The following is a 57671-nucleotide window of genomic DNA, read 5'->3' as shown; positions in this document are numbered from 1 at the left end:
GTCCCGTTCGTGATACGGGCCGCGCCGTCTATCTGGAGTAAGCCCATGCCCTCGTTCGACGTGGTGTCCGAGTTGGACAAACATGAAGTTACCAATGCCATCGACAGCGCCATCAAAGAGTTGGACCGTCGTTATGACCTGCGCGGTAAAGGTAGCTTTGAACTGAAAGAGCTGACTGTCAACCTGACCGCCGATGCGGACTTTCAGCTGGAGCAGATGGTCGAGATTCTCAAGCTCTGCCTGGTTAAACGCAAGATCGACGTGCAATGCCTGGAGTTCAAGGACGCTTACCCGTCGGGCAAGAGCGTCAAGCAGGAAGTGATCCTGCGCGAAGGCATCGAAAAGGACCTGGCGAAGAAGATTGTCGCGCACGTCAAGGACAGCAAACTCAAGGTACAGGCCGCCATTCAGGGTGAGCAGGTACGCATCACCGGCAAGAAGCGCGATGACTTGCAGGAGGCCATTGCCGCTTTGCGGGCCAAGGATTTTGGCATGCCGCTGCAGTTCAACAACTTCCGCGACTGATGGGTGAGCGTTGAACCTTGCCGCCGCACAGGCGTCGCAACGGGTGTGGGTGCAGTAAAACCGCCACGGCTTGCCGTGGCGTTTTTTTTTCAAAGGCTTACAAGGATTAACCGATGGATATGAACGTTGAGCAACTGGTGAAAATGTCCGAGGCCTGGCTGCCTGTGGTGCTGGAATACAGCGGCAAGCTGACCCTGGCCTTGATCACCATGCTGATCGGCTGGTGGCTGATCGGCAAACTCACCGGCAGCATTGGCCGTTTACTCAATGGGCGTCAGGTCGACCGAGCGCTGAGCAGTTTTATCTGCAGCCTGGTCGGCATCGTGCTGAAGGTGCTGCTGCTGGTCAGTGTGGCTTCGATGATCGGCGTGGAAACCACCTCCTTTATCGCGGTGATCGGTGCCGCCGGTCTGGCGATTGGCCTGGCCCTGCAGGGCAGCCTGGCGAACTTCGCCGGCGGCGTATTGATCATGCTGTTTCGCCCGTTCCGCGCTGGCGACTGGATTGAGGCGCAGGGTGTGTCGGGCAGCGTCGACAGCATTCAGATCTTCCATACCACGCTGAAAACCGCGGACAACAAGGTGGTGATCGTGCCCAACGGCAGCCTGTCGAATGGCCATATCACCAACTATTCACGCGAATCCACGCGGCGCGTCGATATCAACCTGGGTATCGACTATTCCAGTGATATCAAGCAGGCCCGTGAGGTGTTGTTGTGCATCGCCAAGGATCCGCGCGTGCACCAAGACCCGGCCCCGGCGGTGTTGGTGACCGGGCTGGGGGACAGCGCGATCAACCTGTCGCTGCGCATCTGGGTGGCGACGCCGGATTTCTGGCCGGTGACCTTTGCCTTTACCGAGCAGGCCAAGGAGCGTCTGACTGAGGCGGGTATTGGCATTCCATTCCCGCAGCGGGTGGTGCATCTGGTGCAGCAGCCCTCTGCGTGATGGTTCGCCGGGTTAGCGGCGAGTGGCGTTGTAGAGGGTTTTGAACGTGCGGCCCATGGCCTGCTGGTAGTGGCCGATCAGGCTCTGCCAGTCGGCCTGATCCCAGGGCGAGTGACGCCGCAGTTGCAGCATGTCGTGCAGCGCGGCTTGCTTGCGGGTCAGGCGCCGGCGTGATTTTTCCAGATCGAGCAATGCAACTTCACAGTGCATTTCGCTAGCCGCTGCCTGGATACGGACAAAAATATGCTTGGCGTACATGCAGCCATGCTGCCTACGGGCCCTGTGCAGGTTGGCCAGGCAGCGGGCTATCTGCCGCAGGAGTTGTTGCTGCAAGGCCGCATCGCATTGCTCACGCGCATGGCTTGCATACCACTCATCGAGGGGGGTGAACCCTTCCAGGGCCTTGGTCACCAGCATGGCGCGCCAGCCATCGGCGCCGCGCTCGGCGGCGCAATAGACAATTTCGGGTACTGTCACGCCCGCTTTCAAGGCGCCGAGCAGTGCGTCACGCTCGCGCAATACGGTCGGCCGACCCCAGGGGTGTAGCAGGCTACGGTAGGTGTGTCCGGTTTGCTTTTTGGCATACAGCAATTGGCCGTGCTGGAGCATGCGCTGGACACCGCTACAACCACTGCGGCGTTCATTGGGCGCTTCGACCCATTCCCCTTGGGTCTGCCACCAGCTGTCGAGGCTGGGTTGGCTGAGGTCGCTACTGGCGTTACTGAATGCTACGGTCATGGTCTGCCCTTGGCTGAATATCAGGGAGCAGCAAGACGCTTGCCAGGTTGTCCAGTGCTCTCTGTTCAGAGGTGTTCGGGGGGGCTGGTTGAGCTGATATTACTGGGCTGCGGCCGTTCGCGGCGCCACTGCAGAATGATCAGGATCAGCGTCGGGATGCCCAGCAAGGCGGTGATCAGGAAGAACTCGGCGTAGCCGAACTTCTCCACCATGACCCCTGAGTAACCACCGATCAGACGCGGCAGCAGCAGCATGATCGAGCTGAGCAGGGCGTACTGGGTGGCGGAGAACTTCAGGTTGGTCAGGCTCGACAGGTAGGCGACAAATGCCGCTGTGGCCAGGCCTGCGCTGAAGTTGTCGGCGGAAATGGTCACGATCAGCATCTGCAGGTCGGCGCCCATGCTGCTCAACATAAGGAACAGCAGGTTGGTCGCCGCCGAGGCGGCGCCGCCGATAAACAGGATCGGCAGAATGCCGAAACGCACGATCAGCAGCCCGCCAAAGCCTGCGCCAATCAGGGTCATCACCAGGCCGAACAGCTTGCTGACGCTGGCGATCTGATCTTTGGTGAAGCCCTGGTCGATATAGAACACGTTGGCCATCACGCCCATCACGGTGTCCGACATGCGATAGGTGGCGATCAGCCCCAATAGCAGGAAGGCCTGCCAGCGGTACCGCAGGATAAAGTCGTTGACCGGGGTCAGCACCGGCGCCAGCCCGCGACGGCCCATGGACGACAGGCACAGGGCGCTGAGAATGGTGTAGAGCAGGGCACGCAGGAAGGCGCGGTCTTCCAGCAGCAGGTCGAGCAGACTGGCTTCGCCATTGACCAGACTGGCAAAATCGCTGTGATAGAACTGGGTAAACATCGCCGGTACCGACACCAGCAGCACAATCAGCACCAATACCGAGACAATCTGATGGCTGAAACCATAGCGCGCCGCCGCCAGTTGCGTACGCAGCGGCACATCCGGCTCGCGCATCCACAGACTGGTCAGCAGGCCTGGTAGCATCAGCAGGGCGAACAGCAGGTAGGTGCCGGCCCAGGCGCCATGTTGGTAGAGCAGGACGGTGGAGCCAAAGCCTTCGGCGAAATACAGTGCACCGGCGGTGGCCAACAGGGCGGCGATGCGGTAGCCGGCCATATAGCTGGCGGCCAGCGCTGCTTGGCGGGTGTCCTCGACGATTTCCAGGCGGTAGGCGTCAACGGCAATATCCTGGGTGGCCGAGGCGAAGGCCACCAATACGGCCAGGGAAATCAGCCAGGTCAGGTGAGTTTGCGGGTCGCACAGGGCCATACCGGCCAGGCCGATGGCGATCAGAATCTGTGACAGTACCAACCAGGAGCGCCGGCGGCCCAGCTTGCCCAGCAGCGGCAGGCGCCACTGGTCGAGCAACGGCGACCAGACCCATTTGAAGGCATATGCCAGGCCGATCAGGCTGGCAAAACCAATGGTGTCGCGGGCCACACCGGCCTCGCGCAACCACACCGAAAGGGTGGAGAACACCAGCATATAGGGTAGGCCAGCGGCGAACCCTAGAAGGAGCAGCACCAATGTCGCGGGGCTGGAGTAGGCAGCAATGGCGTCACGCCAGCTTTTACGGGGCATTGAAGGGGTATCAGCCTGAATTTGACCTAATAAAGGGCGCACTCTAGGGGCTGTTACCGTTTTAGCGCAAGCCGCGTTGCCGCGAAAAATCTCGCCAGGCTAGGCGGAGGACGCAGGAAATGGTCTTTCCCTTGCCAAGTCCTCCAACGCCGCATGGCGAGATTTTTCGCGCAACCCGCAGGGCCGGGCCTGTTTTAGCGCGATGCGGCGTTTCTCGACGGCTCATTTGAACGACCAAACTTCGCGTCTCGTGCCTTGCCTCGCGCTAAAACAGGCTCCGGCGCGGTCGCGATAAAACGGCAACAGACCCTAACCGCTGTGCTCCATTGGGCGCCAGCCATAGCGCGGCAAATCCACCCGATCGTTATGGATGTGCACGCCTTCCTCACGCAGGCGGCTGCGTTGCTCCGCGCCCGAGAGGCTGCCGGCGGGCAGACTAAGGCGCCCGCTGGCGGCAATGACCCGGTGCCAGGGCAGGGTGCTGCCGTCTGGCAATTGACCCAGGGTGCGCCCGACCCAGCGTGCGGCACGGCCTAAGCCGGCGTATGCGGCCAGCTGGCCATAACTCACCACACAACCGGCAGGTATCTGCGCCAGCACCGCATAAAGTGCCGTGCGGCGCTCGGCCTGGCGTGCTGCCAGCTGGCCCGGTTCGGCATGTTTCGGCAGCTGTCCTGGCCCGTTACCTGGCTCTCCCATCACGCGGTTACCTACTCTGTTGTGTTGTCTGGGGCTTGCTCGGGCCGCGCCTGCGTGGGCGGACAGGGTGTGACTGAACAATGCTGACCGCCTGAGCGGTGAAATAGTTCTGCTCGATACAGGCAAGCTGGCGTTGAACACCAAGTACGCCGGCCAGGTGCTGATTGCCTGAAGGATATAGACACCCTGGGCGCGGAAAAACCCCTGCTGATGCGCTGGCATGGCCTCGACAGCGAGCCCTGCAATCAGCTGGAGGCCGCCGACAAAGGCATGGTGCGGGTGATCAGCAGTGAGCGGCGTTATCTGCTGGGCATTGGCGTGGGTTGATAGGCAGCGGCGACGGCTGAACTCGCAGCGATTCTGTCGGTCAGTGCTTGCTCTAGCGTCGTGCTTACGGATAATGCGCGGCCTTCCGCGAACCCGAGATAGACAAGCCCTTCTTATGTTTTCTAGAACCCTGCTGTGCCTGGCCCTTTCTGTGGCTGCCACCTCCGCGCTGGCCGATACCGTTTGGTTGAAGAACGGCGACCGTCTGACCGGTAAGATCAAGTTCTATGACGGCGGCAAACTGCTGCTGGAAACCGACTACGGCGGTGCGATTGCCCTGGACTGGAGCCAGATCGCCACCCTGGAAAGTGATCAGCAACTGCTGGTCAAGGAAAATGCCATCGTCGGCGAGCGCGCCAAGGCCCTACAGCCGGCTGAATCGGGCAAGGTGACGCTGGTCAACGGCGATGCGCCGAAGACCATCGAACTGGCCAGCATCCAGCAGATGCTCAAGCCCAAGCCCCTGGTCGAGGATTTGGTCTGGAAGGGCAATATCGATGCAGGGCTGGACTACAAGCGTGCCGAGCGTGACACCGACGACTACGATGTCAGCCTCAAGACCCAGGCGCGCCACGGTCTGTGGCGGCATCATGGCGAAGCCGAGCACCACCGCGAGTTCCAGGATGATGTGGTCACCACCGACAACTGGGGCGTGGAATACGCCCTCGACCGCTTCCTCACCGAGCACTGGTTCTGGCAGGGCCGCCTGGAATACAAGCGTGACATGGTCGAAGAGCTTGAGCGCCAGCGCACCCTGGGTACCGGCCCGGGTTACCAGTTCTGGGACAATGAGCTGGGCGCCTTCTCCGTGGCCGGGCTGCTTAACCGCTCCGACTACCAATACAGCAATGGCCAGAGCGACAGTTTTTACGCCGCGAGCCTGAAGTGGGACTACAACCGCTACCTGGTCGGCAAGAGCGTCGAGCTGTTCAGTGATGGTGAGGTGGGTAAGCCGCTGGCCAATGTTGCGGATTACACCCTGGATGCCGCTGTGGGCCTGCGTTACAAACTGACCGACTGGGCCTCGTTGAATATGAAGGCCGAGAAAGACCTGGTCAGCGGCGCCGAAGGTGAGCTGGATGAGACCCGTTATAGCCTGGGTTTTGGCGTCGGCTGGTAAACTGCGGCTGTAAACTAAAAGCCCCGCATCTGCGGTAATGCTGTTCACTTAGACGGAGCGACATTGCAGTTAACTATGTGGCGGGGCTTCGCTGCGGGTTCGAGAGGTAGGATGGGTGATAACCCATCAGCCAATTGCTCAGGGTTATCACCCAATCTACCTTTCTAAGCGCAGAAAAATGCCGCGTGCCTGACACAGGCAAGCGGCCTTTTTCTTAACTGAACAGCATTACGCATCTGCGGGGCTTTCTTATTTCAAGTATCGACTCTGCGAGCTAGAGCCAGGCAAGGCGAAATTGGGCGAAGGTGCGGAGTTTACGAGCTGTAAATGAGCAGTACTCGTTTCACTCGCCCTTCGGGTCGCGCTTAAGTGCGTTAGCCGCAAGCGGCTTTCCGAGCCCAATTTCAACGCAGTCTGGCCGACGCGCAGTAAGTCGACGCAGATCAGAGACGCAGACCGCCATCCAGCTCCAGAATACGACCGGTGTAATAGTCGTTTTCCAGGATATAGGCCACCGAGTGAGCGATCTCGGCTGGTTTGCCCATACGGCGCAGTGGGATCACCGAGGTCATGCGCTCCAGCGCTTCGGGCTTCATGCTGGCAACCATCTCGGTTTCGATAAAGCCCGGTGCCACGCCCGCAACACGGATGCCGTAACGCGCCAGTTCCTTGGCCCAGACCACGGTATCGGCGGCCACCCCGGCCTTGGCGGCGGAGTAGTTGGCCTGGCCGATATTGCCGGCGCGGGAGATCGAGGAGATGTTGATGATCGCGCCTTCATTCTTCAGCTCGATCATCTTCGCCGCCACTTCGCGGGTGCAGAGGAACACACCGGTCAGGTTGACGTCGATCACCGACTGCCACTGGGCCAGGCTCAGTTTGGTCAGTTCGCCGTCCTTGACCTTGATGGTCAGGCCGTCACGCAGAATGCCGGCGTTGTTGACCAGGCCGTTGATCGCGCCGAAGTCGTCGGCGATCTGGCTGACGGTCTGGATCACCTGCTCTTCATTGGCGACGTTGCACAGATAGGCGCGGGCTTCCACGCCCTGAGCCTTGCAGGCAGCCACGGCTTCGTCGAGTTTTTCCTGATTCAGGTCGACCAGGGCCAGCTTGACGCCTTTGTCTGCCAGGTATTCGGCCATGGCACGGCCCAGGCCCTGACAGCCGCCGGTGATGACGATAACTTTGTCTTTAAGTTGCATCGCGATTCCCCTCAAATGGTGTTGTGTGGCCTTGCCGGCGGTTAATCTAGACGCCTCCCGTTCTGTGACGGAATCTATGCAAGGAGTCATAAGGTGAGCGTGAAAGCCGGCAAGCATGCCCGAGAATTGCTGCTCAAGGAATACCGGGGCGTGCTCAGCACCCATTCCAAGGCCATGCCGGGTTTCCCTTTCGGATCAGTGGTGCCCTATTGCCTGGATGCTGGCGGTTATCCGCTGATCCTGATCAGCCGCATCGCCCAACACACCCACAACCTCACGCAGGACGGCAAATGCTCGCTGCTGGTGGGTGAGCGCGGCGCGGAAGATGTGCAGGCGGTCGGTCGTCTTACGCTGCTCGCCGAAGCGCGGCAATTAGATGATGAAGGGCAGATTGCGGCGGCGGCGCAGCGCTATTACCGTTATTTCCCGGAATCGCGCGGTTACCACCAGGCCCATGATTTCGACTTCTGGCGGCTGCAGCCGGTACGCTGGCGCTATATCGGCGGGTTTGGCGCGATTCACTGGTTGGATCAGGTGGCACTGGCCAATCCCTTCGCCGGCGACAGTGAAGTCGGCATGCTCGAGCATATGAACAGCGATCATGCCAACGCCATCGCCCACTATGTCGAGTTGGCGGGCTTGCCCAGCCATGCGCCAGCCGAGTTGGTCGGTCTCGACAGTGAAGGTTTCCACCTGCGCATTGGTCAGGGCCTGTATTGGCTGGCCTTTCCAACATCCTGTAACAGTCCGCTGGAGGTGCGCCAGGCCCTGGTGGCGTTGGCCCGCGCCGAAGTCTGGCCGACCGTCGGTCAGGCTTCAGCTTGAATTCAGCCGGTTACCCCATATTTCAGTTTTATTAGGCAACTGATCTTCCGCCGCCCTCATCCTCCCGAGGGGGAAGGAGGTCGTCGCTACGCAACTTTCACTCGAAGGACCCGTTGATGCGCGCTTTTCTGTTTGTGTTTTTGCTGTTTCCGATTATCGAGCTGGCCCTGCTGATCCAAGTGGGCAGTGCCATCGGCGTGTTGCCGACCCTGTTGCTGGTCATCGGTACCGCCATCCTCGGCAGCGTGCTGCTGCGCGTCGCCGGCGTTGCCACCGCCTGGCGGGCGCGGGAAAAGCTGGCGCGCGGTGAGTTGCCCGAGCAGGAAATGCTCGAAGGCCTGCTGATCGCCGTCGGTGGCGGTCTGTTGCTGCTCCCTGGCTTTATCAGCGACATCTTTGGCGTGTTCTGCCTGATTCCCTTCACCCGCCGTCTGCTGGTCAACAAGGTACGCCTGCGCGCCGCCGAACAGGCCATGCGTCAGCGCGCCTTTTTCGACGATCAGGCCGCGCGCTCCGGGCAGGTCCGGCCGAATGTGCTGGAAGGCGAGTATGAGCGCCGTGATTGAGTGCCTCAGTGCGTGATTGCCTGTAAAAATTTCACCCTCAGCCCTTGAAATCACCTTGCGCGCCCTTATGTAGGGGTCACCGCAAGGTTTTCTGCCGTCAGGCAGATCCAGACTTCAGCGCTGCGCCTGGCGTAGCGCTACCGGCCTAGCCGGACTTTGCTAACCCGCCGGTGACTACACCGGCCGCTGTAAACCACCTATTGGGAGAGATCGACAATGAAGCTTCGTCCTCTGCATGACCGCGTTGTAATCCGTCGCAGCGAAGAAGAAAAGAAAACCGCCGGTGGCATCGTGCTGCCAGGTTCCGCTGCCGAGAAAGCCAACAGCGGTGAAATCCTTGCTGTCGGTACCGGCCGCGTGCTGGACAACGGTGAAGTGCGTGCCCTGGCCGTTAAAGTTGGCGACAAAGTGGTGTTCGGCCCTTACTCCGGCAGCAACACTGTCAAAGTTGACGGCGAAGACCTGCTGGTGATGAGCGAGAACGAAATTCTCGCTGTAATTGAAGGTTGATTTCAGCGCTCCGTCGCTACGAATTCCGCTCTATTTGAACGAATTAAGGAATAACCATCATGGCTGCTAAAGAAGTTAAATTCGGCGATTCCGCCCGCAAGAAAATGCTCACCGGTGTCAACGTTCTGGCTGACGCGGTAAAAGCCACCCTCGGCCCGAAAGGCCGTAACGTGATCATCGAGAAGAGCTACGGCGCTCCGACCATCACCAAGGACGGCGTTTCCGTTGCCAAAGAAATCGAGCTGAAAGATCGCTTCGAAAACATGGGCGCGCAGCTGGTTAAAGACGTTGCATCTCGTGCTAACGATGACGCGGGCGACGGCACCACCACCGCCACCGTGCTGGCTCAAGCCATCGTCAACGAAGGCCTGAAAGCCGTCGCGGCCGGCATGAACCCGATGGACCTCAAGCGCGGCATCGACAAGGCGACCATCGCCATCGTTGCCGAGCTGAAGAAGCTGTCCAAGCCATGTGCGGACACCAAGGCCATCGCTCAGGTAGGTTCGATCTCCGCCAACTCCGACAGCTCCATCGGCGAAATCATTGCCGAAGCCATGGAAAAAGTCGGTAAAGAAGGCGTGATCACCGTTGAAGAAGGCTCGGGCCTGGAAAACGAACTGTCGGTTGTTGAAGGCATGCAGTTCGACCGTGGCTACCTGTCCCCGTACTTCATCAACAAGCCGGACACCATGGTCGCCGAGCTCGACGGCCCGCTGATCCTGCTGGTCGACAAGAAGATCTCCAACATCCGCGAACTGCTGCCGGTTCTCGAAGCTGTGGCCAAGTCCGGCCGTCCGCTGCTGATCGTGGCCGAAGACGTTGAAGGCGAAGCCCTGGCGACTCTGGTGGTGAACAACATGCGTGGCATCGTCAAAGTCGCTGCCGTTAAGGCACCGGGCTTCGGCGACCGTCGCAAGGCCATGCTGCAGGACATCGCCGTGCTGACCGGCGGTACCGTGATCTCCGAAGAGATCGGTCTGAGCCTGGAAAGCGCCACCCTGGAGCACCTGGGTAACGCCAAGCGCGTGATCCTGAGCAAAGAAAACACCACCATCATCGACGGTGCGGGTCAGCAAGCTGATATCGAATCGCGCGTTGCGCAGATCCGTAAGCAGGTTGAAGACACCTCGTCCGACTACGACAAAGAGAAGCTGCAAGAGCGTCTGGCCAAACTGGCTGGCGGTGTTGCGGTGATCAAAGTCGGTGCCGGTACCGAAGTTGAAATGAAAGAGAAGAAAGCCCGCGTTGACGACGCCCTGCACGCGACCCGCGCAGCCGTTGAAGAAGGCGTGGTACCTGGCGGTGGCGTGGCGCTGGTGCGCGCGCTGCAGGCCATCAGCGAGCTGAAAGGCGACAACGCCGATCAGGACGTGGGTATTGCGCTGCTGCGTCGTGCTGTTGAAGCACCGCTGCGTCAGATCGTGTCCAACGCCGGCGGCGAGCCAAGCGTAGTGGTCGACAAGGTCAAGCAGGGTTCGGGCAACTACGGCTTCAACGCCGCCACCGACACCTACGGCGACATGATCGAGATGGGTATTCTCGATCCAGCCAAGGTCACCCGTTCGGCACTGCAAGCTGCAGCTTCGATCGGCAGCCTGATGATCACCACCGAAGCGATGATCGCCGAAGTGGTAGAAGACAAGCCGGCCGCTGGCGGTATGCCAGACATGGGCGGCATGGGTGGCATGGGCGGCATGATGTAAGCCAGCCCGGCTCCCACAGGCCATCGCCAGATGGCCTGCACGCTGTAAAGAAAACCCCGTGCCTGTCACGGGGTTTTTATTTTTCTCGGCTATAACAGTCCCTCGCGGCAAAGCGGTACGCCAATTGCTTTGTTAGCCTTAGGTTCCGGGGCTGGAACCTGTCATCTGTGCGCGTGCTGCCGGTCAGCATCGCCACCTCTTCGTTGTGACTTCACCAGGATGTGCTCTATCACGGGGTCTTTACCCTGTATGGGGAGATTTTTTGCCAGATATGGTTTGCCTGCGGCTTTTTAAAGCTGTCGGTTCTGTGGCGCACCGTGCTGATGCGAATGGGCAATTAAGTGACTGCGCAGTTGTTACTGCACGTTGGTTGCTACGGCCCCTGACCTCGGGTGCCAAAGAATTGAACCATCGGCGTAGATGCAGCTCGAAGGCCTGCCTGCTAAATGGCTTGCTTGTGGATCAGGATGATCTGAACGGGGTTGCTTACCGCCCCGCAGTAATGACCGCCGGTCGCAAAGCGCGCCGCTGCGGTTATCAGTGATCTAGGGTCTAAAAACAGCGTTTGGCAGCGCTATCAAGAGGTTGCAGTGATGAAGCTAGAAATCGCACGAGGTTTGTTTCTGGTCACCGCGCTCAGCGTGGTTTCCCTCGCAGCGGCGGCCTGGCAGGAAGCCAGCCCCCAGGTCATCAGCCTCAATGAGCGTGGCTACTGCCCGTTGCCGCCGCAGGCGCGAACGGCCGAGGTGCTCAAGCCTGATCAGGATCTGCTGCTGTTTATGTTCAGCCTGTCCCAGGGCGCCCGCTCGCAAAGTTGATCGGTTTACAGAGTATTGGCCGGTCAGAAAGATGATCTGCCAGTAGCCTGTTGCAAGAGCGCGTTGCGCCTAGGCTGAGTGACGTCGTCTAGCGCGCGGCGTGATGCTTGGCAGCTGCACATGCGCTTGTGCCCCCCGGTAAAAGCCCTGCGGCGCCTTACAAGGCCAGAGCCTATAGGGCGTCCTGCTTTGCAGGTCGCCACTCTCTGGGGCGCAGGTGGTGCGCTCAGACTTTGCGCACGAACTCCGATTTCAGCTTCATTGCGCCGATGCCGTCGATCTTGCAATCGATGTCATGATCGCCGTCGCACAGGCGGATGCCTTTGACCTTGGTGCCGACCTTGACCACCAGGGATGAGCCTTTGACCTTCAGGTCCTTGATCACGCTGACGCTGTCGCCGTCCTGCAGCACATTGCCCACCGAATCCTTGATCACCTTGGCGTCATCTGCGGCATCAGTCGCCGCTGTGGCCGACCATTCGTGGGCGCACTCCGGGCAGACCAGCTGGGCGCCGTCTGCGTAGGTGTATTCGGAGTTGCATTTAGGGCAGGGCGGCAGCGTGTTCACGGCGGGTCCTTGTTAGGGTGATAAGAAAAGGCCGCATATTGTATAGGGTTTTTGCTTTTGGTTTTACTGGGTTGCGCCTGGCGCGGTCAGTTGTGGCCAGTTCAGCGTGCCGCGGTCATTGAACCGCCAGGTGGCAAATAGGCCGTTGGCCAGTTTGCCGCGCAATTCGTAGGGCAGGCCCTTGCCGTCCTGATAACCGGCCATGCCCCAGGCCTGGCGCAGCGCGGCGTAGGCGGAAAGGCTGAGCGGAATGCGCAGGACACTCTCGCCATATCGTGGCACTTGACCGCTCTGGTTGCTGACGCCACTGAGCAGCGGCTGATGATTAACCTCTAGTTCCAGGGCGATGCCGTCGAAGTCGATGGGCTTCTCATTGGGGTTCTGCACGCGCAGTTTCACCGCAAAGCGTACTTCCAGCTCTTCACCCGGCAAGGGTTCGATGCCGACCAGTTGAATGCGTAATGGATCGCGTGGTGCCAGGGTGCTACAGCCCGCCAGGGTAACCAGCAGCCAGGCGAACAGGATGCGCGAGAAGGTAGGGCTTAGGGCGATGGGCATGCTGGGCTTCCATGGCTGAGTACTCACAGAGTAGAAGACCGCATTTGCCGCGCGATTACGCCGCTGCTTAAAAAATAAGCGCTGCTGAGGCTTCGCTAAGCCGTGGGGGCGCTCAGCAGCCCGCCATGACCTGCGAATGTACGGAGTAGCCCTGTTTAACCCTCGCTGGGCACGCAAACCGCCGAGGCTGCCGTAAGAGGGCGGGCATGTTCTGTACCTGTCTACGACGTTCCAGGCTCAGCCCTGCCGCGGGCTGCTACGGCGTTTGATCGGCTTGCGCGCAGGCTTGTCGCTGCTGGGTACATGCAGGTAGGACATCACGCTTTCGGTCAGCTCGGCGGCCAGTTGCACGGCTTCCTTGTTGCGTGCCATCACGCCGGCGACCAGGCCTTCGATCAGCGCCAGTACCGAGGTGTTGGAGCTGATCAGCACCGGATGGTCGGCGGGGGCAAACAGTGCATGCTTGGCGAGTGTGGTCAGCGGCGAGGCGGGCGAGTCGGTGATCGCCAACACGGTCGCCCCGCGTTCGCGGGCAAAGCGCGACAGCTGCAGCGTATCGAGGGAATAGCGCGGCAGGGAGATCGATAGCAGCACGTCCTGCTCGGTGATGGCCGCCAGGCGATAGGCGGCATTTTCGTTACCGCCTTCCATGCTTACCGCCACTGCATCGGTGCAGAACGGCACCAGGTTGGCGGCTGCCAGGCCGGCCATATAGGCGCTGTTGCCGAAGCCAAGGATGTAGATCTTGCGCGCCTGAATCAGGCAACTGACAAAGGCTTCGAAGGTGTCCGCGCTGTTATTGGCGCCGGCGGTAGCGAGGTTGCTGCTGGCGATCTGCACCTGCTCGTGCAGGCCGAAGGCGCCGTCCGGGCGATGGGCCAGCTCGTTGCGCAGTTTGTCCACCGGCGACACCATCTGCTGCAGGGTACTCACCAGTTCGGCTTTCAGCCCGGTATAGCCGCCCAGATCGATGGCCTTGGCCAGGCGGTTGACGGCGGCCGCCGAGGTGGCGGTTTCCACTGCCATTTCCTCGATGGTCAGGGTTGCGGCCTTCAGCGGGTGGCGCAGGATAAAGTCGGCGACCTTGCGCAGCGACGGCTGCAGGTGCGGAGCGATCTCCGCCAGTTTGCGCATCACCGGGGCGGCGTAGACGGTTACGTTCTTGGCAGATGTCGGCATGGATGGGCTTTCAGCACGTTGAAGGAGTGGGCGTGCGCGCCGGGTCGGGGCGGGCCTGGGTCATTGCGGCTGAAGTGTATCCGAAGCCGACCACGGCTGTGCCACTGCGCATGGTCGGTCTGTTGTGCGGTTTATTTCAAACTGCCAGCGAGAAACTGCTGCAAACGCTCGGACTTGGGCTGGGCCAGCACCTCGCGCGGGCAGCCGCTTTCTTCGACGCGGCCCTGATGAAGGAACAGCAGCTGGTTGGACACCTCGCGGGCAAAGCCCATTTCGTGGGTGACCACCACCATGGTGCGGCCTTCCTCGGCCAGGTTGCGCATGACCTTGAGCACTTCGCCGACCAGTTCCGGGTCCAGCGCCGAGGTTGGCTCATCAAACAGCATCACCTCAGGCTCCATGGCCAGGGCGCGGGCGATGGCCACGCGCTGTTGCTCACCGCCGCTCATATGCGCCGGGTAGGCATCCTTGCGATGGGCGACGCCGACTTTCGCCAGGTAGTGCTCGGCTTTCTCCCGGGCGTCCTTTTTGCTCATGCCCAGTACGTGCACCGGTGCTTCCATGACGTTGTCCAGGGCGCTCATATGCGACCACAGATTGAAGTGCTGGAAGACCATGGCCAGGCGCGAGCGCATGCGTTGCAGCTGCTTGCTATCGCTGGCCTTGAGCGCGCCGGTCGCTCGGCTCGGTTGCAGCTTCAGCTCTTCGTTATTAAGCAGGATGCGCCCGCTGTGCGGCTGCTCCAGCAGGTTGATGCAGCGCAGGAAGGTGCTCTTGCCCGAGCCGCTGGAGCCGATGATGCTGGTGACATCGCCAGCCTTGGCGGTCAGAGACACGCCCTTTAGCACTTCATGGGTGCCATAGCGTTTGTGCAGGTTGTCGATTTGCAAGGTGTACATGGCTGCGGATTCTCTTGTTGTTAGCAGGCCGTTGAAAAACTACCTGCGTTGGCAATGCTGCGTTAAAAATGGCCTCAAAATGCTCATTTACAGCACGTAAACTGCGCTTTTTCGGCCATTTTTGCCTTGTCTTGCCGGCCTCGCCGACGTTTTTCCAACGGCCTTTAGTCGGTAAGCAGGCGGCCTTGGCGAATCGGGTGCTGGCCGGCGACCTTGGCCAGCCACAGGCCGGGCTGGGCATAGCGCAAGCGTTCGCGGGCGTAGAGGATGCCTGCGGTGGTGGCATGCACCACGGAGTGCTGGTCGCTGAGTGGATCGATCACCTCGAACAGTGGGTCACCGACTTTTACTCGTGCGCCGAGTGGCTGCAGAAAGCTCACCACGCCAGGGTGCGGCGCGTAGGCGTATTGCGCGCCGGCAAAGGGCGTGGCTTCGCAGCAGGTGAACGGCGCGGCAGGCCAGTCGCCGCTGATCAGCCCTTGACCTGCAAGAAAGCCGAGAATGTCGTCGGCACTCTGTTGCGCCTGAGTCCGGTCGGTATCGGCCATGCCGCGCAGTTCGATGGTGGTGGCCATACAGGCCAGTGGAATACTGGCGTGTGGGTAGCGCTCTGCCAGCTGCAACCAGGGCACGGCGCAGGCTTCATCGAAGGAGTTGCCGCCGCTGTCCTCGGCCAGCAACACCGCGCCGGCACGTAGGCGCGCGGCCAATGGCTGCAGGCTTGGCCAGTGCTGCGGCAAGGCGTAGAGCAGCATGATCGACTCGAAATCACAGTGCAGGTCGAGCACTACATCGGCGTCGCAGGCCTGTTGCAGCAGTAGGCGGCGCAGGCCATCCAGCTCCGAGCGGGCCGGTGGTAGCGCGGCAATGGCCGCAATCATCAGGTGACGAATCAGCGTTACGTTGGCCTGGGCGTCGTCACCCAGACGGCCTTCAAGCTGCGGTGCGATCAGCTCGGCCAGGGCGGGGAAATCGCGGTTGAAGTTCTGTCCGCTGGCCAGGTCGAAACGGCCCTGGTGGGTGGCCTGAAACATCTGCCCTAGGCCGATCGGGTTGGCCACCGGCACCAGTTCGATTACGCCGTTTAGGCGACCTTGTTGCTCCAGTTCCACGAGGCGACGTTTAAGCTCGACCGCCACCCGCATACCCGGTAATTCATCGGCATGCAGGGAGGCCTGGATATAGGCTTTGCGCGGGCCGCTGCCAAAACGAAACAGCGAGAGCCGGCGTTCGGTGCCCGCCGTGCTCCAGGGCAACCGGTGTTGAATATGTTCCATGACTTTCCCTTAGTTCTTGCGCGGGGCCAGGTGGGCCAGCCAGCGGCCTTCGGCCCGCTTGAACAGGCGCACCAGGATAAAGGTCAGCACCAGGTAGAACAGCCCGGCGGTGATAAAGGCTTCGAATGGCATGTAGTAGCGCGAGCTGACGGTGCGCGCCGCGCCGGTGATATCGATCAGGGTGACGATCGAGGCCAGCGACGTGGTGTGCAGCATCATGATCACTTCATTGCTGTACTGCGGCAGCGCCCGGCGCAGGGCCGACGGCAGCAGAATGCGCCGGTACAGGGTGAAGCGCGACATGCCCATGGCCCGCGCTGCTTCGATCTCGCCATGGGGCGTGGCCTTAAGGCTGCCGGCGAGAATTTCCGCGCTGTAGGCGCTGGTATTGATGGCAAACGCCAGGCAGGCACAGAAGGTCGCGCTGGAGAAATACGGCCACAGCACGCTGTTACGCACTGCCTCGAATTGCGCCAGGCCGTAATAGATAAGGAACAACTGCACCAGCATCGGTGTGCCGCGAATCACGTAGGTGTAGAGCCAGGCCGGGCCGTTGAGCCAGGGCGCGCGTGAAACGCGCAACAGCGCCAATGGAATGGCCAGCAGCAGACCCAGCGCCAGGGCGATAAACAGCAGTTTGAAGGTCACCAGTACGCCACTGCCGTAGAGCGGCAGGCTGTCGGCTATCAGTTGGAAATCGAGCACGGTAGAAGGTCTCGCTTAGAGTTCGGCCAGGCGGGTGCCCACGGAATAGCGTTTTTCCAGCAGGCGCAGGGCCAGCAGGGACACCGTGGTGAGCAACAGGTACAGCGCGGCAACCGCGAGGAAAAAGGTGAAGGGTTCGCGGGTGGCGTCGGCGGCGTTCTTGGCCTTGAACATCATGTCCTGCAGGCCGACCACCGAGATCAGCGCGGTGGCCTTGGTCAGCACCAGCCAGTTGTTGGTAAAACCGGGAATCGCGAAGCGGATCATCTGCGGCAGCAGAATCCGCCAGAACACCTGCATGCCGCTCATGCCGTAGGCCGCACCAGCTTCGGCCTGACCTTTGGCGATGGCCATAAAGGCGCCGCGGAAGGTTTCCGAGAGGTAGGCACCGAAGATAAAGCCCATGGTGCAGACCCCGGCGATAAAGGGGTTGATGTCGATGTACTGCGGGTGGCCGAGCAGCGGCGCCACCCGGTTTACCAGGTCCTGGCCGCCGTAGAAGATCAGCAGGATCAGCACCAGATCAGGGATGCCGCGAATAACCGTGGCGTAGCCTTCGCCGAGCAGTGCCAGCCATTTCAGCGGCGACAGGCGAAACGCTGCGCCAACCAGGCCCAGGGCAATTGCCAGGGTCATGGAAGTCAGGGCCAGACTGAGGGTCAGCCAGGCGCCCTCGAGAATGGTCGAGCCGTAGCCGTGAAGCATGATGGGGTTCCTCACGCAGAGGCCGAATGGCCTGCGCTACAACGAGAAAAAGGTGCCTCGCAGTGGAGGCACCCATGGGGCGTTAGCAGTACTTACTTGCCGTAGATATCGAACTCGAAGTACTTGGCCTGTACGTCCTGATACGTGCCGTTGGCGCGGATCGCGTCGATGGCGGCGCTGATGCGCGCGGCGTTTTCGCTGTCGCCTTTGCGCACCGCGATGCCGGCACCGTTGCCGAAGTATTTCGGGTCGTTGAAGTCCGGGCCGACCAGGGCGAAACCTTTGCCTGAGTCGGTTTTGATAAAGCCTTCATCGATGTTGATGATGTCCGCCAGGGTGGCGTCCAGGCGACCGGAGGCCAGGTCAAGGAAGGCTTCGTTCTGCGAGGCGTAACGCACGATCTCGATACCCGCTTTCTCGAATTGATCGCTGGCGAAACGGTCGTAAGTGGAGGCGCGCTGCACCCCGACTTTTTTGCCTTTGAGGTCCACCAGCGGGTCATTCACCACGCTGCCAGCCTTCATCGCCAGCTTGCCGGGGGTGTGGTAGTACTTTTTGCTGAAGTCCACCGACTTCAGGCGGTCTTCGGTGATCGACATGGACGACAGCACGGCGTCGACCTTGCGTACTTTCAGCGAGGGGATCAGGCCATCGAATTCCTGTTCGACCCACTGACATCTGACCTGCATTTCCGCACACAGGGCGTTGCCGATGTCGTAGTCGAAGCCGCTGATCTTGCCGTCCGGGGTTTTGAAGGCGAAGGGTGGGTAGGCGGCTTCGATACCGATGCGCAGGTTGTCCTGGCTGGCGACGCTGAATGTGCTGACGGCGCTGAGCGCCAGAGCGCCGAGAAGTGCGATCTTGTTCATCTTATTGACTCCTTGATGGGGCGTTTGGGTTTGTGCTGATCGTCATGCCTGGGCCTGCGATCAGCAGGTACTGCCTGCAGCAATGGCCTCGCCAGATGGCGCGGCGTACAACCTGAAGCCTTGTGGGCTTCTGTTCGTTTCGGCCGGGCTAAATAGGCCTGGCCAGGGGTTTGAGTGCGAATAGGTGTGACATGTTTATTTTCACAAAGCTACTTATTAGAAATATTTGTGTCAAATACGTTTTGTCGGACAAATGGCTTTAGCCGCTCTAGCACGGTGTATTGCTGCTTTTAAGATTTTTTATGCGCAGCCGGAACGGCTGGATGTCAATGCCAAAGGCTTGATCAGGTATTCCTGTTGGTATATAAAATTTCACAAAGCGAGATTGTGAAAATTTAAATTCACAGCCGAGAAGCCAGGATTGGCGCGGTGTTTTACCTGCTGCAGGGAGGCGCTGACGGGACCGGAACACCGGCTCGCACAATTTCTAATAACAAGAGCAATAAGAATGAAAAAGCAGCTGAACAAGCGCGTGGCGGTGGCCGCCCTGATCCTTTCCTGTGCAAGCTCTGCAGCCCTGGCTGAAGGTCATTTACTGGCCGTTGGCGGCATGCTGCGCGCGAGTAATTCGCCGGTGTACGCCAAGTTCATCGAACTGGCCGGTGGCCAGAAAGAGGCGCGCATCGTGATCATGCCCACCGCCAGCGGTAGCCAGGGTTCGAGCAAGCGTTTTATGAGCGAGCTGGTGGCGTTGGGCATCCCGGCCGAGCGCATCAGCATCGTCGGCATCGACAAGAGCAACTACCAGACCACCATGAATGACGCCGCCGTGGTCAAGCCACTGGGCGAGGCCAGCGCCGTGTGGTTTGTCGGTGGCGATCAGGCACGTATCGCTCGCGCGCTGTTCAATGCCGATGGCAGCCCGTCGCTGCTGATGCAGGAAGTGCGCAAGGTGTATGACAAGGGTGGCGTGGTCGCCGGTACCAGTGCTGGTGCCAGCATCCTTGGCGCGCAGATGCCCACCGCCTATGGCGTTGTCATGGATACCCTGGACTTCGGCGTGGCCAGCAAGGCCGACCAGCGCGGCGCTGCGGTGCTGAAAGGTTCGGGCCTGTTCAGCGGCGGCATCATTGATCAACACCTCGACCAGATCGAGGAAACCAGCACTGGCCGCGCCGCGCGCATGGCTGCCTACCTGGCCGAGCAGAAGTCCACCCGCGGCTTTGGCCTGGATACCAACACCGCCATGTGGGTAAACCCCGAGGGCCAGGTGCAGGTGCTGGGCGAGGGTTACTTGACGGTGATGGACGCCAGCCAGGCCGAGAAAAAATTCGGTGTATACGGCACCCAGTTGAGCAATGTGCACCTGGCCATGCTCGGCAACGGCGACCGTTATGACCTGGCCAGCGGCAAGGTGCAGCCCGCCGAAGGCAAAGCCGCCATCGAGGCCGGTAACGAATACCTGGTGGGCAACCAGCTGATCACCGATCTGTCGGCTGTTTCGGCGATTGGCCGGGCGGTGCTCTATGGCCTGGCGGACAACACCGCGATGCGTCAGGTCGGCCTGATGACGCGCTACAACCCGCTCAACGGCTACCACTACGGCTACCGTTTCGAGTTCAGCAAAGCCGCGGACTTCAGTGCCCACAGCCAGTTCTACGATTCGCTGACCAACTACAGCGTCAACGGCGTGCGTGTGGATATCCGCCCGGTCAATGCCAACCTCGGCGACCCGGCGAGCAGCGCGCCGCAAGATGCCGGTAGCGGCGCCGCAGGCGATGCGATTCGCGCCGTGAGCTTCCGTGGCCTGATGACCCTCAATGGGCAGAACGCCTTTGAACCACAACGGCCGATCACCCGCCTGGAGCTGGCCAACGCCCTGCAGATGACCCTGGCCGCCGAGCCCAAGCTGGATGCGCTGCCCAAGCTCAGTGACATCGCCGCTGAAGACCCCATGCGCGATCAACTTAATGCGGTGCTTTCCAATGGCTGGATGACCAGCAGCGATGCCTTCGCCGGTAACCAGCCGGTCACCCGCAAGGAGTGGGCGCTGGCCTGCAAGGCACTGATCGAACGCTATCAGGGCATCAGCCTGGCGAAAACCGCCGCGCTGACCGACCTCGCTGGCGTCGATAAAGCCTATGCCGACGCTGCCAGCCTGACGGTGGGCGAGGGCTGGTTGCAGGCCGACAAGGGTCGCTTCAACCCGGAGGCTCCGGTTAGCCGAGCCGAAGTGGCGCAAGCCCTGGCCAAGGTCAGTGGGCTGCTTAGCCGGTGAGCTAAGCCGAACAGCGCCGCGCCTTAGCACGCGGCGCTAACCCTTCTAAGCCGAATTCACGCAGAGCCCTGTATGCAAATCAGCAGGTTGGAATCCTTCGCCCTGGAAAAGTTGTTGCAGCCCCAGAGCAACCTCGCCCTAGCCACCACGCAGCCGGCATTGCGCGTGCTGGAGCGGGTGCAAACCACGGCCGGCTTCTACTCGATTATCCAGTTGCCGGCGGGTATGCGAGCGCTGCAGGACAACCCCGAGCTGGAGTGGCCGTTCAAGCTCAAGCGATTGAAAGCAAAAGGCTATTTCGTTTGCTGGGCCGAGTCGGAGACGACCCTGTGCCTGGAGGCGGTGATCAGTAAGGGCGTGTGTCCGCCCGAGCTGTCGCTGGAGCAGTTTGCCTAGCGGCAGTGCTGGAAGGAATGCGTCGCTGCCCGGCGACGGATTTTCAAGATGTTCAATAAAAAACCAATGGAGTAAGCCATGAACGTTGTAAAACTGAGCCTGATCGCCCTGGCAGTTGCCGCGGCCAGCGCGCAACTGGCAGTCGCCGGCGAGCAGCAAGAGTCCAAGGGCTTTATCGAAGACAGCACGCTGAACCTGCTCAATCGCAATTTCTGGATGCACCGCGATTACCGCAACTCCTCGCGCAATATCCGCGATGAGTGGGCCCACGGCATTCAGGCGCATTACGTGTCCGGCTTTACCCAGGGCACCGTCGGCTTCGGTGTTGATGCTCACGCCTACGGCGGTATCAAGCTCGATGGCGGACGCGGCAGTCGTGGTAACGGCATCATGCCGGTGGACAGCGATGGTCGTATCGAAGACAACACCGGCGAGCTGGGCGGGGCTGCCAAGCTGCGGGTTTCCTCCACTGTATTGAAGTTCGGTGAGCAGCGCCCCACCGCGCCGGTTTTCGCCACCAGCGACTCGCGCCTGCTGCCGGAGACCGCAACGGGCTTTCAGCTGTCGAGCAATGAGTTCGATGCACTTTCCCTCGAGGCGGGCCATTTCACCGCGATCAATCGCCGCAACTCGAGCAACTCCGATGGTGAGATGACCAGCGAATACGCCGAAGTCGAAGCACGTAGCGTCGATTTCATTGGTGGTACCTACAACTTCACCGACGACCTCAGCGTGGCGCTGTACGGCAGCGAAGCTGAAGACATCTGGCGTCAGTACTTCGCCAACGTCTACTACAGCATCCCGTTGGCTGACGATCAGGCGCTGAACTTCGACCTGGTGGCCTATAAGACCGCTGACCAGGGTGATGCCCTGGCAGGTGAGCTGGATACCCTGACCTACTCGCTGAAAGCCGCCTACAGCTTCGGCGCGCACAAGCTCAGCCTGGCGTACCAGAAGGTCAATGGCGACGAGTTCTTCGACTACATCGGTGGCGACTCGATCTGGCTGGCCAACTCGGTGCAGTACTCCGACTTCAACGCCCCCAACGAGCGTTCCGTGCAGGTGCGTTACGACCTCAACATGGCGACCTTCGGCGTGCCGGGCCTGAGCTTTATGGCACGTTACATCAAGGGTGACGATATCGATGGCACCAAGGCCGATCCGAATGGCGCCTTCGCTGGTTGGGCGGGCGATGACGAGAAGCATTGGGAGCGCGACCTGGAAGCCAAGTACGTGGTGCAGTCCGGCGCCGCCAAGGACCTGTCCCTGCGCCTGCGCCAGGCCACCCATCGTTCCACTTCGTTTGACAGCGACCTGGACGAAGTACGCCTGATCGTCGAGTACCCGCTGAGCCTTCTGTAAGGCAGTCGCCGGCCGCTCATGCTGGTGAAGCGGCCGGTTGTTTATTCAAGGTCAGCTCCCATTGCTCCTTTGGCCTTAAGGCGCCCTGTGCGGCGCCTCTTTTCTCGGCTTGGAGCCTGGCCTCTGACCCCAGGCTGTCGCTCCGACAGCGCTCGCAAGGGGCACCGAAATGCTACGAGCAACCCTATTTATGCTGGGCCTGATGCTGCTGAGCAGCATTCAGGCGCAGCCACTGCGTATCGCCATGGAAGGGCAGTTTCCGCCCTTCGAGGAAGTTGACGCGAATGGCCAATTACGCGGTTTCAATGTCGATATCGCGCAGGCGTTGTGTCAGGCCATGGCGGCGGATTGTCAGCTGGTCAGGTTTGCCTGGGACGACTTGATCCCTGCGCTCAACGAACAGCGGGCGGATCTGATTCTGGCGTCCATGTCGATCACCGCGCAGCGCGCCGAGCTGGTCGACTTCACTGCCAAATACGCGCAGACCCCGGCGTTTTTCTTTGCCCGCAAGGGCTTGGTCAATCAGGTGATCATCACCCCAAGGCGCATCGCCGGTAAGCGCCTGGGTGTGCAACGCGACACCACCTATGACCGCTTCCTCACTGATAAATACCAGCAGCACACCGAAGTGCTGCGCTTCGATTCCGCTGAGGGCATGTACCAGGCGCTCAGCGCAGGGCACGTCGATCTGGTGCTGGATGACGCGGTGTCCGGTTATTTCGGCTTTCTCGATACGGCTCAGGGCCAGGGTTTCGAGCAAGTCGGCAACAAGGTGGTCGCCCCCAAACACTTTGGCAAAGGCCAGGGCATCGCTGTGCGCAAGGGCGATCACGTGCTGCGTGAGCGACTGGACCGAGCCCTCAGCGTGATTCTCAGCAATGGCGTCTACAAGCGCATCGAGAAGCAGTATTTCAAACAATTCACGGTGTATTAGCCGAAGGAGTCAGCCACCCAGAGAGCCACGCAGGGTTACCTGCAGCAGTTCCCGTTTTACAACTCTCACAACAAGCGTGCGCCGAGCGCACATCGGAGAACTCGAACCATGATCAGAACCTTTATACGGCGCAGCGTGTTGCTGCTCGCCCTTCTACCCGTTACCGGCTACAGCGCCGGCCCGCTGATATTGGTGGGCGGCGGCCTCAAGGATGACAACGCGGCGATCTACCAGCGCCTGATTCAGCTGGCCGGTGGCAGCGGCCAGGCACGGATCGGCGTGATCACTGCGGCCTCGATCCCGACCAGTCAGGACCCCGATGCCGGCACCGCGAATGCGCGCAACGCCCAGGCTAACGGTGAGTTCTATGCTCAGTTATTGGAGACCTACGGCGCCGCCGATGCGCAGTGGATCCCCATCGACCTGGACAACATCAGCAATAACAGCAACCCCCAGGTGGTCACGCAGATCAACAGCATGACCGGCTTCTTCTTTGGCGGCGGCGACCAGTCGCGCCTGACCCAGACCCTGCAAACCGCGACCCGCGACGACAGCCCGGCCCTGGCGGCGATTCGTTCGCGGCACAACGCCGGTGCGGTATTGGCGGGCACCAGTGCCGGCACCGCGATTATGGTGCAGGGGCCCATGGTTACCGGCGGCGAAAGCTACGAAGCACTGCGTTATGGCGTGTACACCTCGCCGGGCGGCGACGACCTGTCCTACGACATGCAGGGCGGTTTTGGCTTCTTCAATTATGGCTTGCTCGATACTCACTTCAGCGAGCGTGGGCGTCAGGGCCGCATCGTGCGCCTGGCGGATCACACCCAGGTACCGTTTGCCTTCGGCGTGGATGAAAACACCGCGCTGCTGGTGCAGCACAACCCCACCCTGGGCCAGGTGGAAATGGAAGTGATCGGTGAAAACGGCGTGTTTATCTTCGACCTGCGCAACAAGGAGCGCGGCACCGGCAGCAGCTACGCGCTGTATGACGTGCTGGGCAGCTACCTGACGGCGGGTGATCGTTATCGCCCGGTAACCGGCCAGTTTGTGATTGCCACTGGCAAGACCAGCCTGCGCGGCCGCGAGCGTTACAGTTCGGCGATGACCGCCACCACCGATATTTTCAGCAGCCCGAACAACAGCGGCACGGATGGCCGGCGTAAGCCGCGCGAGTTCGTCAAAGTCAGCGCCGACCTGTTCGACAGCAGTGTGACCAGCACCCTGGGGCGCACTTACGAAAGCAACCCGCGTTTTCGCGTCGACCTGATCAAGAGCAGCCAGTTCGACAGCCACGGTTACCAAGGCACCGTGGGCGGCAAGAACATGCTGTCCTACCTGCGTTTGCTGATGGATTTCCGTCCTAACTGATCTGGCATCAGTCTCTGGGCGCTGGCTCGCAGGGTTACCGGGCTGAGCCAGTCGGGCCAAGGTCACTTTCCTCTGGGGAAGTGGTCTTGGCTTTGATCTTTTGTCTGGGTTGCCCTGGCCCTTGTGGCGGTTTGCCTCAGCGCTCGTCTTCGCTTGTTTCCAGGCTTTGCAGCACCACCTGCTCCAGCGCGTTGCTGGGCTGTGGTGGTGTGCCGGCCAGTTGGCCGACCAGCTGCCATTGCCGGTCCAGCTCGCTATTGATCATCAGCATACGCTCGATCATTTTGTGCGCAGTGGCGTTTACCGCGCTGTCCTGGGTGTTGAGCAGTTCAAACGACATGGCGGTAATGGCGGCAGTCAGGTGGGTGAGGGTGCGCGTGGACAGGCTGAGCAACTCGGTCAATTGCGCTTCCTTGGCAGTCATGGTCATCTCCTTGTGAGTCCCGCCTTGAGCTTAGCGCGGCACTACCCTGGCCGGCTATCCGCTCCTTGCCCGGTGTAAGCCTGTGGGCCCTGCATATTGTCCTGTGGTCAGTTGCCTTGGGCAGGGCAAGCCCTCCGTCGGCTGTGGTGCGCGAAGGCTGCGGCTATGCTTTGCTCATATAGATTGGCGTGAGTGTTGAGGTGCAACTTTGTGGTTTTCCGGTTGTACCTGTCGTCGGAAGATGCGTGCTTTTTTAAAACGACCGTTTTACCTCGCCCGTGTGGATTTTCCCGGGGAGCCGCGTCAGGCTTGAGGTTTACCCCTGAAATAAAGGGGTTTGAGGTGGTCGGTGGGTTGTAAAAGTTGCGTTGTTGTTTGGTTTCACCTAGTTGCACCTTGCGCCTTCTGAGGTTTAATCTCTCGGCAGATTTTTGTGACCCGCCACCCATGGTGGCCACCCCTTCGGGGTCGTCGCGGGGCGATGTTAAAAATTGCTTCCGACGATTATTTGCCGTGCTCCAGCCCATACAGGACAAACCAATGGCTACCACCACCCTTGGCGTAAAGCTCGATGATGCAACCCGTGATCGCCTCAAGCAGGCTGCGCAGTCGATTGACCGCACGCCGCATTGGCTGATCAAGCAGGCGATCTTCAATTATCTCGAGCAGATCGAGGGTGGTCTGACCCCGGCCGAGCACTCGGGCCTCGCGGCAGTCGCCGGTGAGGAGTCGGTCGAGACCTTGAGCGAGCAAGGCCTGCAGGTGTTCCTCGACTTCGCCGAAAGCATCCTGCCGCAGTCGGTACTGCGTGCTGCCATCACCGGCGCCTATCGCCGTCCGGAAACCGAAGCGGTGCCAATGCTGCTGGAGCAGGCGCGTCTGCCCAAGGACATGGCCGAGGCCAGCAACAAGCTGGCCATGAGCATTGCCGAGAAGCTGCGCAACCAGAAGAGCGCCGGCGGCCGTCAGGGCCTGGTGCAGGGCTTACTGCAGGAATTCTCGCTGTCCTCCCAGGAAGGTGTGGCGCTGATGTGCCTGGCCGAAGCGCTGCTGCGCATTCCCGACAAGGCCACCCGTGATGCGCTGATCCGCGACAAGATCAGCACCGGCAACTGGAGCCAGCACCTGGGCAACAGCCCGTCGATGTTCGTTAACGCCGCCAGCTGGGGCTTGCTGATCACCGGCAAGCTGGTGGCCACGCACAACGAGGCCGGCCTGGTGACCTCGCTCAACCGCATCATCGGCAAGGGCGGCGAGCCGCTGATTCGCAAAGGCGTGGACATGTCCATGCGCCTGATGGGCGAGCAGTTCGTTACCGGTGAAACCATCGCCGAAGCCCTGGCCAATGCCACCAGCATGGAAAGCAAGGGCTTCCGCTACTCCTACGACATGCTCGGTGAAGCCGCGCTGACCGATGAAGACGCCAAGCGCTACCTGGCGTCCTATGAACAGGCCATCCATGCCATCGGCAAGGCCTCCCATGGTCGCGGTATCTACGAAGGTCCGGGCATCTCGATCAAACTCTCGGCGCTGCACCCGCGCTACAGCCGTGCCCAGCACGAGCGCGTGATGGACGAGCTGTACCCGATCCTGCTGGGCCTGACCAAACTGGCCAAGCACTACGACATCGGCCTGAACATCGACGCCGAAGAAGCCGACCGCCTGGAAATCTCCCTCGATCTGCTGGAGCGCCTGTGCTTCGACCCGGCGCTGACCGGCTGGAACGGTATCGGCTTTGTGATCCAGGCTTACCAGAAGCGCTGCCCGTATGTGATCGACTACGTCATCGACCTGGCCAAGCGCAGCCGCCATCGCCTGATGATCCGTCTGGTCAAAGGCGCCTACTGGGACAGCGAGATCAAGCGCGCCCAGGTCGAAGGTCTGGAAGGCTACCCGGTCTATACCCGCAAGCCGTACACCGATATTTCCTACATCGCCTGCGCGCGCAAGCTGCTGGCCGTGCCGGAGTCGATCTACCCGCAATTCGCCACCCACAACGCCCACTCGCTGTCGGCGATTTACCAGCTGGCCGGGCAGAACTACTACCCCGGTCAGTACGAGTTCCAGTGCCTGCATGGCATGGGTGAGCCGCTGTACGAGCAGGTGGTGGGCAAGGTGGCCGATGGCAAGTTGAACCGTCCGTGCCGTATCTACGCCCCGGTCGGCAGCCATGAAACCCTGTTGGCTTACCTGGTGCGGCGTCTGCTGGAAAACGGCGCGAACACCTCGTTCGTCAACCGCATCGCCGACACCAGCATCTCGATCAAGGAGCTGGTGCTCGACCCGGTGCTGCAAGTGGAGCAGATGGCGGCGCAAGAAGGCGGCCTCGGCCTGCCGCACCCGCGTATTGCCCTGCCGCGTGCGCTGTATGGCGCCGCCCGGTTGAACTCCGAAGGCATCGACCTGGCCAATGAACACCGCTTGGGGTCGTTGTCCTCGGCGCTGCTGAGCAGCACCAACACCGTCTACAAGGCCATGCCGCTGCTCGGTTGCGAGGCGCCTGAACTGGGCGAGGCGCAGCCGCTGCGCAACCCGGCGGATCACCGCGATATCGTCGGCCATGTGTATGAGGCCAGCGCGCAGGATGTGCGCAACGCCGTGCTCTGCGCCGTGTCCAGCGGGCAGATCTGGCAGTCGACCCTGCCGGCCGAACGCGCCGCCGTACTGGATCGCGCCGCCGACCAGATGGAAGCGGAAATGCAGCAGCTGATGGGCCTGCTGGTGCGTGAATCCGGCAAGACTTTCGCCAACGCCATCGCCGAAGTGCGCGAGGCGGTGGACTTCCTGCGCTACTACGCGGCGCAGGCCCGCAATCACTTCAGTAACGACAGCCACCGCCCGCTGGGTCCGGTGGTGTGCATCAGCCCGTGGAACTTCCCGCTGGCGATCTTCAGCGGTCAGGTGGCCGCCGCTCTGGCTGCCGGTAACACCGTGCTGGCCAAGCCGGCCGAACAAACCCCGCTGATCGCCGCGCAGGCGGTGCGCATCCTGCTCGACGCCGGTGTCCCGAGCGGTGCCGTGCAACTGCTGCCGGGCCGTGGCGAAACTGTCGGCGCCGGCCTGATCGGCAACGAGCGGGTGCGTGGCGTGATGTTTACCGGTTCCACCGAAGTGGCCGGGATCATCCAGCGCAACCTCGCCGGTCGCCTGGATGCCCAGGGCCGCACCATTCCGCTGATCGCCGAAACCGGCGGGCTCAACAGCATGATCGTCGATTCCTCGGCGCTCACCGAGCAGGTGGTGGTCGATGTGGTCGCTTCGGCCTTCGACAGCGCCGGCCAGCGCTGCTCGGCCCTGCGCGTGCTGTGCGTGCAGGAAGACGTGGCGGAGCGGGTGATCAATATGCTCAAGGGCGCCATGGCTGAATACAGCCTGGGCAATCCGGAGCGCCTGAGCACCGATATCGGCCCGGTGATCGACGCTGAAGCCAAGGGCAATATCGACCAGCACATCGAGAAGATGCGCGAGAAGGGCCGCAAGGTGTTCCAGACCGCGCGCGCCGTGGGTGACGAGATCAAGCGCGGCACCTTTGTGCTGCCGACGCTGATCGAACTGGACAGCTTCGATGAGCTGCAGCGCGAGATCTTCGGCCCGGTGCTGCACGTGGTGCGCTACCAGCGTGCCGATCTGGGCAAACTGCTGCAGCAGATCAACGACAGCGGTTACGGTCTGACCCTCGGCGTGCACACGCGCATCGATGAAACCATCGCCCAGGTGGTCAACACCGCCAAGGTCGGCAACCTGTATGTGAACCGCAACATGGTCGGTGCCGTGGTCGGTGTGCAGCCGTTTGGCGGCGAAGGCCTGTCCGGCACCGGTCCGAAGGCCGGTGGCCCGCTGTATATGTACCGCCTGCTGGCGACCCGTCCGCAGGATGCCGTGACCAAGCAGCTGCAGCAGGAAAGTGGCGAAATCCAGCGCCCAGCGGCGCAGGCCAAGGTGATCCAGGCGCTGCAGGAGTGGGCGGCCAAGCATGAGCCGAGCCTGAGCGCCCTGAGCGCGCAGTACGTCGAGCTGGCGCAGAGTGGCACCGTGCAGATGCTTGACGGCCCGACCGGTGAGCGCAACAGCTACAGCCTGCTGCCGCGTGAGCAGGTGCTGTGCCTGGCGGATGAGCGCAGTGACCTGCTGGTGCAACTGGCGGCGGCCCTGGCCGTGGGCTGCCAGGTGCTGTGGCAGGAAGGCGAGCTGACCCGCGAGCTGTTTGCCGCACTGCCCAAGGCCGTGCAGCAACGCATCACAGTGCTCAGCCAGTGGAGTGAGAGTGACAGCCGCTTCGACGCCATCCTGCATCATGGTGACTCCGACCAGCTGCGCGAAGTCTGTCAACTGGCGGCTCAGCGTGCTGGCGCCATCATCGGTGTGCATGGTCTGCACAAAGGCGAGACGGATATCCCGCTGGAGCGCCTGCTGATCGAGCATGCCCTGAGCATCAACACCGCAGCGGCCGGCGGCAACGCCAGCCTGATGACCATCGGTTAACGAGCATCCTGCCCTGAGCGGTCCGCCGCTTGGTGCAGTTGGCAACACCGGCTTCACCCCCAGACACCTTGCCCAGGTGCCTGATGCTGCACTGCAGCGCCCGTCGTACATCCGGCAACGGAGGGCTACCCGCCCGGTACGATGCGTTTCTTCCCCTCTGGCATTTCGATGCGCTGCGCTCGCCTACCCGGCGGCGCAGGAACGGAGCTACCCGCTCCGTTCCACATCGGCCGCCCGCTTTACTTCCTTCTTCTCTAGACGTTCAACTCTGCGCGAAATCCTGCAAGAGCGGCTAACCCTAGGATGGCGTTGAGCGCAGCGATACCCATCGGTGGCTTATGTCTGTATCCGTTGCTGGAGCGAATATCGATGATGGGTCACGGCACCTTTGTTCGGTTAACGGCAGGTCAATTTGCGGGTGCCCCATCCTACGGTCTGCCGCTTTACCCGTAGGAGCGGACTTGTCCGCGATGTTTATGGGTTGACGTCGATTCGCGTGCAAGCCCGTTCCTACAAAGACTGCGCTGTCGGCAATAGCGCGCTCAGACAAACCCACAACTAAGCCCGAATCCAGCGCTGCCGGCTCCAGTTGCTCAGCGCATCGACGCCCAATACCAGCAGCAACATGGCGATGATCACCGTGCTGGCCTGGGCCTCCTGAAACAGGCTAAGGCTGACGTAGAGCATCTGCCCCAGGCCGCCGGCACCGACGAAGCCGAGCACGCTGGCCATACGGATATTGTTTTCCCAGCGGTACAGGCAGTAGGCCAACAGCTGCGGCCACAGGTTGGGCAGGGTGCCGTAGCAGAACGCCGCGACCTGGCTGCCGCCCTGCAGGCGAATGGCCTCGGCGGGCGCGCTGGGGGTGTTTTCCAGCGCCTCGGCAAACAGCCGGCCGAGCACCCCGGCGGTGTGTAGGGCCAGGGCCAGGGTGCCGGCATTCGGGCCAAGGCCGGCGGCCAGCACCATCAGTGCGGCCCACACCAGTTCAGGAATTGCCCGCAGGGCATTGAGCAGCAAACGCGCGGCGCTTTGCAGCGGCCAGCCGAAGCGCCCGGCGGCGGGCAAGGCCAGCACCAGGCCGAATACTGCCGCGAGCAGGGTGCCGAGGGCCGACATGGCCAGGGTTTCCTGGGCGCCACGGCTGATGGCCGTCAGGTGCTCGGCGCTCAGGTCCGGGCTGAGAAAGCGCCGCACATAGCCGGCCATCTGCCCCAGGCTGTCGCCACTGGCCAGCGCGCCGAGGTCGATACCCAGGTAAATAAACGAAGCGATTACCGCCGCAGCGATGCCGCACAGCAACAGCAGATTTATCAGCCGATTCATGCCAGCCGCCCGCGCAGCACGCGGCTGAGCTGGTCGGCCAGCAGCACCAGCAGCAGGAAGGTCAGCAGCATGCTGGCCACTTCACCACCGGCGAACATGCGCATCGACAGGTCGATCTGCTGGCCCAGGCCGCCGGCGCCGACGAAGCCCATCACCACCGAGGCGCGGATTGCGCATTCCCAGCGGTACACCGTGTAGGAAGTCAGCTCGGCGGCGGCGTTCGGCAGGATGCCGTAAACGAATGCCGCCAGCCGGCCGCTGCCGGCCTGCAGCAGGGTGTGGGCGGGGCGCTGGTCGACCGACTCGAAGATTTCCGCATAGACCTTGCCGAGCATGCCGCTGTAGGTGATGGCGATGGCCAGCACCCCGGCGGTGGGGCCGAGGCCGACGGCGCGGACGAACAGCAGGGCCCAGACGATTTCCGGCACGCTACGCAGGAAGACCAGCAGGCCGCGCACCGGCCAGCGCAGCAACTGCGCCAGCAGTTTGGGCCGGCCGCCACGGGAGGCGGCGGACAGCGACAGCGCACGGCTGGCCAGCAGGCTGGCCGGAATCGCCAGCAGCAGCGCCAAGGCCATGCCGGCGGTAGCAATGGCCAGGGTCTGCAGGGTGGCCTCGAGCAGCAGCTGGAGAAAATCCGCGTCATGTGCTGGCGGCCAGAAGGCGGCGACGAAACGGCCCATCTCGCTCTGGCTGTCGGCTTGCAGCAATACGCCCAGGTCCAGCTCGCTGAGCTGGATACCCGGCCACAACAGCGCCAGCGCCAGCAGGGTGAGCAGCAGGCGGGGCAGGGCGGCGGGGGCGCGGCTGTCGCGGCTTAGCATCGTGGGATCTGCAAACTCAGGGTCACGCTGGGGACGGGCGGCGAGAGCAGTTGTTCGTTGGCATACAGCGCGTCGAGTTGCGCCTGGTCGACCTCAGCGGCGGGGCGGTCGAAGAGAATCTGCCCGTCGCGCAGGCCGATGATGCGCGGGAAGTGCGCCAGGGCCAGTTCCACCGCATGCAGGCTGGCGACCAGGGTCACGCCATGCTGTTCGGCATGCCGGCACAGCACGCTCAGGGTGTGTTCGGCCAGCACCGGGTCCATGGCCGACACCGGCTCATCGGCCAGCAGCAGTTCCGGCGCCTGGTACAGCACGCGGGCGATGCCGACGCGCTGCAACTGGCCGCCGGAAAGTTGCTGGCACTGGGCGAACAGCTTGTCGGCCAGGTCCAGCTTGGCCAGCTCGCGGCGTGCGCCGGGGATGTCCAGCGGGTGCAGCAGGTTGAGCAGGCTTTTGCCCAGGCTCCATTGGCCGAGTTTGCCGGCCAGCACGGCGGTGACCACCCGTTGCCGTGCCGGCAGTGGCGGCGCCTGATGAATCAAACCGATGCGCGCGCGCAGGCGCTGGCGCTGGCGGCTGGACAGTTGCCAGGGCTGCTCACCGAGCACCTGAATCGCGCCGCCACTGGGTTGCAGGGCAGTGGCCAGCAGGTTGAGCAGGCTCGACTTGCCGGCCCCGGACGGGCCGATGATGGCGACGCGCTCGCCAGCGGCGATGTGCACATCCACGCCGCGCAGGGCGTGGACTGCGTTGCCGTGACTAAGGCGAGCGCCGGACAGGCGCAGGGTCATTTCAGCAGGTCGGCGGCGCGCGCAGCGTCCTCGATGCCCTTGTAGTTCTCAGGCTTGGTCTCGATAAAGCGGTTGGCGGCCTGCAGGTCGAGGATCGCCTTGTGTTCCGGATTGGCCGGGTCGAGGGCGAGGAAGGCGGCTTTGATCTTCTCGGCCAGGGCCGGGTCGAGGCTGCCACGCACGGTCCAGTTGTAGTCGTAGTAAGTCGGGGTGGTGGCGAACACCTTGACCTTGTTGCTATCGACCTTGCCGCTGGCCACCAGCTTGTCCCACACGCTGGCGTTGAGCACGCCGCCGTCGACCTTGCCGGCCTGCACCCAGGCGGCGGTGGCGTCATGTGCGCCGGAGTAGCCGATGCGGCTGAAATGGCTTTCCGGCTTGATGCCGTCTTGCAGCATAAAATAACGCGGCATCAGGCTGCCGGAGGTAGAGGATACCGAGCCGAAGGCAAAGGTCTTGCCCTTGAGGTCGGCCAGGGAGGTCACGTCCGGGTTGGCGGTGATGAAGGTGCTGGTGAACTGCGCATCCTGCTCGCGCTGTACCAGCGGAATGGCGTTGCCGGTTTTCAGGCGTACCTGCACGAAGGTGAAGCCGCCGAGCCAGGCCAGGTCCAGACGATCGGTGGCCAGGGCCTCGACCACGCCCGGGTAGTCGGCGACCGGGGTGAACTCGATCTGCATCCCCAGCTGCTGCTCCAGGTAGGCACCCAGCGGTTTGAATTTGCGCAGCAGTTCGGTCGGCGCTTCATCCGGAATGGCGCTGACGCGCAGGGTTTCGGCAGCCTGAGCCAGGTTGGCGGACAGGCACAGGGTAAAGCCGGCGGCGAACGCCAGGGTGCGTTTGAGCATGAAGATTCTCCGGTTCAATAGCGGAAAAGGTTCTAAATGGCAGGCCAGCGAACAGGCGGGCTGCGCGTAGTCAAGGTAGTCGACGTGGCGCGATTATATGGGGCGCCGCGCTAAAGGCCAGCTTTGCTAGAATCCGCGACCTGTTTTCCGATTTGCCGAGAGCGTTACCGATGAGCGAGCCGATCCGTTTGACCCAATACAGCCACGGGGCCGGCTGCGGCTGCAAAATTTCGCCCAAGGTGCTGGAGGTGATCCTCGCCGGCAGTGGCGCGCAGAACCTCGACCCCAAACTGTGGGTCGGCAATGCCTCGCGTGACGACGCGGCGGTGTATGCCCTGGACGACGAGCGCGGGGTGGTCTCGACCACCGACTTCTTTATGCCGATCGTCGATGACCCCTATGACTTCGGTCGCATCGCCGCCACCAATGCCATCAGCGATATCTACGCCATGGGCGGCGACCCGCTGATGGCCATCGCCATTCTCGGCTGGCCGGTCAATCTGCTGGCGCCGGAAGTGGCCCGCGAAGTGATTCGCGGCGGCCGCGCGGTGTGTGATGAGGCCGGTATTGCCCTGGCTGGCGGGCATTCCATCGATGCGCCGGAGCCGATTTTCGGCCTGGCCGTCACCGGCGTGGTGCTCAAGCGCCATATGAAGCGCAATGACACCGCCACCGCCGGCTGCCAGCTGTACCTGACCAAGCCGCTGGGCATCGGCATCCTTACCACCGCCGAGAAGAAGGCCAAGTTGCGTGCCGAGGATGTCGGCCTGGCGCGCGACTGGATGTGCACCCTGAACAAGCCCGGTTCGCGCTTCGGCAAGCTGACCGGCGTAACGGCCATGACCGACGTCACCGGCTTCGGCCTGCTCGGCCATCTGGTGGAAATGGCCGATGGCGCCAATCTCACCGCCCAGCTCGACTACGCTGCCGTACCGCGCCTGCCGGGGGTCGACTACTACCTGGCCGAAGGTTGCGTACCGGGCGGCACCCTGCGCAACTACGACAGCTATGGCGAGAAGATCGCGCCCATCAGCGACGCGCAGCGCGATCTGCTCTGTGATCCGCAGACCAGCGGTGGCCTGCTGATTGCCGTTACCCCGGAAGGCGAAGCCGAGTTCCTCGCCGTGGCCGCCGAAATGGGTCTGAATCTTTCGCCTATCGGTAAGCTGGTCGCGCGACAGAGCCATGCGGTAGAGGTGCTCTGATGCGCGACAACAGCAGCGACTACCGCGACATCTTCCTCAACGACCGACCGCTGATGGATGCCCGCGCCCCGGTGGAATTCAGCAAGGGCGCCTTCCCCGGCGTGGTCAACCTGCCGCTGATGAACGACATCGAGCGGCAGAAGGTCGGCACCTGTTACAAGCAGCATGGCCAGGACTCCGCCATTGCCCTGGGCCACCAGCTGGTCGGCGGCGCGGTCAAGGCTGAGCGGGTTGCGGCCTGGAGCGCTTTTGCCAAGGCCAACCCCGAGGGTTACCTGTACTGCTTCCGTGGTGGCCTGCGCTCGCAGATCACCCAGCAGTGGCTGGCAGAGACCGGCATTGACTATCCGCGGGTGATCGGCGGCTACAAGGCGATGCGCAGCTTCCTGCTGGAAACCACCCTGCAGGCGGTGGCCGAGTGTGATTTCGTTATCGTCGGCGGCATGACCGGCACCGGCAAGACCGAGGTGATTGCCCAACTTGGCAACAGCCTGGATCTGGAAGGCCACGCCAACCATCGCGGCTCCAGCTTCGGCAAGCGCGCCACTGGCCAGCCGGGGCAGATCGATTTCGAGAACCGCCTGGCCATCGACATCCTCAAGCAGCGCGCTGCCGGCACCGTGCAGTTCGTGCTGGAAGACGAGAGCCGCCTGGTCGGCAGCTGCTCGCTGCCGCTGGAGCTGCACCAGGGCATGCAGAACTATCCGCTGGTGTGGCTGGAAGACAGTTTCGAGGGCCGTGTCGAGCGTATCCTGGGCGATTATGTGGTCAACCTGTGCGCCGAATTTATCGCCCTGCATGGTGCAGAAGAGGGTTTTCGCCTCTACGCCGAACGCCTCTTGCAAAGCCTGAGCAATATCCAGCGGCGCCTTGGTGGTGAGCGTTATCAGCGGTTGCTGGCGATCATGCAGGCGGCGCTGGTCGAGCAGCAGCGTAGCGGGGCAGTTGAACTGCACTGTGGCTGGATCGCCGGGCTGCTGCTTGAGTATTACGACCCCATGTACGCCTACCAGCGCGAGAGCAAAGCGGCGCGGATCGAGTTTGCCGGCGACCAGGCGGCGCTTATCGCCTACCTGACCGAGCGCAAGACCAGTCGCCAGGTTGGCTGAGGCAGGGCATGCATCACTAACAGGCGGTTGAAAAACTACCTGCGTTGCCGATACGGCGTTAAAAGCAGCTGGCTTTCGCATCACTCCGGTAGCCGAGCAGGCAGTCATGTTCATCGGCATTTAATGCCGTGAAACTGGCTGTGGCAGGAGTTGAATTGATCTTGTGCATAAGCTCGCCTCTAGAGTTTTAAGAGGCCGCCAACATCACTTCCACATGATGGGTGGCGGCTGTACACGGGTGTGGAAGACCGAGACGCTAGGAACTCAGCGCGCCGGAGCGCTCCGTATACAGCCACCATAACAAGTTGCCCGATGGTGCAGTGATCCAGAGTCAGGTCTGTCGACCCGCTCACTCACACCATTCAGCTCTCTCGGGCTGTGCAAGTGCCCACATTACGCCATCCGGACGAGAAAGGGCTTCATCATGAATCTCCCTCAAGATGGGCAAAACTATGTTTGGCCGTTTTGGGGTGGCTATGAAATCTGCTGCCGGGTGAGGCCTGCCAGCAGTTATTCACGACGAATGCTATTGAGGCTGGCGCGTATTTTTCTAACCAGCATGGCGGGGGGTAAAACCCTCTCTCAAACCTACCCCAAGCCAAATTCCGGGCACAAAAAAGGGCTACGTTTTCACGTAACCCTTTGATTTGTATGGTGCCGGCACCAGGAATCGAACCCGGGACCTACTGATTAAAAGTCAGTGACACACATACATTATCCACAGCCTGCATGAGCAGAATTCACAGCTTAACGTTTTTTATAAATGCCTGAATTAGCTAGCTATTAACGTGTTTGCTGGCTTTCAGGAGCGAATATATCCGCTGTTCAATAAGTAGTCAAATCCCTACCCCAAACCTACCCCGGGCGCTATAATCCTACCCCAAACCTACCCCGGAAACGGTCAGGATTTCGGTATGACGATGCGCACCGCGATGAACGAACACACCCTAAAACGGCTCAAGTATGACCCGAACAAAGGGCGTATTGATATCCTCGATCCACCCATGCCTGGGCACGGTACGTTCGGGGTGCGGGTCAACAAGACATGCATAAGTTTCATCTTGCTCTACAGCTTTCATAGCGAGGCGCGACGTCTAACCCTCGGCAAATACCCCGATCTGTCCCTGTCGGAGGCGCGTGTCCAAGCAGCCAGAGCCATCGAGTTGCTCAAGCAGGGTGTCGATCCCGGGCAGAAGAAGATTGTAGAACTGACCGAGTACCGCACCAGCTCCACCCTTGAAGAGGCCGTTGAAAGCTATCTGGGCTGGGCACGGAAAAACAAGAAGTCCTGGCGTGAGGATGAGCGCATGTTGAAGCGCGAGTTCGTGACGCATCTGGGGCGCACGAAAATTCAAGATGTCACGCGCAAGCAAGTGGTCGCGCTGCTCGATGACAAGGCCAAAACGGCTCCGGTGCAGGCCAATCGTATGTTGGCCGTGGTGCGCACGATGTTCAATTTCTGCGTCGAGCGCGAAATCCTTAACGCGACACCGCTGGTCAAAATGAAGAGCGTGGCCAAGGAGAAAACGCGCGAGCGCAGCCTCAATCGGCACGAGCTGGTGTGGTTTCTGCACCGCTTAACTGAGCCTACCGTTACTCAGAACACCCGTTTCGCCTTGATGCTCAGTCTGATGCTCGCGCAGCGTTCAGGTCGGATCGTCCAGATGCGCTGGATCGACATCGACCTTGAAGACGCTATCTGGGATCGCTCGGGTACGTTCGAGAAAAATAACAATCCCGTCGCCATCCCGCTGTCGGAGGATGTGCTGAGCATTCTGAAATACCTGCGTGAGCGGCAGGTGCAGAAAGTGGTGGCGGCAGATCCCGCGCGTTGGGCTGACAGCAAAGCGTTGCCTAGCCCGGGGCAGTATGTGTTTCCAGGGCGTTGGCCAACCAAGCCGCAGACGCAGCCCTCGCTCAACCGCGCGATGCGCCGCTTCTACGACAATTATGTGAAAGACAAAGATCGCGTTGAGGAAGAGAGCTTGCTGCGGGTCGCGGAGGATTACCCGCGTCCGACCGTGCATGACTTGCGCCGTAGTGCGACCACGCACATGTCCCGCCAAGGGTTGGGTAAGGATGTGCGCAGTCGCATCCTCAGCCACACCGATCTGTCGGTGGATGCCATCTACGACCGCTATGCCTATTTCGATGAGAAGGCCGTGGCTCTTGGCGAGTGGCACGGCTTTTTGAAAGGGCTGTTGTGCCGGGAGTTCGGCGATGAAGATTGGGTGGCGTTCTACGGGCGTCGAATGGAGGCGGTCACGCCAGATGATCCCGATGATTACTAAAGCTCATAAATGATCCTTTATTATTGTTTTGTGAGTTTAATGGTCTAAATCTGGTCTATTATCTTTATATAAATATGTGGCCGGTAAGGCGTTTTTGATGGCACTCACCCATACACTTTTCTCTCCAAGCGAACTGGCCCAGCAGGTCGGCGAGAATGCTCGCGTGCTGCGTTTGGCGCAGAACCTTTCGCGCAAGACGTTGGCCGAACGGGCCGGGGTTTCAGAATCGACCATCAAGCGTTTTGAAACGACTGGGCAAATCACCCTGGACGCGATGGTGCTGCTGGCCTCGTCCCTGGGCGTGGCGCAGCAGCTGTCTGGGTTGTTTACGCAGGCGCAGCCCGTCTCGCTGGATGAGCTCAAGCAGAGCGGACGAGTCCGGGGGCGTAAATGAAGAACGTGGCCTCGGTCGAGGTGCTGCTCGCGGGTATGCCTACGCGCAAATGGCTCGGCGTGCTGGGGTCGAAATGGCGGAGCCTGCACTTTTAAAAGTACAAACCGAGAGCGGTGTTGAGCGCTTCTTCGCGGCGAAGCGTTTTGATCGTGACGGGGAGCGCAAGATTCACATGCTCACCGCATGCGGCATTCTGTACGCCGACCACCGCGCGCCATCGCTGGATTACGGCGACCTGCTACGCGCCACCTGGGCCATCACCGGGCATGCCGGTGAGGTCGAGAGCATGGCGCGACTGATGGTTTTCAATGCGCTCGCGCACAATCACGATGACCATTCCAAAAACTTCGCGTACCTGTTTGACCAAGGGCATTGGGTGCTTTCACCTGCCTATGACCTGACCTTTGCGCGGGTGCGTGGCATGGCTGATGAGCACACGACAGCCTTTGCCGGAGCAGGGCTCCCAACACGCAAGGCGTTGCGCAAAGTCTGTGAGACTTTCAGCTTTTTAAAAGTGGATCAGTACATCGAGCAGACGCTTGATGCGCTGTCAGGTTGGCGCGGGTTGTGTCGTGAACTTGATATTGCAGGGCAGCAGGAAGCGGAGATACAGGCTGCATTGGAGCAAATCCGGACTCGACTTGGATAAGCGATAGGCTGCCTCGCGTACAGGTATAGCAGGGAGGATTGAATGCTTCGCCGACCGATTCATGACGAGGTTATGGACTTGGCCTCACGTCTTGTCATCCACAGGTGGCGCAGCAGCATGCAGAAGAGCTGGCTCGGTATGTGCGGCTGACTTCAGCATGCACGGCTCTAGAGGCAGTAAAAAGCACGTTTCTGGTCGTTTCCCAGCGTCTCCCGAAAAAAGCCGATTTAGCGCGTTACCCTAAATTCAAGGGGTTAGGTGTTTCCCCTTGGTTCCGGGTGTGGCCTGTCATGCCCTAAGAAACGGTACGCAAAACGGTACGCAATATGGCAGACGCATCGGGCAAGACGAGCAGTAGGAAGTTTGTAACGGATGTGGAGCTGAGGGCGTTACGGCCTGGTCAGACTGCCACCGACTCGCTACCTGGCCGAGGTAGCGGGTCAATCTTGTTCGAGTGCCGTGCTTCAGGGGCTGTCGAAGCCTACTACCGCCGTCGTGATGAAGGAGTCGAGCAGAAGAACAAGCTGGGTGTCTTCAAGAAAACACCGAAGAGCCTTGGTCTCTCACTTACTGAGCTTCGTGAGCAAGCTGTCCGTCTCGCAAAGATTGCTGCAGAGCATGGTGACATCAAGGCTTATCAAGCCAGGTGTGCTGCTGAGGAAGTCACGTACTGGAATGATTCCATTAGGCAGCTGTCACCGGTAGAGTCCTAGCAATGGTACGTACTGAGCTGGTGAGAATCCAGGAAGCCAAGATGATCATTGCCTCATGGAGAGAAAGAGCATGGGCTTAGTAGAGGAATTCAAAGAAATAGCTGAAGGCATGGAGCTGGAGGACTTTCGACGTGGACTACTGGAGGCGATTCAAGTCCGCGCCTCTGGGCAGACCGAGATTGCAGAGCTCGACTTTGCATTTGTATGCGAGGTCGGCGAACGATTGTCGGATGCAGAAGAGTTTCAAGATTTCATCCCGTGTCACGGGGTTGGAGTTGGGCACAAGCAAAAGAAGCTTCGTTTGGACGGCTACGAACTAGATGAGGCAGATGGTTCCATTCGTTTGCTGATAGCTGACTTCAAGGGTGAAAACGAACTCGAAACCATTACGAAAACGCGAGTCGATAGCGTGTTTGCTCAATTGAAGGCATTCGTTGAGGAGTCTTCATCAGGTAAGGTCTGGAGTTCGACCCTTGGTAAATCCTCTCAAACAAGAGAGATATCTGACAGTATTGAGCAACTGCATGCCCAGAAAGTCGACGGCAGCAGATCAGTTAGTAGATATCGACTATATCTGATTACCGACGCAGTCCTTAGTGATCGAGTAAAGGACCTACCGGTTGACGAGCTGGACGGTGTTCCGATTGAGTATCACATATGGGATGTGGGCCGACTCAAGGCAGTGTCATCCTCGACTCTTGGAGCTGAAGAGCTAGAAATTAACTTCACAGAGTTTGTTGGCGGTGGGCTTCCATGCCTCAGAGCAAGTCAAACAGAAGACTACGAAAGTTACCTAGCTGTAATACCAGGTGACGCACTAGTGAAAATTTATGATCGCTATGGTAGTAGGCTTCTGGAGGGTAATGTTCGTTCATTTTTGAATACTTCAGTAAAGACAAATAAAGGTATTCAGAAAACTATACGGACTGAGCCGGATAAATTTTTTGTCTTTAATAATGGGATATCAGCAACTGCTACATGCGCTGACATTATTCAAACTGAAGAAGGGCCTAAATTACGTTCCGTAAAATACCTTCAAATTGTTAATGGTGGCCAAACGACCGCTTCTCTACATGTTGCCAAGCGAAAAGACAATGCTGATCTTGGTATGATACAAGTACCTATGAAACTATCAGTCGTGCTTGCTAAAGATACAGAGAAGCTGGATGAAATGATCCAGAAGATTGCGAGGTACTCAAATTCGCAAAACAAAGTCAGTGACGTCGACTTCTTTTCAAATCATCCATTTCATCGGGCGATTGAAAGACATTCGAGAAATATTCCAGCGCCTAGGCTGGCTGGTGCGACGTTTAATACTTTCTGGTTCTATGAGCGCGCAAGAGGCCAATACGTTAACGCGCAATCGAAAATGACAATAAGAGATAAAAGATTATTTCAGCGTAATCATCCGCGCGCCCAACTTATAACCAAGACGGATCTGGCTAAGTTCGAAAATTCGTGGAGAAAACAGCCGCATATTGTAAGTCGTGCTGCTCAAAAGAATTTTTTAGCTTTCGCTGAGTACATTGATAAGTACTATGGGGATGATGGTAATAAATTTGACAATGAAATCTACTTTAAAGAAGTAATTGCTAAAGCCATTTTATTTAGATTTGTTGAAGGTTTAGTGTCTGCTGCCAAGAAATCATGGTACGAGGGTGGGTATCGCGCTCAGATAGTCACGTATACTATTGCAAAACTTGTGTCAATGATTGATGAGTTGACTAATGATTTCGCCATTAATTTAAATTTGATTTGGTCAAGGCAGGGAGTTTCAGCTGTCCTTTCACAGCAGCTCGAAACAATTGCTAAATCTGTATCTGCAGCTATAACGACGCCACCTGTACAAAATATGAACGTAGGCGAGTGGTGTAAGAAGGAGGACTGCTGGAATAAAGTTAAAGCGTTATCAATTCCTCTTTCTAAAGATCTTGGTAATGAACTTATACCAAAAACTGAAATGAAAAAGTTACACGAAAATGCGGTGGGTGATGCTAAAGAAAATTTAGTCATCAATGCGGTTTTGGAGGTGGTTGCCCTGAGTCAGGCTGGTTGCTGGCAGAGCCTGAGTGACTGGGCGAAACGATTTAGCCCTTTAGTGGGTAAGGAGGCAGATTTGGTGCGTCTTGCGTCTAGGGGGGGGTGGGTGCCATCAGACAGACAGGCAGCTGCCCTGATGAAGACACTCAAACGGCTGGAGCAAGAGGGGTTTAATCTACGTTGAATTGGTTGCTGTCTTTATAAGATAAATTATCACATTGAGCACAAGGGATTACTCAATATGCTTCCTGCTGAACTTAGTCTTCGTATTTCTATACTCGATGGCTGCGAGAAGAGAGTATTACCTGATTGGGCGGCATCGTTAGTGTGGCTCGGGGCATGGTGCCGGAGCAACCAAATGGCAGGCCATCGTCTTATCGTTTTTGCAGTACTTCCAAGTCGAGAACTTGCTGCAGCCTTTGCCGGCTTGGGTTGTATTGTAGCCGGATCAAGTGTTTATGAAGAAAAACTTTCGTGGCCAAAATTCAGGAGTTTGCCTCTAGGTATAGGTGTGTTCTTCATAAATAATAGTAGCGGTGCTCGTTATGGCGGGGACATTATTGGATTTCGTGAGGAAAATGGTGAAGAGTTTATCGAAATAAATATCACTAAGGCTGCTAAACGGAGCAGCCTTGGAGTGATTATGACGGTTAACAAAAGGCATTTCGACGACTACCAGTTTACTGAAAATAAGCCTCCATCAGCTGCCAAGGCACAGTCGCTTGATGCTGCCGGGAATGCATTGGAAACTCTGGTTGGGAACTCAAATTATAAGTGGCTATGGTCTGATACCGCAGAAGGGCTGATCGTTACCAGCGTGACTTCATTTGAAAACTCAATCGAAAATTTGTCATTGTTAATTGATAGCAGTCCACCAATTGCTGTCTCGAACTTTCTCTGCTTAGGGAGAAATAAAGATCAAGCACATGCCAAGCTCCGTATTGATCATCCTAGAGGCTCTATAAATGGAGATTTCCCGCTTGCTATTCTTGATGGAGGTAAAGCTTTTTCTGTGCATGAGCATGTCAACGCGGCACGGAATATACTTGTTATCCTAGATCGATCAGAGTACGTAGCAGAAGTACACGATATAGCTAAAAGCCTTGGAAGTATTTCTCAAGGCCATGGTGCTAATTTTACAGGTGTGATTCCTGACGCTTTTGCAGCTGGAATAGAAATCGCAGCCTATTTGATAGATGACCTATGAGTATTAATAAAAGTATTTTTTCTAATACAATTAGCATATATGAAAACTGTAAGTCTTTCTCTCTGATAAAGCACGAGATTCAATTCCCTCTGGCAGAACGTGTTATTCAGCTATCATCGCGCATATTTCAGATGCTGGATCGAGCAGATCCTGTGCAATCTGAAATTTCTCGTAGGCTGTGGGTTTTGAAATCATCGATTCTATTTACAGTTCTTCCTTTTGCGGATCCAGCTTTAAGGTTACAAGCTCAAGTGAAAGAACTTGAGCAATCATTAGAATGTTTGCCGAGCACGAAATTTCTTGTGGAATCTTTAAGGGAAGCTATATTTGACATTATTGCTTTTGGAGAAAATCCAAAGCGGAAGTGGCTTATACGAATGCATTCTGGAGATATGCGAGAAGAGGTTGATCTGATCGGGATTTTGATAGGTTTGTCAGCAGGGCGTTCTCCTGGATGGTCACAAGATATATCCAAGACGTTAGCTGAATTGAGCTCGCGGCTAATGCCCATCAAATCCAAGAAAGACCTGAGATCTAATCTATTCAAAACGATAATTCTTCCATGCTCATGCAGCAATGCGCCCCCCTCAATTTTTTCGGAGCTATTCTTCGCCGGGCTTGCTAATAAGCTTGAGGTTCTGCTCTATCCGGGTGAAATATTTCGCCCGCCCACAAGGCTAGTACTGCCAAGTGATCATATTTTCTCGGCACATCTACAGCGCTCGAAGATGGAGCTTGAAGTTGTTTCAGTAAAAGCTGATCAGGTTTCGTCGGTAGTCGATACGTGGATTAATGAGGCTTTTTGGCAAGGCCTGCATGGCGCTGAGAGACAAGCCCAGCAAGATCTTTACCCAGCCAAATATATGCTTTTCTCTGATGGGACCGGCTCTTTCTTTCCTGAGGACGGGCGAGTCATGACTCTTCCTGCTGACTGCAAGCTGGCCGATGAAGGAGATCTTTGCATGGTAAGAATAGAAGACGTCTGCGAAGGAGATATGGTCGTTATGCGATCAGGGGACTCAGGATTACTTGTGGATGAGGCAAGCGAACGCATCTTGGGTCATGAAGATAATGAAAACCTGTTCGATATGGCAACTGACTGGAAAGATGCACTAGATGCACTTCTGGTTACGCACACTAGTGAAGAGGTTGCTGTCGCATTGCGTGAACGAGGCTCGTCAGCCAGCGCCACAAGCATTCAAAAATGGGTTGGGCCAGATGTGCTTGGTCCTCGTAACGAACATGTTTTTCGTGAACTAGTTTATCTCCTAGCCGAAAAAGGGAAGATACAGAAAACCGGGAGTGAGCTCACAAGCTATGTAGACACTTGTTGGAAACATCTTCAAGACGTGAGAAGTCTCCATCAGAAGGCTGGAAGTCTGATACGGCATGATCTTTTCAAAGCACTCTTCAGCCGATTTGGGAATGAATACGGGGGTGCCACTCTCTCTGACCGAGAAAGCATTAGGCTCGATGGGAATACAGAGGCTCAGCTTCTTATCCTGCGAGTTGCAGCTGTGGACAACAGTGTTGCCTACGTTCAACCTTCGCGACTTGGCAAAATAGATGACTTGGTAGGAAATAAATGGCTAGGATGATCCCTTCCTCCTTTCCAATAAAAACCCCTGTCGGCGAGAGAGATCTTTTCGAGAAACTTAGAGGGGATCCTGATACTACCGGATGGGTAGTCCTGCACTCTCTTGACCTTAAAAAACACCAGTCCAAGATCGAGGGTGAGCTGGACATGGTAGTGCTTGTACCAGGACAAGGAGTTTTGTGTATAGAAGTAAAAGGCTGTGATGTCTCTCGTTTAGACGGAAAGTGGATTTATCCGTATGGAGCCTCTATTGAAGGTCCTTTCAAGCAAGCATCCAGAGCAATGCACTCACTACGTGACTATTTGGTGGACAAAGACAGGTCTCTTTCAAAGTTAATGTTTTTTTCTGCAGTAGTCTTTACTCGGGTGAATTTTGATGAGCAGTCACCCGAGTGGCATCCTTGGCAGTTTATAAATAAGCTTTCTTTTGTTCGACGTCCTGTCTCATATAATATTAATAATATTTTTATTCGTGCACATCAGCATGTTGCTAGTTGTTCTAGTTCGGTCTCTTGGTACAGTGGCGTCCACAGTCGCCCTAGTGAGAGTCAAGTTCGAAAAATGATCGCTCTTTTGCGTGATAATTTTGAATATTCAGTTTCATCGCGCAGTGATCTGGAAAGCCTTGAGCAGAGGATTACTCAATTTACTGATGAGCAGTTTGAGTCCCTTGATCTGCTCAGAGAAAACGAGAGGGTTTTGTTTAAAGGGCCAGCGGGGACAGGTAAAACTTTCCTTGCATTAGAAACTGCGAAAAGGGCGGTTTTTGAAGGGAAAAGAGTCCTGCTGGTCTGTTATAACAGCCTGCTTGGAGAATGGCTTGAGGCTCAAACAGAGTTATTTTCAGATGATCCGATAAAACTCAAATGTGGAACCTTTCATAGTTTACTTCTCGAAATTGCTAAAGTGCCTCCCAAAAATACCGCGGAGTATTGGCGAAAAGAACTACCTGTGATAGCTGCTGATCGATTGCTGGACGATAAATATCCATGGCCAATTTTTGACATGCTTGTCATTGATGAGTCGCAAGACCTTCTGGAAGAAGAGTATCTAGATGTACTTGATCTGCTGCTTAAGGGTGGGCTTGCAGGTGGGAAGTGGGCTTTCTTCGGTGACTTTGAACGACAGGCAATCTTTATGGCTGAAGGCTCCAGAGGAGCTCAAAAGGCCATTGAGTCTCTATGTGATAGAGCACCACATCACGCCAAGTACTCTTTGCGAATTAACTGCAGAAATGCGAGGCAAATTGCCGATACCCTCGCAATAACAAGTGGGCTGGCACCGGGATACAGAAAGGTCCTTCATGACATTGAAGGAGCTGATGTTGATCCCTTGTTTTACTCATCAGCTGCTGAGCAGGAAAGTAAGCTAGCGTATGCAATACTTGATCTGAAGAAAACTTTTAAAGCTGGAGAAATCGTTGTTCTATCAATGCGGAATGATGAAAGCTCCTGTGCAGGAGGTGCTTCATCAAGCATTGCAGGGATCAAACTTGCACCAATACGAAAAGTTCAAGATGGGTACACCATCCCATTCACAAGTGTTCATGCTTTCAAAGGTTTAGAGGCTCCAGCGGTAATTATAACTGACATCGATATCCTTAACGACGAGAGGGCTCGGGCCCTCCTCTATGTCGCCATGTCGAGAGCTAGGGTTCGACTTTTTCTGCTTATGCATGAAAGCTGTCGTAAAAACTATGACCGGCTTCTAGATGTCGGCCTTCAAATGACTTCGAGCACTTAGACCATGGCCTTATCAGAAACTCTTGCAGCCAACCTCGCAAACCGTAAATGGCTTGCTTCTCGCCTTCGCGCTGAAATTGTTGGTCCGGACCCAGTTTCTACAGCTGTTGATTATCACCCCGGCGCACAACTCTCATGGGATGAGTTCCGAAAGCCAAAGAGACAGATCAACGGTGAAGAGGTGATATGGCAAGATCCTCCGGCTAAAAGGTACGGTGCGGGCATTCTCTTTCCAATTGGTATCATCGAAGAGCAAGAACAGCTTCGTACGGGTGATGATCTACAGGAGAGCCCAGGCGTTGATCTTGGCGATAAACAGGATGTTGATGAAAAGTTTGAAAGAAATGCAGAGCAGAAAGCAGCTAAGACACCTGCTGCAATGGACGAGTCAGAGGATTATGCCGTCACTCTAGCGAACGCTTTTAAGCCGTCAGCAATTGGACTGAGCTTTCTCGCAGATCTTTCATCTGAAAGTTTAGGCTTGATAGTTGAAGTCGTCAGTGTAGGACGACTTAGTAGTGATGATGTCCAAGAAAGTTCGGCTGGTAAATACAAGCTGCAAAAGGTAATGGTCGGTGATCCCGGAGGGGTGTCTCATGCTCGCTCAATGTGGCTCAGAGTCCCCTTGCTAGATGCTGATAACAAGTATCCATGCGTCGAATTAACTGCGGCGGAGCTTCTTGGTTGCGTTAAGCCAATTAAAAAAAATATTCCGTCGGAAAGCGGGTTGGAAATTGTAGTCGTATCACGTGGTTACTCACACCTCGCACCTACCCAGAGATTGATCACGGTATCACTCGTCAATCGAAAAAAATCTGAGGCAGGCACTCTTGACGAGCAATGCGTATTTCAGGCCGGCATTCGCATAAAAGGGCAGACTGGCTCAGCATGGATTTCCCCATACCCAGAGCCCGACAGTAGCAAATTGGGTAAGTATGATCCTATGTCCGATGAGCTAATCAATAGCCTTTTGTATCGGCAACATCAAACGTTTGCCATTGGACACGGTTGTGCAGCGGATTGGGCAGGTCAATCACCAGCTATGGTAAAGGAGGTATGGACTGACGTTTTGCCAGCCTATGAAACCCCCACAACAAGTGCGGATCTGTTTGTCCGCAGTGCAGACGGTAGCAAGAAGGCAATAAAAGTAAGTATGCGAAAAACTGCTGGTTTGGATCCGGCTGATGACGGGACTTCGGAAATCGCATCACTTATATCAGCGTACAAAGGCTGGATTCAGGATCTGAAAACAGAACGCTCAGAGATTAGGGGTATCCCGAGTAGTTTGACCGAGACTGCCGCTGGTCTCATTAGACGTTGCGAAGAGTGTCTAGAACGTATTCTTGATGGCGTAAGGTTCCTTGACGAGGATTCTGATGTTGCACGCGCTGCCAAAGAGGCGTTCATGTTGGCCAATCAGGCTATGTTGATTGCTCAGCTTAGATCGACTAGAGATGTTCGCGAGCCCGCTGTTGGTAATGATGGTCGCATATTATGGTCTCCACCCATTTCCAACCCAGATCCATCCATGCCTGATGAGCGGCGAGGTTACTGGCGCGCCTTTCAAATCGCTTTTCTTCTTATGTCTTTGAGGGGAGTCGCTGAGCCTGAGAGCCCTGATCGTGAAATCGTCGATCTGATCTGGTTTCCAACTGGTGGTGGAAAGACCGAGGCATATTTAGGGTTGACCGCATTCACTATCCTGTTCAATAGGCTTACGAAACGAAGCTCAATTGGCGCAGATGTTTTGATGCGTTATACGTTACGGTTGCTTACTGCGCAGCAATTTCAGCGTGCATCCGTGTTGTTCTGTGCGATGGAGAAACTACGATTCGAAAATCCCAAGCTAGGTGAAAAGCCCTTCCGAATCGGTCTCTGGGTTGGTGGAAGTGCATCGCCTAATAAACGTGAGGACGCGCTCCAAGCTTTGAAGAAACTCCAAGAGGACTCCCAAAGCGAGAACCCGTTCATTCTGCTGAAATGCCCATGGTGCGGAGCAAAATTCGGACCGTCCTCAGGCGAGCGCAAGGGAAATCAGCGAGGAACTATTGGGCAGGGAGTCAAAGCTAAGGAGTCAACAATTCCAAGTGTGTTGGGATACAGCAAATACACAAGAACTAATACGTCTAAGCCTACGGTAGTGTTTCGCTGTGCCGATACAGCATGTGATTTCGGAACTTCTCTTCCTTTGCAAAAGCCCCGCCCGCCATTACCAATTATTATTATAGATGAGGATCTACTGGAAGATCCTCCAAATTTGGTGATTGGCACTGTCGACAAATTTGCATTACTTGCTTGGAAGCCCGAAGCAAGAAAGCTTTTTGGAATTGCAGATAATGGAAAGCATGAAGGATTACCACCCAGCCTCATTATTCAGGACGAGCTTCACCTGATTTCCGGCCCCTTAGGGTCAATGGTTGGCGCTTACGAAACAATTATTGAACGGTTATGCCAGAAAAATGGATATGGGCGGATCAAGCCGAAAATCATTGCATCAACTGCAACAATTAGTCGCGCAAGAGAACAAATCAAGCATCTGTATGCGCGGGATGAAGTATTTCTTTTCCCACCATCTGGGCTTGAAGCGGGGGATTCATTTTTTGCTCGCGAAGCCCGCAACGATGACGGGACGCTCAAACCAGGGCGTCTCTATGTTGGAGTTCTCGGAACTGCTCATGGATCCTTGCAAACTACGCAGGCAAGGGTTTATGCGTGCTTGATGCAGCATGCAGCCATTATGGATACAAATCATGCAGGTAAAGATCCATGGTGGACGTTGTTATGTTTCTTCAACTCTCTTAGAGAGCTTGGCGGGGCAGCAACACTTTTTGTTTCCGATACAAGGGATTATCTTCGGGTTATTCTTGATCGGCATGGTCTCAAGTACGAACTGATCAGGAAGCTCTTTAACGTATCAGAACTCACTAGTCGAATACGGAGTGATCAGGTACCCAAGGAGCTGGAAAGACTTGAACGAGCACTTAGCGCCCAGGCGCCTAATAGCAGTTTTGGTGAGGACATAGTCGATGCCTGTCTTGCGTCAAATATCATTGAGGTAGGGGTTGATGTTAGTCGATTAGCACTCATGGCAATCGTCGGACAGCCGAAGACAACTTCACAATACATTCAGGTGTCTAGTCGAGTTGGGCGCGATCCCGAAAAGCCTGGGCTCGTAACTGTACTATATGGCCCTAGCAAACCGCGCGACCGCAGTCATTTTGAGCGTTTCAGGTCATACCATCAGCGTCTGTATGCCCAAGTTGAGCCTACGAGCGTAACGCCGTTTAGCGCCCCGGCAGTTGACCGATCTCTTCACGGGATTGTCGTTGCCGCAGTGAGGCAGTTTGGGCATCAGAATGCTGAATCGCAAACGCCAGATCCATTTCCTCTTTTCGATGGGTCGTCATTGCTCGATCTGGTTAAAGACATAGTTGAAGAGCGCGTTAGTTTTGTCGCACCAGAAGAATATGACGCAGTGATGGAGAGACTGCAAAGACGCCTTAAAGAATGGATAACTTGGTCACCAGGGGATTACGGAAACTTTGGTGCCGCTCCACAAGACCCTCCTCTGATACATCCTGCGGGTAGTACAGCGCCTCCCAGCTGGAAAGGAAGGAGTTGGGCCACCATGTCATCGCTACGTAACGTCGATGCCTCGTGTGAGGCAGAGATAACAAGCTTCTTCAACCAGCTGCAGGAAGAACAGAATTGAGTCGGCCTGTCAGAAGATCGCAAGCAATCTCGCCTTTCGGAATCGGTGCAATGATCGATTTTCCGGGGCCAGTATCCCTCATTCATGCAGGCCTAGATGCTTGGCCCTTCAATGAGCATGATCCCAAGCACAGTGAGTTCAGGATTGAGGACGAGAAAAGACTCTCCCGTAGACTCGATGTTGATTTTTTTGTACAGCCACCAGACTATCGTCAGCCTGAGCGGGGGCAGGATGCAGCGCAGGCCAACCTCAACCTGAAACTTCCATATCTCAGGTTTCCTTTGTGGCACGTTTGCCCAAGGTGCGGACGAATGCACCTAGCTCGATATCACGACATTACGCCTCCAATATGCACAGGACCTTTGGGTTCTGGAGCAAGCGGGGGAGGCGAACACCCGAAAAGAAAAACTGTACAAGTACGCTTCGTCGCGGCGTGCGAGAAAGGTCACTTGCAGGATTTCCCATGGGTTGAATGGCTGTTTCAGCAACAAACCCCTTCTTGGCTACCTGATGGGAATTCACGTTGGCTGCGCATGAGAAGCACGGGCAGCGCATCTTTAACTGGTGTCGAATTACGCGCGGAAGAGCGCAGTTCGGGTGGAGGTATTGTTCTCGTTGAGAAAAGATCTCTCGGCGGCGCATTCCACAGGGATGATACTGATCCCTCACAAACTGCTTTCACTCGATTTGGCGTTAAATGTGAGGGGCACAACCCAGCGCTAGGAGTTGGCAACAACTCATCCCGTCCACTTCCCGGGTGCGGAGAGGCAATTCAGCCTCTACTTCGTGGAGCCTCCAATCTTTATTTTCCACAAGTTGTAAGTTCAATTTATATTCCAGAAATTGACGACAAAAATCTTGATCAGGAAGTTCTTGATCTTCTTGACGATCATTCGTTGAAAACCAGCTTGTTAATCAGCGCTCAGACATCTGACGACGGTCTTATTTCTGTAAGGGCTGCGCGGGCTGCTATAAAGCAGTTTTGCCCAGAGTCGGCTATGCAGGCAGAGGCGTTGTCAGCCGCAGCCAATAGTCACATTTTGAAGGAGATCCTCCTTGAGAGCAGGAAGGTAAAAGCTTTCCTTTCGCAAAAGATTAAAACGTCTACTGACAATAAACTTACTTGCGAGATGATTGCCGCCGCAATAAATAGCCATTCACCAGACTGGGCAATTAATCCGGCTCTATTGCTAGAGTCTTTGGCTGCATGGTTCGAAGACAACAATAGAAATACTGAAGGTCAGCTTGAAAGCGCTCAGCAGGACTCCCTAGTGGATAACGATTACCGGCGCCAAGAATACCGCGTCCTCTCCCGTGACGTTCACGAAGGCTACCCAAAGACCAATTTACTGATACGAAGCTCAGCAATAGAAAGTTATAGCTCGCTTGTCCAGTCGTCATTTGAGCGGATTTCTCTGTTGCACAAGTTGAGGGAGACTCGTGCTTTCGTTGGGTTTTCCAGAATCTACCCCGGAGATGAGCTGAATCAAGAGGATCGCTGGAAATTGATCTCTCTTGAAAAGAAAAGATGGCTACCAGCGATCATTGTTCGAGGAGAAGGAATTTTCTTAAAGTTCAGGGAAGACCGACTCAATGAATGGCTTAAGCAAACTGGGATGGTCCACGAAGCTCGTCTCCTCCAAATGAACAAAAATATGGGTAATTTAAGAGAGAAGAGGCATCAACAGCAGAGATTGATCACACCAAAACATGTTCTCATCCATACCTTTGCACATTTGCTCATCAATGAACTTGTTTACGAGTGTGGCTATGGGTCAGCATCATTGCGTGAGCGTATCTATTCTTCAGAAGGCGAAGAGCCCATGTCAGGTATTTTGATCTATACCGCTGCTGGTGATTCTGAAGGTAGCATGGGAGGTCTCGTGAAAATGGGGCAGCCCGGTCATCTTGAGGCTGTCATAGCGAGGGCACTTGAAAAAGCTCGCTGGTGTTCCAGCGATCCTGTGTGCATCGAGAGCAATGGCCAAGGGCCGGATAACTGCAATCTTGCGGCTTGCCACTCATGCGCTTTGTTGCCAGAGACCTCTTGCGAAGAGCAAAACCGTTTGCTTGATAGGGGCGTTGTTGTGGGTACGATTGATAAGCCAACAACGGGTTTTTTTACGGGTTGATCAGAGGGGGCAAAGCCCTGTGTAACCGGGGTTTGGGATACTGATGTGCCCGCTGGTCCTCGTGGCTGATCGTAAAGCGCCTCAACGCTGCCCTCCGTCGCGGATCGGTACCGTCCATTTTTTGTTGATGTTGCACATGGCTCAAGTTCACTGACTCGATGGCATTGGTGGTGTAGGTCACCTTGCGGATCACCGATGGAAAGTCGAATAGCGGAGTGATTCGTGCCAAGTTGCGCTGCTAGGACTGACCAATCGTCAGGTAGTCGTCAACCCACTTCGCCTCGTTCTCACCGAGGCGTGACTCAGTCTGATCCGCCGCGGCAGATTGGTAGATTCGCTTCAGGTCAGCCGCTACCTTGGCTCGGTGTTTCTAGGGAGCTGAGTTCAGGCTGACCCACTAATCGAAAACATGCAAAAAGCCCTATAACCTAGGTAAAGACAGGTATTTTTGATTACAATCCTGCCCGTAAACCCCGCACTCCCAAGATCCATTACCGTGTAGTTCTGCCCAAATATTCGGCTGCGGCTGGCAGTGTCATGGCCGACGTTCTCAGTAAACTTCGTTGCCAAAATTTTTCTCGCATAAGAGAGCTTGTGGCGTAGCTACAGCCTAGGTGCCTTAGCTAGGAGCATCCCTAGAAGAAGATTTACAGATTTCAGATAGTAAGCACTGTATCGGACCTTCTTGGATGGGCACTCTTGCGCACGCTATACCTGAAGCCATGCCGATGCAGCAGCCTGCGAATTTTCATCTCCGGGGATGTTTTGCTGCCGCGGATGCCAGCCATCATGCGAGACCTGACTTCTTTGCAAACTATGTCCATGAACCAAGACCAGAAGAGTCTTTTTCCAGAGCCTACTCCCTTAGAGCCCATAGGTGAGCTAGACAAGGCCATCCAAGTAGTTGACCTCTTCGCGGGGCCGGGAGGCCTGGGTGAGGGGTTCAGTTCATTTGGCGACGGTAAGCGATTTGAGATAGTTGTATCTGCGGAAAAAGATCCTAAAGCCTGGCAGACGTTACGGCTTAGGGCGTTCTATCGGTTGCTCAAGAAACACAAGCGGAGCCACCTCTCCGAGTACTACAACTACTGCAACGATCCCAATGCCGTGGATGGCTTCACTCCTTCGGAAGAAACGAGGGCGCTTTGGGACGAAGCTGCCAACGAGGCCAGATGCATAACTCTGGGAACTGCGGAAGGGAATAAAGAGCTTGATGCTGCACTGGACAACCCCGATACAGGCCTGGACGACAAGCGCCCATGGGTACTCATAGGTGGCCCTCCTTGTCAGGCATATTCGGTTGTAGGGCGTGCACGAAATCAGGCTAAGGCTGACTACAAAGCGGAAGAGGATCATCGCCATTTCCTTTACAAGGAATACCTGCGAATCATTCAGGAGAGGCAGCCTACGGTCTTTGTGATGGAGAACGTCAAAGGCATTCTCTCCTCGAAGGTTAACAATGAGCGGATATTCTCCCAAATACTTAAAGACCTTTCAGACCCACACCAGGCTCTCCATAAAGGGGGGGGGAAGAAATATCACATCTATTCGTTGGTCACCGGTACGCACTTTGCTCCCGATGATGATGTCGAAAATATAGACCCCAAAACCTTCATTATTAGGGCCGAGAATTACGGTATTCCTCAGGCGCGGCATCGGGTAATTCTTCTGGGTATTTCTGAGGACTGTCTGCCTTCGGATGTGAAGCAGGTGAAGCTGACCAAGGAGGCTGCTGCGATTACCGTCGGCCAGGTTCTGGGCAATCTCCCCAGGCTTCGCAGTGGTTTGACCAAAATGGTTGATAGCCAGGATAGCTGGGCTTCTGTTGTGGTGGATCAGGTGAGCTATCTCCGTGATCAGATTGATAAGACCGATAAGATGTGGCAAGCCCTTGGCGACGTCACGAAAGACTTCAAGGCCCCTCTAAGCAAAGGGGGGAGACGGTTTAAGAGAGCTGATGGTAAGAATGATGGGGCTACAGGCTGCGCCCAATTGGATCATTGGTACCGTGACCAGCATCTGGATTATTGGTTGAATCATGAGGTGCGTGGACACATGCCGACGGATCTGCGTCGGTATGTGTTTGCCGCTGTTTACGCAGACCTGTATGGCTTTTCACCTAAAGGTCACAAAGGCTTCAACCTAAAGGGGCTTGCGCCTGATCATGCGAACTGGGAGACCGGTAAGTTCAGTGATCGCTTCCGGGTTCAGGCGGAAAAACTACCTGCGACCACGATCACCAGTCACATTTCCAAGGATGGACACTACTTCATTCATTACGATCCGTCCCAATGCCGCAGCTTGTCTGTTCGCGAGGCCGCTCGTATCCAGACTTTTCCAGATAACTATTTCTTCCAAGGAAATCGGACAGAGCAGTTTCATCAGGTAGGAAACGCGGTACCACCGCTTCTGGCATCTAAAATTGCCCAAGTTGTATTTCGAGTGCTCTTCGACAAAACCCAAGTGTTTGATGAGAAACGCGAAGAGTTAGAGGGCGCAATGTGAGCTGGTGAAGAAGCCGAAAGATCCTCTTGAATACGTCGTCGTTCATGAGCTGGTTCACCTGCCTGAACCTACCCAACCTAGCGCTAGGCACGCGCCGAGTTGAATGAACTGCCTCTGACGGTGGAGATCTGGAGGGAGTGATCTCCGCCGATATCCACACTTTTCGGGCTCACTGAAGTCAGCGGGTTATCTGTTGTAGATAAACCTGAACACCTTGAAATACGGGCTAGGTATCGTACGGTCTTCTTGTACTTGATGGCTCAGTAGGGTGCCCGCTGGATAGAGAGGCCGGGATCTCGATTCGTCCAACAACTTTCCCTCGACCGAACGCTGCCGGCTTCTTAGGTTTGCGCACTTTCGATAAATCGGCGCTCGTTTCTGGCTTTACATAAATAGCTCTACCGACTCCCGAGCGCCGGTCTCCGTAGACGCTAATGGAGTCTGTTGATTGATGTCCCATGATGTATGCCAGGCTCTCGTCGCCTTCACCTGAGGCTTTCAGATTTGATCCCAGTTGATGTCTGAAACTCTTCAGTGTTGGGTGCTGTTTGCGCCTCGGCCACAGCGTTCTGCATTCCTTACGTAAACGGTCTCGGATCGCCGAGTTTGTTCTCGGGCAGTTGCTCATCCATTGCGCTGCCTCAGTTATTGCTTTGAGCATCTCGGGATGTTCAATCACGAGGGTGCGGTCTGCGCCACGCTCTAATTTTTCGGCCTTTTTGCCGCCGATGATGTCGACGTGATCGCCCGTTACAGTGATTGTGCGCATCTCACACGGACGTACGCCTGTGTAATAAGCCAGGACAACGCATAGTGCTTCGTCGTAAAAGTCATGAGCGCGTAAGTGCACAACGAGCTGCCAGAAGTCATCATCGGAGATGGTGCGGACTCCCCTCTGTTTGGGTTTGCGCGGGAACTCTGAACCTGGTGCCGTGACCGGATTTATCAGCGCCCGAACGGCTTGAGCCGCTTTAAGATTGCCTTGGGCGAGCTGGTCATTCAGTAGTGCGCTCTTGAGCGTGCTGAAAGAGTTCGGCTGGAGCTCGTGAGCACGCGCAAGTAAAGCAGTACAGATCTGCGCTGAATTCGGTGTATTTGATCCGCAGTACTTACGGTAAAAATTGCGTGCTCTGGTTTGGTACTTCTTGAGTGTGGTCTCGTGCATGGTCGTCATCTCTTTTTATTGTTTTGATGACAAAGGGCAGCCGCTTTGCGAATTGGCGTTGGCTCAGTTCAAACTTCACTGAAAAGCACTACGCATTCGCTTCGTGCATTTCTCGTTACGTCTGAACTGCTCCAACGCCCCCATACTCGCGCCGCGAGTAAGGGGTTGCGCGCTCTTACTCACGCGACACGCCTTCATCTACATTCAGCGTGCGTGTGGAGCAAAAGCGCGCGCAAGCATTTGTCATCAAAAAATAAAAGCAGCCAGCGCACAGCGCTGAATGAGCGAGTAGGCGATACCCAAGGGTATCGTCGGGAGAGGCAAAGCTAGAAAAGACTGGCCACTACACTCAAAGTCAGTTATCCGTATTTAGCATAACTATATGATTTATAAGTATTTAGTGTGGTTAATATAACCGAAAAAGCAGTGCCCGGGCGGGCACTGTCGCTGCCGCTACGGGCACTCGGAGTGGCAGTAAAGGCATTCGAAATGCCTTCACGGGCACAGTAAGTGCCTGTCTGGGCTCTGCATTTGCACACCCGAGTATTCTCGCGATACTAGAGGTGTATCGCATGTCATACCCCGGTCGTATCGCATTCGGTGTTGCGACACTCAATATGTGTCGCACTGTCGTTTTGCGATACGACCCGAGTGTCGCATTGGTGCGCTGTCATAAGCTGTGCGTGCCGCAGTAAGGCTTGTCACACTCGCCGAGTGTCGCAACTGCTTGTGCGACACGAATGTGGTATCGCATCTGGCGTGCATGGCGGTGATGCTTGCGCTGAGGCCGCTGGCGGACAGTCGATTCAGCAGTGGGCTCTCAACGTGATTAGTGGTCATCGTTAAAAAAGTCATCGCGAGCAACTCGTCCGAAACTGCTGAGGTCCTCGGCTTCATCATTGAATAAGTCGTTCACCATTCTTTCTCGCCTGAGACCTGAGACCTGAGAGCGTTCTGAAAAAACAGTTCTCGCACAGGTGCACTTCATAGCGTTCGCCGTCATGCCTTGAGTCGTACCCCCAGCTAGCGCGGAGCACACCAAACTGTGCGCCATGTCCTTCAACGCGAGTGCTTTCGCTGCAGACGTCACACAACACGTCGTTGACCATCGACACCGGTTTCAATGCCATGATTTTAATTTTTTAATTCGAGCGATCAGGAGGGGTGGGCTGCTCGGCAAAGTGTTGTTCGATTGCGGCGGCCAGGTCTTCCAGTGCATCAGCTAAACGCATGTCTTCGCGTGGGTCATCACTCGACGGCTTGAATGTCTTTGAGTGGTACAGCAGTGCTTCCGCGTAATTTCGGCTTAGATCTAGCGTGATCACTGTCATTTACCTATTTGTGGGTAATAAAGGGATGCCGCCTAGTGGCCGGGTTGATACTCAATGCAGTCGGTCGGGGGTTGGGTGATACCCCGATGTTAGAAATATTCGATGATCCATCAGCGACTGATATCCGTCATCAGCGCGGAACGACGCGATGACATAGAAACTGCCAGTGTATGTATGGAACACCCAGAACCCGCCGTCCTGTCCGACACGCAAGATGACCGAGGTGCGAATCAAGCGTCCATCTGTAAACAGCCCCGAAACCGGATCGGCTCGGATATGCCGATGCGTCAGGCCTATAGAACAGCAGGCAATAATGCGGGCTTCGGTTAGATACGCCGTAACTGGTTGGCTGAATGTGTAGGCCAATGCTGTTGCCGCTGACCGAAAACTGACCCAGTAGAGGCTGTTCTGCCGACTGAAAACTGACCCAGGTGTTCAACTGCTTCTGCTCAATTTTTGAGCAGGAGAACACAGGGTGATCAGTATGGAAATGATG

At 57.2% G+C, this 57671-nt stretch carries 46 protein-coding genes, 1 tRNA gene and 2 pseudogenes; 28 read left to right on the top strand and 21 right to left on the bottom strand.

All coding sequences use genetic code 11. The annotated features are described in order from the left end of the window. Positions 1-45: 45 nt before the first annotated feature. Together WA145_RS00245 and WA145_RS00240 are read left to right on the top strand one after the other, a co-directional pair. On the top strand, positions 46-525 hold the full coding sequence (locus WA145_RS00245) for a YajQ family cyclic di-GMP-binding protein (protein ID WP_422579639.1): 480 nt from the start codon (positions 46-48) through the stop codon (positions 523-525). A 113-nt stretch (positions 526-638) separates the two neighbouring features. Then, complete coding sequence (locus WA145_RS00240) at positions 639-1472, top strand: mechanosensitive ion channel family protein (protein ID WP_422579638.1); 834 nt, start codon at positions 639-641, stop codon at positions 1470-1472. 12 nt (positions 1473-1484) lie between these two features. Here the strand turns inward: WA145_RS00240 and WA145_RS00235 are convergent, their stop codons facing one another. The 3 genes from WA145_RS00235 to WA145_RS00225 form a co-directional block, all read right to left on the bottom strand. Further along, positions 1485-2210 carry a lipopolysaccharide kinase InaA family protein gene (locus tag WA145_RS00235; RefSeq protein WP_422579637.1) on the bottom strand — a complete coding sequence of 242 codons (726 nt, stop codon included), beginning with the start codon at positions 2208-2210 and terminating at the stop codon, positions 1485-1487. A gap of 65 nt (positions 2211-2275) precedes the next feature. Beyond that, positions 2276-3820, bottom strand: coding sequence for an AmpG family muropeptide MFS transporter (locus WA145_RS00230; protein ID WP_422579636.1), 1545 nt, complete (start codon positions 3818-3820; stop codon positions 2276-2278). A 309-nt stretch (positions 3821-4129) separates the two neighbouring features. Next, positions 4130-4519, bottom strand: a complete 390-nt coding sequence (locus WA145_RS00225; protein WP_422579635.1) for an MGMT family protein — start codon at positions 4517-4519, stop codon at positions 4130-4132. A gap of 73 nt (positions 4520-4592) precedes the next feature. Between WA145_RS00225 and WA145_RS00220 the strand changes: the two are divergent. Beyond that, positions 4593-4804: pseudogene (locus tag WA145_RS00220) on the top strand (hypothetical protein); the annotation flags it as partial. A gap of 157 nt (positions 4805-4961) precedes the next feature. Beyond that, positions 4962-5966 carry a DUF481 domain-containing protein gene (locus WA145_RS00215; protein WP_422579634.1) on the top strand — a complete coding sequence of 335 codons (1005 nt, stop codon included), beginning with the start codon at positions 4962-4964 and terminating at the stop codon, positions 5964-5966. A 443-nt stretch (positions 5967-6409) separates the two neighbouring features. Here WA145_RS00215 and WA145_RS00210 read toward each other — a convergent pair whose 3' ends face one another. Further along, positions 6410-7168, bottom strand: a complete 759-nt coding sequence (locus WA145_RS00210) for an SDR family oxidoreductase (protein WP_422579633.1) — start codon at positions 7166-7168, stop codon at positions 6410-6412. A 93-nt stretch (positions 7169-7261) separates the two neighbouring features. Here WA145_RS00210 and WA145_RS00205 point away from each other — a divergent pair, with 93 nt between their 5' ends. The 5 genes from WA145_RS00205 (at position 7262) to WA145_RS00185 (ending at position 11590) form a co-directional block, all read left to right on the top strand. Beyond that, positions 7262-7993, top strand: coding sequence for a HugZ family protein (locus WA145_RS00205; RefSeq protein WP_422579632.1), 732 nt, complete (start codon positions 7262-7264; stop codon positions 7991-7993). Positions 7994-8109: 116 nt separating this feature from the next. After that, positions 8110-8559: an FxsA family protein gene (locus WA145_RS00200; RefSeq protein ID WP_422579631.1), complete on the top strand. Its 450-nt coding sequence runs from the start codon at positions 8110-8112 to the stop codon at positions 8557-8559. A gap of 216 nt (positions 8560-8775) precedes the next feature. Next, on the top strand, positions 8776-9069 hold the full coding sequence (locus WA145_RS00195; protein WP_047532658.1) for a co-chaperone GroES: 294 nt from the start codon (positions 8776-8778) through the stop codon (positions 9067-9069). 59 nt (positions 9070-9128) lie between these two features. Beyond that, positions 9129-10772: a chaperonin GroEL gene (gene groL / locus WA145_RS00190; protein ID WP_422579630.1), complete on the top strand. Its 1644-nt coding sequence runs from the start codon at positions 9129-9131 to the stop codon at positions 10770-10772. 593 nt (positions 10773-11365) lie between these two features. After that, a complete protein-coding gene (locus WA145_RS00185; RefSeq protein ID WP_422579629.1) occupies positions 11366-11590 on the top strand; it encodes a hypothetical protein in 225 nt (74 codons plus the stop codon). 226 nt (positions 11591-11816) lie between these two features. Here WA145_RS00185 and WA145_RS00180 read toward each other — a convergent pair whose 3' ends face one another. The 8 genes from WA145_RS00180 to WA145_RS00145 form a co-directional block, all read right to left on the bottom strand. Further along, positions 11817-12158: a zinc ribbon domain-containing protein YjdM gene (locus WA145_RS00180; RefSeq protein ID WP_422579628.1), complete on the bottom strand. Its 342-nt coding sequence runs from the start codon at positions 12156-12158 to the stop codon at positions 11817-11819. A gap of 63 nt (positions 12159-12221) precedes the next feature. Next, positions 12222-12716, bottom strand: coding sequence for an LEA type 2 family protein (locus WA145_RS00175; protein ID WP_422579627.1), 495 nt, complete (start codon positions 12714-12716; stop codon positions 12222-12224). 237 nt (positions 12717-12953) lie between these two features. Then, on the bottom strand, positions 12954-13895 hold the full coding sequence (locus WA145_RS00170) for a MurR/RpiR family transcriptional regulator (protein ID WP_422579626.1): 942 nt from the start codon (positions 13893-13895) through the stop codon (positions 12954-12956). Between the two features lie 131 nt (positions 13896-14026). Beyond that, complete coding sequence (locus WA145_RS00165) at positions 14027-14794, bottom strand: ABC transporter ATP-binding protein (protein ID WP_422579625.1); 768 nt, start codon at positions 14792-14794, stop codon at positions 14027-14029. A 164-nt stretch (positions 14795-14958) separates the two neighbouring features. Further along, the gene (locus tag WA145_RS00160; RefSeq protein ID WP_422579624.1) at positions 14959-16071 is read right to left on the bottom strand and encodes a succinylglutamate desuccinylase/aspartoacylase family protein; all 1113 of its coding nucleotides are present in this window, start codon (positions 16069-16071) and stop codon (positions 14959-14961) included. 9 nt (positions 16072-16080) lie between these two features. Then, positions 16081-16776, bottom strand: a complete 696-nt coding sequence (locus tag WA145_RS00155; RefSeq protein WP_422579623.1) for an ABC transporter permease — start codon at positions 16774-16776, stop codon at positions 16081-16083. Between the two features lie 15 nt (positions 16777-16791). Further along, positions 16792-17481 (bottom strand): ABC transporter permease, encoded by a 690-nt coding sequence (locus tag WA145_RS00150; protein ID WP_422579622.1) that lies wholly within the window; start codon positions 17479-17481, stop codon positions 16792-16794. Between the two features lie 92 nt (positions 17482-17573). Then, positions 17574-18350, bottom strand: a complete 777-nt coding sequence (locus WA145_RS00145) for an ABC transporter substrate-binding protein (protein WP_422579621.1) — start codon at positions 18348-18350, stop codon at positions 17574-17576. A 508-nt stretch (positions 18351-18858) separates the two neighbouring features. Here WA145_RS00145 and WA145_RS00140 point away from each other — a divergent pair. From WA145_RS00140 to WA145_RS00120, 5 genes are all read left to right on the top strand, one after another. Beyond that, the gene (locus tag WA145_RS00140) at positions 18859-20628 is read left to right on the top strand and encodes a cyanophycinase (protein WP_422579620.1); all 1770 of its coding nucleotides are present in this window, start codon (positions 18859-18861) and stop codon (positions 20626-20628) included. Positions 20629-20700: 72 nt separating this feature from the next. Next, positions 20701-21024 (top strand): hypothetical protein, encoded by a 324-nt coding sequence (locus tag WA145_RS00135; protein WP_422579619.1) that lies wholly within the window; start codon positions 20701-20703, stop codon positions 21022-21024. A gap of 78 nt (positions 21025-21102) precedes the next feature. Next, on the top strand, positions 21103-22386 hold the full coding sequence (locus WA145_RS00130) for an OprD family porin (RefSeq protein WP_422579618.1): 1284 nt from the start codon (positions 21103-21105) through the stop codon (positions 22384-22386). 169 nt (positions 22387-22555) lie between these two features. Beyond that, the gene (locus WA145_RS00125) at positions 22556-23320 is read left to right on the top strand and encodes a transporter substrate-binding domain-containing protein (RefSeq protein WP_422579617.1); all 765 of its coding nucleotides are present in this window, start codon (positions 22556-22558) and stop codon (positions 23318-23320) included. A 108-nt stretch (positions 23321-23428) separates the two neighbouring features. Beyond that, positions 23429-24688, top strand: a complete 1260-nt coding sequence (locus WA145_RS00120; protein ID WP_422579616.1) for a cyanophycinase — start codon at positions 23429-23431, stop codon at positions 24686-24688. A 136-nt stretch (positions 24689-24824) separates the two neighbouring features. Here the strand turns inward: WA145_RS00120 and WA145_RS00115 are convergent, their stop codons facing one another. Further along, positions 24825-25112, bottom strand: a complete 288-nt coding sequence (locus tag WA145_RS00115) for a hypothetical protein (protein WP_422579615.1) — start codon at positions 25110-25112, stop codon at positions 24825-24827. A gap of 540 nt (positions 25113-25652) precedes the next feature. Between WA145_RS00115 and putA the strand changes: the two genes are divergently transcribed. Next, the gene (gene putA, locus WA145_RS00110; RefSeq protein ID WP_422579614.1) at positions 25653-29594 is read left to right on the top strand and encodes a trifunctional transcriptional regulator/proline dehydrogenase/L-glutamate gamma-semialdehyde dehydrogenase; all 3942 of its coding nucleotides are present in this window, start codon (positions 25653-25655) and stop codon (positions 29592-29594) included. Between the two features lie 558 nt (positions 29595-30152). Here the strand turns inward: putA and phnE are convergent. The 4 genes from phnE to WA145_RS00090 are packed head-to-tail and all read right to left on the bottom strand — an operon-like array spanning position 30153 to position 33383. Next, positions 30153-30920, bottom strand: coding sequence for a phosphonate ABC transporter, permease protein PhnE (gene phnE / locus WA145_RS00105; protein WP_422579613.1), 768 nt, complete (start codon positions 30918-30920; stop codon positions 30153-30155). Beyond that, positions 30917-31744 (bottom strand): PhnE/PtxC family ABC transporter permease, encoded by an 828-nt coding sequence (locus tag WA145_RS00100; protein ID WP_422579612.1) that lies wholly within the window; start codon positions 31742-31744, stop codon positions 30917-30919. Before WA145_RS00100 ends, phnE begins: the two co-directional genes overlap by 4 nt. Further along, positions 31738-32535 (bottom strand): phosphonate ABC transporter ATP-binding protein, encoded by a 798-nt coding sequence (locus WA145_RS00095; RefSeq protein WP_422579611.1) that lies wholly within the window; start codon positions 32533-32535, stop codon positions 31738-31740. The genes WA145_RS00100 and WA145_RS00095 overlap by 7 nt, the downstream gene beginning before the upstream one ends. Further along, on the bottom strand, positions 32532-33383 hold the full coding sequence (locus WA145_RS00090; RefSeq protein WP_422579610.1) for a putative selenate ABC transporter substrate-binding protein: 852 nt from the start codon (positions 33381-33383) through the stop codon (positions 32532-32534). The genes WA145_RS00095 and WA145_RS00090 overlap by 4 nt, the downstream gene beginning before the upstream one ends. Before the next feature lie 170 nt (positions 33384-33553). On the opposite strand from WA145_RS00090, the gene selD reads away from it, so the two are divergent. After that, a complete protein-coding gene (selD, locus tag WA145_RS00085) occupies positions 33554-34588 on the top strand; it encodes a selenide, water dikinase SelD (protein ID WP_422579609.1) in 1035 nt (344 codons plus the stop codon). After that, complete coding sequence (mnmH, locus tag WA145_RS00080; protein WP_422579608.1) at positions 34588-35697, top strand: tRNA 2-selenouridine(34) synthase MnmH; 1110 nt, start codon at positions 34588-34590, stop codon at positions 35695-35697. Before selD ends, mnmH begins: the two co-directional genes overlap by 1 nt. A gap of 652 nt (positions 35698-36349) precedes the next feature. Here mnmH and WA145_RS00075 read toward each other — a convergent pair. Next, a tRNA-Lys gene (locus WA145_RS00075) sits at positions 36350-36426 on the bottom strand. A 185-nt stretch (positions 36427-36611) separates the two neighbouring features. On the opposite strand from WA145_RS00075, the gene WA145_RS00070 reads away from it, so the two are divergent. From WA145_RS00070 to drmB, 9 genes are all read left to right on the top strand, one after another. After that, positions 36612-37988, top strand: a complete 1377-nt coding sequence (locus WA145_RS00070; protein WP_422579607.1) for a tyrosine-type recombinase/integrase — start codon at positions 36612-36614, stop codon at positions 37986-37988. Between the two features lie 97 nt (positions 37989-38085). After that, on the top strand, positions 38086-38382 hold the full coding sequence (locus WA145_RS00065) for a helix-turn-helix domain-containing protein (RefSeq protein ID WP_003284007.1): 297 nt from the start codon (positions 38086-38088) through the stop codon (positions 38380-38382). Continuing rightward, on the top strand, positions 38342-39031 hold the full coding sequence (locus WA145_RS00060; protein WP_422579606.1) for a type II toxin-antitoxin system HipA family toxin: 690 nt from the start codon (positions 38342-38344) through the stop codon (positions 39029-39031). Before WA145_RS00065 ends, WA145_RS00060 begins: the two co-directional genes overlap by 41 nt. Before the next feature lie 783 nt (positions 39032-39814). Beyond that, positions 39815-41968, top strand: a complete 2154-nt coding sequence (locus WA145_RS00055; RefSeq protein WP_422579605.1) for an AIPR family protein — start codon at positions 39815-39817, stop codon at positions 41966-41968. Positions 41969-42025: 57 nt separating this feature from the next. Then, entirely contained in the window at positions 42026-42991 is a 966-nt protein-coding gene (locus WA145_RS00050; RefSeq protein ID WP_422579604.1) for a hypothetical protein, read from the top strand. Next, positions 42988-44589, top strand: a complete 1602-nt coding sequence (locus tag WA145_RS00045; RefSeq protein ID WP_422579603.1) for a hypothetical protein — start codon at positions 42988-42990, stop codon at positions 44587-44589. Before WA145_RS00050 ends, WA145_RS00045 begins: the two co-directional genes overlap by 4 nt. Further along, a complete protein-coding gene (locus WA145_RS00040) occupies positions 44577-46331 on the top strand; it encodes an NERD domain-containing protein (protein WP_422579602.1) in 1755 nt (584 codons plus the stop codon). The genes WA145_RS00045 and WA145_RS00040 overlap by 13 nt, the downstream gene beginning before the upstream one ends. 3 nt (positions 46332-46334) lie before the next feature. Continuing rightward, positions 46335-50042 (top strand): helicase-related protein, encoded by a 3708-nt coding sequence (locus WA145_RS00035; RefSeq protein WP_422579601.1) that lies wholly within the window; start codon positions 46335-46337, stop codon positions 50040-50042. Next, on the top strand, positions 50039-52174 hold the full coding sequence (gene drmB, locus WA145_RS00030; RefSeq protein ID WP_422579600.1) for a DrmB family protein: 2136 nt from the start codon (positions 50039-50041) through the stop codon (positions 52172-52174). The genes WA145_RS00035 and drmB overlap by 4 nt, the downstream gene beginning before the upstream one ends. On the opposite strand, the pseudogene WA145_RS00025 reads toward drmB, so the two are convergent. Both WA145_RS00025 and WA145_RS00020 read right to left on the bottom strand, forming a co-directional pair. Continuing rightward, positions 52164-52544 (bottom strand): annotated as a pseudogene (locus WA145_RS00025) (transposase); the annotation flags it as partial. The gene drmB and the pseudogene WA145_RS00025 overlap by 11 nt on opposite strands. Positions 52545-52830: 286 nt before the next feature. Continuing rightward, entirely contained in the window at positions 52831-52962 is a 132-nt protein-coding gene (locus WA145_RS00020) for a hypothetical protein (protein WP_422579641.1), read from the bottom strand. Position 52963: 1 nt separating this feature from the next. Here WA145_RS00020 and WA145_RS00015 point away from each other — a divergent pair, with 1 nt between their 5' ends. After that, entirely contained in the window at positions 52964-54679 is a 1716-nt protein-coding gene (locus tag WA145_RS00015; RefSeq protein WP_422579599.1) for a DNA cytosine methyltransferase, read from the top strand. Between the two features lie 4 nt (positions 54680-54683). Next, positions 54684-54782: a hypothetical protein gene (locus WA145_RS00010; RefSeq protein ID WP_422579598.1), complete on the top strand. Its 99-nt coding sequence runs from the start codon at positions 54684-54686 to the stop codon at positions 54780-54782. A gap of 123 nt (positions 54783-54905) precedes the next feature. Here the strand turns inward: WA145_RS00010 and WA145_RS00005 are convergent, their stop codons facing one another. Next, a complete protein-coding gene (locus tag WA145_RS00005; RefSeq protein ID WP_422579597.1) occupies positions 54906-55844 on the bottom strand; it encodes a site-specific integrase in 939 nt (312 codons plus the stop codon). Positions 55845-57671 lie beyond the last annotated feature (1827 nt).

Source organism: Pseudomonas sp. (assembly GCF_049301935.1).
Classification (GTDB): domain Bacteria; phylum Pseudomonadota; class Gammaproteobacteria; order Pseudomonadales; family Pseudomonadaceae; genus Aquipseudomonas.
Note: the sequence above shows the minus strand (reverse complement) of the source record. Positions and strands in the feature narration are given on the sequence as shown.

Coding starts and splice junctions, on each gene's coding strand:
- WA145_RS00245 (WP_422579639.1), top strand. CDS start 46: ATGCCCTCGTTCGACGTGGTGTCCGAGTTGGACAAACATGAAGTTACC.
- WA145_RS00240 (WP_422579638.1), top strand. CDS start 639: ATGGATATGAACGTTGAGCAACTGGTGAAAATGTCCGAGGCCTGGCTG.
- WA145_RS00235 (WP_422579637.1), bottom strand. CDS start 2,210: ATGACCGTAGCATTCAGTAACGCCAGTAGCGACCTCAGCCAACCCAGC.
- WA145_RS00230 (WP_422579636.1), bottom strand. CDS start 3,820: ATGCCCCGTAAAAGCTGGCGTGACGCCATTGCTGCCTACTCCAGCCCC.
- WA145_RS00225 (WP_422579635.1), bottom strand. CDS start 4,519: ATGGGAGAGCCAGGTAACGGGCCAGGACAGCTGCCGAAACATGCCGAA.
- WA145_RS00215 (WP_422579634.1), top strand. CDS start 4,962: ATGTTTTCTAGAACCCTGCTGTGCCTGGCCCTTTCTGTGGCTGCCACC.
- WA145_RS00210 (WP_422579633.1), bottom strand. CDS start 7,168: ATGCAACTTAAAGACAAAGTTATCGTCATCACCGGCGGCTGTCAGGGC.
- WA145_RS00200 (WP_422579631.1), top strand. CDS start 8,110: ATGCGCGCTTTTCTGTTTGTGTTTTTGCTGTTTCCGATTATCGAGCTG.
- WA145_RS00195 (WP_047532658.1), top strand. CDS start 8,776: ATGAAGCTTCGTCCTCTGCATGACCGCGTTGTAATCCGTCGCAGCGAA.
- groL (WP_422579630.1), top strand. CDS start 9,129: ATGGCTGCTAAAGAAGTTAAATTCGGCGATTCCGCCCGCAAGAAAATG.
- WA145_RS00185 (WP_422579629.1), top strand. CDS start 11,366: ATGAAGCTAGAAATCGCACGAGGTTTGTTTCTGGTCACCGCGCTCAGC.
- WA145_RS00175 (WP_422579627.1), bottom strand. CDS start 12,716: ATGCCCATCGCCCTAAGCCCTACCTTCTCGCGCATCCTGTTCGCCTGG.
- WA145_RS00170 (WP_422579626.1), bottom strand. CDS start 13,895: ATGCCGACATCTGCCAAGAACGTAACCGTCTACGCCGCCCCGGTGATG.
- WA145_RS00165 (WP_422579625.1), bottom strand. CDS start 14,794: ATGTACACCTTGCAAATCGACAACCTGCACAAACGCTATGGCACCCAT.
- WA145_RS00160 (WP_422579624.1), bottom strand. CDS start 16,071: ATGGAACATATTCAACACCGGTTGCCCTGGAGCACGGCGGGCACCGAA.
- WA145_RS00150 (WP_422579622.1), bottom strand. CDS start 17,481: ATGCTTCACGGCTACGGCTCGACCATTCTCGAGGGCGCCTGGCTGACC.
- WA145_RS00145 (WP_422579621.1), bottom strand. CDS start 18,350: ATGAACAAGATCGCACTTCTCGGCGCTCTGGCGCTCAGCGCCGTCAGC.
- WA145_RS00140 (WP_422579620.1), top strand. CDS start 18,859: ATGAAAAAGCAGCTGAACAAGCGCGTGGCGGTGGCCGCCCTGATCCTT.
- WA145_RS00135 (WP_422579619.1), top strand. CDS start 20,701: ATGCAAATCAGCAGGTTGGAATCCTTCGCCCTGGAAAAGTTGTTGCAG.
- WA145_RS00130 (WP_422579618.1), top strand. CDS start 21,103: ATGAACGTTGTAAAACTGAGCCTGATCGCCCTGGCAGTTGCCGCGGCC.
- WA145_RS00125 (WP_422579617.1), top strand. CDS start 22,556: ATGCTACGAGCAACCCTATTTATGCTGGGCCTGATGCTGCTGAGCAGC.
- WA145_RS00120 (WP_422579616.1), top strand. CDS start 23,429: ATGATCAGAACCTTTATACGGCGCAGCGTGTTGCTGCTCGCCCTTCTA.
- WA145_RS00115 (WP_422579615.1), bottom strand. CDS start 25,112: ATGACTGCCAAGGAAGCGCAATTGACCGAGTTGCTCAGCCTGTCCACG.
- putA (WP_422579614.1), top strand. CDS start 25,653: ATGGCTACCACCACCCTTGGCGTAAAGCTCGATGATGCAACCCGTGAT.
- phnE (WP_422579613.1), bottom strand. CDS start 30,920: ATGAATCGGCTGATAAATCTGCTGTTGCTGTGCGGCATCGCTGCGGCG.
- WA145_RS00100 (WP_422579612.1), bottom strand. CDS start 31,744: ATGCTAAGCCGCGACAGCCGCGCCCCCGCCGCCCTGCCCCGCCTGCTG.
- WA145_RS00095 (WP_422579611.1), bottom strand. CDS start 32,535: ATGACCCTGCGCCTGTCCGGCGCTCGCCTTAGTCACGGCAACGCAGTC.
- WA145_RS00090 (WP_422579610.1), bottom strand. CDS start 33,383: ATGCTCAAACGCACCCTGGCGTTCGCCGCCGGCTTTACCCTGTGCCTG.
- selD (WP_422579609.1), top strand. CDS start 33,554: ATGAGCGAGCCGATCCGTTTGACCCAATACAGCCACGGGGCCGGCTGC.
- mnmH (WP_422579608.1), top strand. CDS start 34,588: ATGCGCGACAACAGCAGCGACTACCGCGACATCTTCCTCAACGACCGA.
- WA145_RS00070 (WP_422579607.1), top strand. CDS start 36,612: ATGACGATGCGCACCGCGATGAACGAACACACCCTAAAACGGCTCAAG.
- WA145_RS00065 (WP_003284007.1), top strand. CDS start 38,086: ATGGCACTCACCCATACACTTTTCTCTCCAAGCGAACTGGCCCAGCAG.
- WA145_RS00060 (WP_422579606.1), top strand. CDS start 38,342: ATGAGCTCAAGCAGAGCGGACGAGTCCGGGGGCGTAAATGAAGAACGT.
- WA145_RS00055 (WP_422579605.1), top strand. CDS start 39,815: ATGGGCTTAGTAGAGGAATTCAAAGAAATAGCTGAAGGCATGGAGCTG.
- WA145_RS00050 (WP_422579604.1), top strand. CDS start 42,026: ATGCTTCCTGCTGAACTTAGTCTTCGTATTTCTATACTCGATGGCTGC.
- WA145_RS00045 (WP_422579603.1), top strand. CDS start 42,988: ATGAGTATTAATAAAAGTATTTTTTCTAATACAATTAGCATATATGAA.
- WA145_RS00040 (WP_422579602.1), top strand. CDS start 44,577: ATGGCTAGGATGATCCCTTCCTCCTTTCCAATAAAAACCCCTGTCGGC.
- WA145_RS00035 (WP_422579601.1), top strand. CDS start 46,335: ATGGCCTTATCAGAAACTCTTGCAGCCAACCTCGCAAACCGTAAATGG.
- WA145_RS00020 (WP_422579641.1), bottom strand. CDS start 52,962: ATGGCTGGCATCCGCGGCAGCAAAACATCCCCGGAGATGAAAATTCGC.
- WA145_RS00015 (WP_422579599.1), top strand. CDS start 52,964: ATGCGAGACCTGACTTCTTTGCAAACTATGTCCATGAACCAAGACCAG.
- WA145_RS00005 (WP_422579597.1), bottom strand. CDS start 55,844: ATGCACGAGACCACACTCAAGAAGTACCAAACCAGAGCACGCAATTTT.